Below are 42,340 nucleotides of genomic sequence, written 5' to 3' on the forward strand. Positions count from 1 at the left end.
GCGACACGGCCGGCACCCCCGGCCACCGTCACCACCAGGAGAGGTGCCCGGAGCGGCTTATCGGGGACCAGAAGAACATCTCGAGGTCGGGCCTCAAAACCCACGCAGGTTCGAATCCTGCCCTCTCCGCCCTGTCGAGTCCGGTTGTTATCGGCCGCTGGAATTCATGTTGCTCCAGAATTCCGCCGCATCGATTCCTGACTCGTAGTCACGGCGGTCCGACCACCCGCGCGCCCCTCCCCTGTGGTGCCGCGGCCACCGGACTCCGATGAAGCCGCCGGACCCCCCCGTACCGGCGGAGCAACCACCTCGACGGGCCGTCGCCACATGCGGCCCGTCGAGGTGTTGGCGTTCCACCCTCTCCCCCCTACGGGCCACCCGCGCTCACCCCGCAACCGCCGGGGCGGCCCCCCTTCCCGCTTCCCGGGGGCAACCGCTCCAGCAGAAAAATACCTTCTCAAAGGAATTATTCTGTGGCAGGATGCATGCGGGAGGAAGCTCCAGGGTCGATCGGGAAGACCCCGGAGATCGCCACGCGCCGGCCTCCGCAGCCCCAGGCTGCGGCTCCTGCGGCCATGACGAGTCCCCACCCGTGTTCAGCCGTCTTTGCCGCCCGAACGCCAAGGGGGAAAACGTCATGCTGAGCTTCTCGATTCTCGGCGCACTCCAGATCCGTACCGCGTTAGGTCCCGCGGAGATCTCCGGTGATCTCCAGCGGACCCTTATCCAGACCCTCCTCGTGAACGAGGGGCAGTCCATCTCAGGCGAGAGTCTCGTCGAGGAGATGTGGGGCGAGTCGGTCCCGGACAACCAGGCGAACGCCCTGCAGGCCCACATCAGCCGCCTGCGACGGAAGCTGAAGAGCCTGGAACCCGAAAGGGCGTCCTCCCGGGTCACCATCCATCCCTCCGGTTACCGGCTCACCGTCACCGAAGGGGAGCTCGACGCCGCCGAGTTCGCCAAGACCGTCCGGCAGGCGGAGGTCGCCGCCGCCGCTGATCCGGCCGCCACCGCCCGCCTGCTCGGAAACGCCCTGGCGATGTGGCGCGGCCCCGTCTTCGGTGACTTCACCGGCGGCACACTGTGCCAGCTGGCCTGCGGCCGTTACGAGGAACACCGCATGCGGGCCATGGAACTCCGCTTCGACGCCGAGCTGCGGCTTCGCAACCACGCCGCCGTACTCGCCGAGCTCCACGACGCCCACACCAACCATCCCCTGCGGGAACGCTTCTGCGAGCAGCTGATGATCGCCCTCTACCGCTCGGGCCGCCAGGCCGACGCCCTGAATGTCTACCGCCGGATGTGGCAGCACCTCTCGGACGAGCTGGGCATCGAGCCCTCGCCCTCGCTCCGCAGTGTGGAGAACGCGATCCTCTCGCACGACCCGGCCCTCGCGTGCGACTCCCCGGCGTCGTTCGTACTCCAGCCGGCGTGAACCGTTCCCCGTCCGCGCCGGCCGTGTAAGCCGGCCGTCAGCGCCCGGTCAGCCCCTGTTGCGACGATCTGCACGGACGACGGAAACGTACATGAGCAGTCCCCCATACATTCGGAGACCCCCATGACCACGAGTCAGACCTCTGCCCGCCCCGCGGACACCGCCGGACGCGTGGCGGCCGCACGCCCTCTGCGCCTGTTCCTCGCGTTGGACGCCGCCGTGACCGCCGGGAACGGCCTCATCTACCTGCTCGCCGCCGGCCCCGTCGGCGAGCTGCTCGACCTGGACACCGGGCTGCTGCGCGGCATCGGTGCGTTCCTCACCGTGTACGGCATCCTCGTGGCCGTCCTGGCCACCCGCCCGGTGCCGGCCGCCGGCGCCACCAAGGTGGTCATCGAGGCCAACCTGCTGTGGGCGGTCGCGAGCGTGGTCACTGCCGTCTTCGGCTGGTTCGATCCGAACACCGTGGGCACCGTCTGGATCCTGATGCAGGCGGCCGTCGTCGGAGGCTTCGCCGTTCTGCAGATCAACGGCCTGCGCCGGCTCGGCAACTGAACCTGCGGCACGACTCTCGAAACGCCTCGTCGACGGACGACGCTGCCGGGGCTACCGACTACTGGTAGGGGGAGACATGCGGTTCCACGTCGCGGAGCTGGCCGAGATCCGGGAGCGGGTACACGCGGGCCCGAGCGAGAAGGCCACCGCCGCCCAGAAGGCCAAGGGCAAGCTCACCGCCCGGGAACGGATCGGCCTGCTCCTCGACGAGGACTCGTTCCACGAGGTGGAGCCCCTGCGTCGGCACCGGGCGACCGGCTTCGGCCTGGAGGCCAAGCGGCCGTACACGGACGGAGTCATCACCGGCTGGGGCACCGTGAGAGGCCGCCCCGTCTTCGTCTACGCGCACGACTTCCGCATATTCGGCGGGGCGCTCGGCGAGGCCCATGCTTCCAAGATCCACAAGATCATGGACCTGGCCATGTCGGCGGGCGCCCCGCTCGTGTCACTCAATGACGGTGCGGGCGCCCGTATCCAGGAAGGCGTCACCGCCCTGGCCGGCTACGGCGGGATCTTCCGCCGCAACACCAAGGCGTCCGGGGTCATCCCCCAGATCAGCGTGATGCTCGGTCCCTGCGCCGGCGGCGCGGCGTACTCGCCTGCCCTCACGGACTTCGTGTTCATGGTCCGGGAGACCTCGCAGATGTTCATCACGGGTCCGGACGTGGTCAAAACCGTGACGGGTGAGGAGATCTCCCAGAACGGCCTCGGGGGCGCCGACGTGCACGCCGAAACCAGCGGCGTGTGCCACTTCGCCTACGACGACGAGGAGACCTGCCTGGAGGAGGTGCGCTATCTGCTCTCCCTGCTGCCGGGCAACAACCGGGAGACACCGCCCGCCCTGCCGGTCGAAGACCCGCCGCACCGGCGCTGCGAGGCTCTCGTCGACCTGGTTCCGGTGGACGGCAACCGCCCGTACGACATGCGGCAGGTGATAGAGGAGATCGTCGACGACGGTGAGTACCTGGAGGTCCACGAACGCTGGGCCCCCAACATCATCTGCGCGCTGACCAGGCTCGGCGGCCAGGTGGTGGGCATCGTCGCCAACCAGCCCCGGTTCCTCGCCGGTGTCCTGGACATCGAGGCCAGCGAGAAGGCCGCGCGGTTCGTGCAGCTGTGTGACGCCTTCAGCATCCCGCTCGTGACGCTGCTCGACGTGCCCGGGTTCCTGCCGGGTGTCGACCAGGAGCACGGTGGCATCATCCGGCACGGAGCCAAGCTGCTGTACGCGTACTGCGACGCGACCGTGCCACGCATATCGCTGATTCTCCGGAAGGCGTACGGCGGCGCGTACATCGTCATGGACAGCCAGTCCATCGGCGCCGATCTCACCTACGCGTGGCCCACGAACGAGATCGCGGTGATGGGCGCGGAGGGCGCGGCCAACGTTATCTTCCGCCGTCAGATCTCCGAGGCCGAGGACCCCGAGGCGGAACGCGCCGAACTGGTGAAGGCCTACAAGGCGGAGCTGATGCATCCGTACTACGCGGCCGAGCGCGGTCTGGTGGACGACGTCATCGACCCCGCCCAGACCCGTGAGGTGCTGATCAGCTCACTGGCGATGCTGCGGACCAAGCACGTCGACCGCCCCGCCCGCAAACACGGCAACCCCCCTCAGTGACGGAGGTCCCACCCCATGACCACCCTGTCCACGGCCTGCATACGCATCGAGAAGGGTGCGGTGACACCCGAGGAACTCGCCGCCCTCACCGTCCTCTTCCTCGCCCGGACCCCGAGGCCCGCACCCGGAACCGAGCCCGCCGGCCCGGGCCCGACCACCGCATGGCGCCCCGACCTCTTCCACGCCCCCCACAGCTGGCAGGCCCCGTGAGGGACCGCGTCCGGCACCAGGCCCGCCCCCGGTGCACGGGTCACGACGGGAACGTCGTCACCCGGGCCGGGGGCGGCTTGGTGCCCAGGCCGGCGCGGCCCCTGCGGACGCGCGCCCATACCGCCGGGAACGGTGCGGCAGGGGGCGGATCCGGCGGGTGGGCCGGAAGGGCGTGAGACTCGGGCTCCGACGGGTCTCAGCCTGTCGTGGGGCCGGTCCAGTCCGTGGGGACGTGGCCGAGGCGGACCCGCTGCGGGTGGTCACCGACAGGGATCGAGATGACCTTCTCGCCGGTGGCGAAGTCGATCGCCGTCACCTGGTCGGTTCCGCTCTCGGACACCACGCAGTGCTTGCCGTCTCCGCTGACGGTGGCCCAGTACGGCTTGGAGGCGGCGACGAGCGGGCCCTCCTGCAGCGTCTCGCGGTTCACGACCGTGACGTAGTCGTCCATCGTCCCGGCGATGCAGAGCTTGTCGCCCCGGGGGCTCATGGACATGCCGTGGTGCCGGGAGTCGTTGACGTAGGTGGTGCGTTCGTCGCTGGTGTCCGGGTTCTTCGGCAGCGTCTTCACCCGGGTGATCTTGTCGTTGTGCACGTCGTACTCGACGAAGCCGTTGAAGAAGGAGACCTGGAAGTACATCTTCGACTCGTCGGGCGTGAAGGCGACGGGGCGCAGCGCGTCGGACAGGTCCTTGCGGCCGAAGGCGTCGAGCCGCTCGCGCATGTCGATGATCTTCTTTGTCTCGAAGGTCTTCGCGTCGGCGACAGTGATGCGCCGGTCGCCCTTGGTGAAGTCCTGCCAGGGCGCGTCCATGTCGGTGTTGACCTCGCCGATGGCCATGTTCCAGAGATACTTGCCGCCGTCGGTGTACACGTTCTCGTGCGGCTTGTCGCCCGTCCTGAACTTGCCCGCCTCCTTCCCCGTAGCCATGTCGAGGACGTGCACGGTGTTGGAGATCGAGGAGGAGACGGCGACCTGGGTGCCGTCGGGGGAGACCGCCATGTGGTCGGAGCGGAAACCGGACACCGGGAACCGCCAGTTGACCTTCCCGCTCTCCACGTCGATGGAGACCACGTCGGCGAAACTCGGCCGGGAGGCGACGACGGACTTGCCGTCCTTCGTGGTGTACATGTCGTCGACGTACTGGTCGTGGCCCTCGCCCGGGCCACTACGGATACCGAGGAAGAAGGCGAGCTTGACGGGGTTGAGGTAGATCTCCCACAGGCGCTCCTTCTTGTCGGGGATCATGTCGATCCGGCCGATCTTGGCGTAGTCGCCCCGGGAGTTGATGACGTCGGCGGTGCCCTCCCAGTTGTTGCCGACGAAGAACACCTCCTTGAGTTCCTCCGAGGCGGCTTCCCGGGCCTGCTTCGGGGTCTCGGTGGCCCCGGCCGGACCCGGGACGGTGGGCAGCGCACCGGCGGTCAGTCCCGCGGCGATGAGGGCGGCCGTACCGAAGGCACGCCGACGGTGAGGACGACGGGTGGAGGAACGCGTCACGGTGAACTCCAGAGGCAGAGGGGGCGGCGCGCCGTCAGGCAGGCCCGCTTCTGTTACCAGAGGTAACGTAACCAGTGGGGAGGGATGTTGAACAGAGTCCGGACGGCGGGCGTTGCCCGCTTCCGGCAGAGGGCCGGGAAGCGCAGCGCCGCAACGGCCCGTCGGCAGGCTCAGGATGTGCCATGCACTCCACGTGTGAGACCCGCGAAAAGGAGAGCAACGCGTGAGAGCGGTGCTGCCAGGGCCCGACGCACCCTGGCAGCACCGCTCTCACGGGCGCTTCGCTGCTCAGTGAGCAGCGACGATCACCACGCCCTCAGCGCCGTCCTCAGCCTCCTGAGCACGGCTCCTGACTCCGGCGACCGCGGCCACCGCACCGATCAGACACAGGATTCCGGTCACGGTGACGGCGGAGTGCAGGCCGTTGACGAAAGCCTGGCCGCTTCCCTCGATGACCGCGGCCTTGATCTGTGCCGGCATGTCGGAGGAGACAGGGGCGATCCCCATCGCGACGGCGTCCTCGGCCTTCTCGAGGCCGTGTGCCATGGAGGCGGGGACGCCCGCGCCGGTGAGCTCGCCGAACAGCGAGGAATTCACCTTGCCGGCGATCACGGTGACCAGTACGGAGGTGCCGAGAGCGCCGCCGATCTGCAGCATGGTGGACTGCAGGCCGGAGGCCACACCGCCGTCCCTGACCGGTGCGTTTCCGATGATCGCGGCGGCGGTGGCGGGCAGCACGATGCCGACGCCCAGGCCCATCGCGATGTACGACGGCCACATGGTCGCGTAGGAGGAGTCGACGGTCCAGGTGAGCATGCCGAACATGGCCGCGGCGGAGAGGACCAGCCCCAGCGGGATCGTGACGCGCGGGCCGAAGCGGGTGGTCAGCTGGGAGCCGACCGGAGAGGCGAACAGCGAGGCGATCGACATCGGCAGCGTGCTGATACCGGCCTCGACCGGCGTGTAGCCGCGCACGTTCTGCAGGTACAGCATGATGAAGAAGATGCCGCCGAGCATCACGAAGAAGTTCAGCAGGGTCATGACCGCACCGGTGGTCAGCGACCGGTTGCGGAACAGGCGCATGGGCAGCAGCGGGTGTTCCTGCCGGGTCTCGTACCAGCCGAAGAGAGCCAGCAGTACCAGGCCGAGCGCGATGGAGCCGAGCGTTCCGGCGGAGAGCCAGCCCCAGGTCTCGCCCTTGACGATGCCGAAGACGAGAGCGAGCAGCCCCGCGGCGAGCAGTACGACTCCCGCGATGTCGAAGCGCTGCCGACCGTCGGAGTTCTTGGACTCGGCGAGCACCAGCATGCTGAACAGCAGCGCGATGACGCCGATGGGTGCGTTCAGGTAGAAGACCCACGTCCAGTCGACGTGCTCGACCAGCAGGCCGCCGACGATCGGGCCCAGCGATGTCGAGACGGCCGAGACCATGCCCCAGATCCCCACCGCGAGCGGGAACTTCTTCGGCGGAAATACGGAACGGAGGATGCCGAGGGTGTTGGGCATCAGGATGCCGCCGCACAGCCCCTGCAGGGCGCGGAAGACGATCACGCCCTCGATGCTGCCCGCAAGGCCGATGGCGACCGAGGTGACGACGAACCCGCCGACACCCACAAGGTAGTAGAAGCGCCGGCCGAACCGGTCACCGAGCTTGCCGCCGAGGATCATCGAGGCCGCGAGAGCGAGCAGATAGGAGTTGGTGACCCATTGCAGCTCCGCGGTGCTCGCCCCGAGGTCCTTGCCGATCGCCGGGTTGGCGATGGCGACGACGGAGCCGTCAAGCTGCACCATCAGCAGGCCGAACGACACCGCGATCAGAGCGAGCCAGGGGTTGCGCCGGCGGCCGACGGGCTTTTGTTGCCCGGAAGCAGCCGTGACCGGGGCAGAGTTGCCCACAGAAGTGGTAGCCATGAAACAGGCCGTTTCTCTCTCGAGGGGGATGGACGAAATGGCACGGCTCACGGCCGCACCGCCATACCCGGCAGATGGCTCCACCAACCGGCGAGGCGGGCGGCATGCGGGCGTGCGGGCGTGCGGGCGTGCGGGCCGAGAACGGGGATGCCCCCGAGGGCAGCACCCGGGACGGGAGGAAAACGGGAAGCTGAGCGCGTCACCGTGCACGCATGCGCGAGCCGGTGCCCTGCCGTCAGCCGTCCGAGGGGTGAAGGCGGTTCGTCAGCGCTTCCAGCGCCCCTACGGCGGAACCGAGCGCGTCCATCTCACCCTCGGTCAGGGACAGGAGGGCCTGGGCGAGGTAGCGGCGCTCGAGGGTGGCGACCTCCGCGATCCGCTGCCGCGAGGACGTCGTGAGGTGCAGGTGAGCGATGCGCTTGTCGGCGCCGTCCTGCCGGCGCTCCAGCTCCCCCCGCTCCGTGAGCTGAGAGACCAGGGCGCTGACGTTGTTGGGCTTCATCAGCAGCGCCGCGGCCGCCTCGCGCACCGTGGCGCCCTCGTGCTGCGCGACGAACCGCAGCAGTGCGAGCTGCCCCTCCGGCGGCTTGGGGTGGGGGTACTCCCTCGCGATCCGCCGGTCCAACGCTCGGTGCAGCACAGGCAGACACGCCGCGAGCTCGGAGGCCACGCGGTCGATGCGCTGTTCGGGAGCACTGCTTTCGAGCATATCCGAGACTATAGGTATGCAGTCATAGCTATGTCAAACGGGTCACCTGCTGCGGCTGCCGCCCGAGAGCCCTTGGCGCACGGCGGCATGCGCCCCCACGCTCGCTCTCGTGACCGCGTAGGTGCCGGTGCGGGCGACTGCGCCGCTCCGGCTCGGGCGCGCCGGCCATGCTCCCGGGCAGGCTGCTCAGCCGAGCCTGTCGGTGGGTTCGGTGGCGGGCAAGGGGCCGGCTGCCAGGCTGGCGAGGATCCGGAGGCGCTCCTCGGACGTACTGCCCGGTTCGGCGGTGTAGAGGCTCAGGTCGTGCACGGCCAGGCGGGACACGGGCAGGTCCAGGGACTGGTAGGTCAGCTCCATCAGGCCGACCTCGGGATGCTGCAGCCGCTTGAGGCCGTCATGGCGGATACGGACGTCGTGCGCGGCCCACAGGGTCCGGAAGTCGGGGCTGAGCGTGGACAGCTCGCCGATCAGTTCACGCAGGGCACGGTCGTGCGGCTCACGCCCGGCCTCGGCACGTAGCAACGCGACGGTGGCGGCGGCGCCGGAGTCCCAGTCGACGAAGAAGTCCCGTGAGCCGGTGTCGAGGAAGTGGTACCGGGCGAAGTTGGCGCGGCCGCGCTCGTCGACGGTGGGGCTGTCGAACATCGGCGCGTGCAGGGCCCGGGCCAGGGGGTTGGTGGCGACGACGTCCAAGCGGCCGTCGCGTACGAAGGCGGCGGACATCGCCATCGAGTCGAGCAGCCAGTGGATGCGGGGCGGGACCTCGACGTCCCTGCGGCGCGACGGCGCGCGGCGTGCGGGCCGGGCGGCGCGGGCCACGTCGAACAGGTAGGTGCGTTCGTCCTCGTCCAACTGCAGGGCTTCCGCGACCGCGGCAAGGACGTCCTCGGACACACCTCCGATGTGCCCCTTCTCCAGGCGCGTGTACCACTCGGTGCTCACGCCTGCGAGCACCGCGACTTCCTCACGCCGCAGCCCCGGGACCCGGCGCCGGGTGCTGGTGGGCAGCCCGGCCTGCGCGGGGGTGATCCTGGCCCGTCGGCCCGCGAGAAAGTCCCGGATCTCCGCGCGGTGGTCGCTTCTGTCGTCCATGCGTTCCACGGTAGCCATCGGAGCGCGCGGAGGGAGGTCGAGCTTGTACCCCCCATAAACGCAACCTTCTCCACCTGCGGTGAACCCTGTTTCGTGGGTTCGGCACACCGAACACCACCGCCCCGGAGTTGATGCATGAGTACGCGAGGAGCAACCCTCCACGCCCCCGCCGAGACCGTGCGGACCGAAAACCCGCAGCGCCCGTCCTCTCGGCTGCCGCTCGTCGTCCACGTGCTCGCGCTGGGCACCTTCCTGATGGGCACCACCGAGTTCGTCGTGGCCGGCCTGCTTCCCGGGATCGCGGGCGACCTGCAGGTCGACGTCGCCCGGACCGGCCTGATGATCACCGTCTTCGCCGTCGGGATGATCATCGGCGCACCGCTGATGGCGATGCTCACGTTGCGGCTGCCCAAGCGGCTGACTCTGATGCTCGCCCTGGGCGTCTTCGCCACGGGGCACGTCATCGTCGCCCTCAGCTCGAACCTCACCCTGGTCCTGGCGGCACGGTTCCTGACCGCGATCGCCACCGGCGCCTTCTGGGCGGTGGCCAATGTCGCCGCTGCACGCGCCGCAGGGCCTGCCGCCAGTTCCCGCGCCCTGGGGCTGGTCGGCGCGGGAGCCATGCTCGCGAATGTCGTCGGCGTGCCGGTGGGCGCGTTCGCCGGGCAGGTCATGGGCTGGCGCGGACCGTTCTGGGCGCTCGCGGCCCTGTCCGCGGCTGCCATCGCGCTCATCGCCCGGACCGTCCCCCACGAGGGCGGCGACCAGCAGCCGGTGTCGATCCGCTCGGAGCTGACCGCTGTGCGCTCCGGCCGCCTGTGGCTGGCGCTGGCGGCCTGCGCCACGACGACCGGCGGCGTCCTGGCGGCGTACTCCTACATCTCGCCGCTGCTGACCGACCGGTCGGGGATCTCCTCCGGAATCGTTCCGCTGGTCCTGGTCGGTTTCGGCCTCGGCTCCCTCGCGGGATCACTCGTCGGAGGCCGCCTGGGCGACCGCCACCCGCACACGGTGACCGTCGTGGCCGCCACAGGAGCAACCCTCCTGCTCCTGGCGATCTCCCTGCTGGCCGGCTACGCCGTGCCCACCGTCCTTCTGGTCACCCTGCTGGGCTTCTTCGGGCTCGGCGCGAACCCGGTGCTGATGTCCCTGGCTGTCCGCTTCGCACGCCAGGCACCCGTCCTGGCGTCGGCCCTGACCGTCTCGGCCTTCAACCTCGGCACCGCCGTCGGCTCCTGGATCGCCGGCGTCACCCTCGGCTCGCCGCTCGGGACCACCGGCCCCGCCGTGGTCGGCACCACCATCGCCGCCCTCACCCTGATCCCCGCCACCGCCCTCGCTCTCACCCAGCGGCGACGCTCCACAGGAACCGTCCGGACACGGCGAACACCCACACCGACCAGGACATTTTCTACGAAAAGCTGAATATGCGGAGAAAAATCGCCGCCACGGGTGAGGGTGGTCGCGGCCGCCCCCGCCGCAGCAACAGCACGCGCAGCACCACCCACGTACGTCCCGGACCCTCCCGCAGGCCGACGCCACTGAGGTACACCGCCTGCCGGGCGACCGCCGGACCACCGGCAGAGCTGCTCTCCGCAGCCTGCCGGCCCGCACCACCCCCCTCACGCACCACCTGGAAACGGAGCATCACTGATGCGCGCAACACTCCTGTACGGCGCCGGCGACGTCCGCGTCGAGAACGTCCCCGACTCCGTCATCAAGCACCCCACCGACGCACTGGTCCGGATCACCGCCTCCTGCGTCTGCGGCAGCGACCTGTGGCCGTACGCCTCGATGAAGCCCGAGGAAGGGCCTGTACGGATGGGCCACGAGTTCATCGGCGTCGTGGAGGACACCGGATCGGAGGTGACCACGGTCAGGCGCGGTGACCTGGTCGTCGCCCCGTTCGCCATCTCCGACAACACCTGTGAGTTCTGCCGGGAGGGGCTGCACACCTCGTGCGCACATGCGCAGGCCAACTTCTGGGACGGTGAGGCGGACGAGGGCGGCCAGGCCGAAGCCGTTCGCGTTCCGCTCGCCGACGGCACCCTCGTCAAGCTCCCCGTCGCCCCGGACTCCGCCCTCGTGCCGTCCCTGCTGACGCTCTCGGACGTCTTCGGCACCGGCTACCACGCCGCCGTCGCAGGCGGTGTCGACGAGCGCACCCGCGTGACCGTGATCGGCGACGGCGCGGTCGGCCTGCTGGCGGTCCTGTCCGCCAAGCGGCTCGGCGCGGAACAGATCATCCTCATGGGACGCCATCAGGCGCGCACCGACCTCGGCCGCGAGTTCGGTGCCACCGATGTGGTCTCCGCCCGCGGGGAGGAGGGCATCGAGGCGGCCCGTGAGCTCACCGGCGGCCACGGCACCCACGTGGTCCTGGAGTGCGTCGGCAACATGCCCGCCTACGAGCAGGCCACCGGGATCGTCCGCCCGGGCGGTGTCATCAGCCGCGTCGGCGTCCCGCAGTACGAGGAGGCACCGATCGGCTTCGGCAGCCTCTTCCGCCACAACATCCGCCTGGCCGGCGGCCCCGCACCGGTCCGCGCCTACATCGAGGAACTGATGCCCGAGATCCTCGACGGCACCATCGAGCCGGGCAAGGTCTTCGACGCCACCACCGATCTCGACGGTGTCCCGGCCGGCTACCGGGACATGGCCGACCGCAGGAGCCTCAAGGTCCTCGTCAAGCCCTGACACCCGCTCGTCGGAGGAGGAGGCGAGCCCGTCGAACGAGCGTCACAGCCCAGCAGGGCTGCTCCGCATGACGAGCCCGGTGTCCGGGTCGTGGGCAGGTGCACCACGACAGTTCGGCTCCTGCCCGCACCGATCCGGGACGCGCGGAGGGCCCGACCGGTTCGCACCGGCCGGGCCCTCCGTACGCACCCGAGGAGCCTGTGGGGGCTCAGCCGGTGGTGACCGCGGTGTCGTCGATCAGGAAGCTGGTGGCCGCGGAGGAGTCCTCGGTACCGGTGAACTTGATCGTGACTGTCTTGCCCTTGAACGCCGACAGGTCAAGGGTCCGCTGGGCGTAACCGCCCGGCGTGGCGTTCGAGTACGTCGCCAGGGTGGTGGTGCTGGTGCCGTTGACGACCTGCGCCTTCAGCGTGTCGTACGGCGTGGTTCCCGACTCCTTGGTGTCGATCGCCAGGAAGAAGCTGAGCTTGGGTGCAGCGGCGGTGGCCGGGACGGTCACCGACTGGGACAGGGTGTCGGTGTGCGCACTGCCGTACCCGTCCAGCCAGGCGTAGTACGAGCCGGAGTGCGGCGTGCCGCCGGTGTCGTTGGTGACCACACCGGAGCTGGCGGCCCAGTTGACCGCGCCGGACTCGAAGCCCGGGTTGGACAGAAGGTTGGAGCCGCTCGGCGGGGTGCCGCCACCGCAGGTGGTGGCGGTGGGGACGACGGCGACGCCGCTCCACGCCTTCTCCACCGCGGCGCACTGGCTGCTGGCCGCGCCGTACAGGTCGGTCGCGGCCTTGATGCTCGCGGTACGGGCCTGCGGGTAGGTGGTGCCCGAGGTCATGTACGTGGTGAGCGCGCGGTACCAGATCTTGCCCGCGGTGGCGTTGCCGAGGCCGGTCACCGTGCCGCCGTCACAGGTCGGGCTGTTGCCCCACTGGGAGGAGCCGGAGCCGACCGCCAGCAGGTAGAAGAAGTGGTTGCCCACTCCGGAGGAGTAGTGCGGGTCGAGGTTCTTGGTGCCGGTGGTCCAGCAGCTCTGCGAGGCACCGTCCTTCTTCGGGTCGTCCATGTACCGCAGCGGCGTGGAACTGATCTTCTCGCCGATGAGGTAGTCGGGGGTGTCCACCGCGCTGTTGGCGTTGAACTCGACCAGGGTGCCGAATATGTCGCTGGTCGACTCGTTCAGACCGCCCGCGTCGCCGAAGTAGTTCAGGTTGGCGGTGGCGGAGGTGACACCGTGGCTCATCTCGTGGCCCGCGACGTCGAGCTCGGTGAACGGCTTGTCGCCTGGGGCGCCGTCGCCGTAGATCATGCTGAAGCTGGTGTCGTCCCAGCCGGCGTTGGCGTAGTTGTTGCCGTAGTGCACGAACGAGCGGGCGCCCACGCCGTCGTTCTTGATGCCGCTGCGGCCGTGCACGTTCTTGTAGTAGTCCCAGGTCGCCTGGATGCCGAAGTGTGCGTCGGCTGCGACGGTGGCGCGATCGCTGAGCGCGCCGTTGCCCCACACGTTGTCGGTGTCGGTGAACGCCTTGCCCCAGCCGGCCGGCGGGCTGTCGTTGGTGGCGGTCAGGTTCTGCGCGTCACGCGTCTCCCCGTTGCCACGGGTGGAGTCCTTCAGCTGGTAGCCGCCGGATACCGCGGTGGTGGTCAGGGGGACGTCGCCCACCTGGTAGCCGTGGCCGGTGCCGTCGGCGGTGTGGAAGTCGTTCCACGTCTGCCCGGCCTTGCCGGTCAGGGCGTCCACCATCACGTTGAAGTGGCTTGGCGACTGGTCGGGGGCTATGCCGTCGACCGTCACCTGCCACGCCAGCCGCGGGGTGCCGGCGAGCGCGTCCACCACCAGCTTGCTGGTCGTACGGGCGCGCTTGCCCTGGAACTTCTTCTGCGCCAGGCTCTCCGCGCGCTCGGCGCCGACCTTGGGGGTCACCGGCAGGGAGAGGCTGTCCTTGAGGGTCACCGTGCTCTCGCGGAACGCCCCGCTGGGCGCGGAGTGCACGACGACGTCACCTCCCAGTACGGGGAGGTCGCGGTACTCGCGTGTCATGTGCACATGCCGGGTACCGTCCTTGTCGACCAGTACCGAGGCGGACGTGAAGGTGTCGTCCGAGCTCGCACGAACCGCCTTGGGGTGAGCGGCGATCGAGTCACGGGCGTCCTGGACGGCCCGGCTCCTGTCGGCCTTGGGCGGGTGGGGCCGAGCGGTGTCGGCAGCGGCGGCGGGGGATCCCGTGCCGGCTATCAGCAGGGCGCTGACGGCCAGGGAGATCGATGCTGCGAGAACAGTTCTCTTCATGGGCCGGGATCGTGGCCGCCGCCGGGAGTCCGGGTCAACGAGCGCCAACTCTGTTTAATTGCGGCCACTGTGAAGAGGCCGGTGACCGTCCCCTCCCCCGGCCGCAGCTCTGCCGACACCCTCAGCTTTGGTCAAAACTGTTCACAGAGTGTCCAACGTCTCGTCGATATCCAGCCTGGCCGTGGCTAACCTGTGGCTCTATTTCATCCCCCCACGAGAACGCTGTCACAGACAGTGCCTCCATTCCCAGGCGCGCAACGTCGGTGCAGAAGGCGAGGAACTGGTGGACACGAGTGGCACGACACGGTTGGGGCAGACGGTCCGGATCCCACGGCTCGCGGAGCTGAAGGCCGTGCAACCGCGAGAAAGAGCGGCGGATCTCCTCGACGTTCTCCGCACCGGCCCCTTCGAGGCGGCCCTGGACTCCGCCGTGCGGGCCAGCGGGCTCAGCCTCGAGCGCATCCAGCACCGGCTCGCCGAGCGCGGCGTGGAGATCAGCGTCACCACGCTCAGCTACTGGCGGCGCGGCCGCAGCCGTCCCGAACGGCCACAGTCCCGGCAGGCGGTCCGCCTTCTGGAAGAGCTGTTGGGCATCCCCACCGACGGCCTGGTCTCGCTGCTCGGTCCGCGCCGCCCTCGGGGCCGCTGGGTCAACCGGGACTCCGAGGTACTGGAGACCGAGCGCCTGTGGCGGGAGTTCGGCAGCCTCCCCGAGCTGCTGGCCGAGCTGGGCAGCACGGACGACGGCCTGCTCCGGGTCGCCGCCCACGACAGCTACGAACTCGACGCGCGGGGCGCCGGGGCACGGCTGACCACCCGTCTGACGCTGAAGGCGACCCGAGACCGGGTCGACCGCTGTGTGGTGGTCCTGCGCGGCGAGGACCCGGACAGAGCGCTGCCGGAGTTCGCCGGCGTACGCAATGCCCGCCTCGGGCGGCTGCGCTCGGACCGTAGCGTTCCGCTGGTGGTCGCCGAACTGTTCCTGGACCGCACGCTGTCGGAGGGCGGGACCACGCTGATCGAGTACTCCCTGCGGTTCCCGGAGAACGGACGCCGCGCCGAGGAGTGCGGGCGGGGGTTCCACGCCCCCGCACTCCTCTACACCCTGGAGGTCGCCTTCCACCCGGACGCCGTGCCGGTGCGCTGCCTGCGCTGCTCCACCGCCGCGGTCACCGGGGAGCCGCTGTCCGCGGAACCGGTGTGGATCAGCGCCGCCGACCGGGTCCACGCGGTCTTCGAGAACCCGGGCCCCGGCTTCCGGGCGCTGCGCTGGGAGTGGCAGTGAACGGGCACCGTAGCCCGACGCACCCACGCGCGGGGGCAGTCGAGTTGATGCCCGTTCCCTGGTGAGGCGGGGAACCGCGTCCGGACGTCGCCGGGAGAGCGGGAGGTCCCACCGCATCTGCTCCCCCGGAGCCCGGCGGCTGCCTGCCGGACGCCGGAAGACTTGCCGTGGCTTTCGCATTCCGGCGCAAGGCGGGCCGTCAGGCTTGTTGTAGGTGGGTGTGATCCGTGCGAATTCACTGGTCGAGAAGCGGGGCCGTACGGGATGCTGCACGCGTGATCAGGCGAGGCGACGCTGTTCAGGCTGTGGTGGAGCAACTGGAGCGAGACTGTCGGAGGTGGCGGGCCGCGGGTGAGGATGTGATGCGCATGGCTGTGGTCGACGTCGAGGAGCACGAGCTGGTGTGGATCGTCTCCTGGGAGTCCGAGGAGTTCGTACGCACCCGGAACCCGGAGTTCATGCTGGCCGGCAACGGGCCGTACCTGGTCGACCGTGTCGACGGCGGACTGCACCGGATCGGCGCCCTCTCCGCAGTGACCGGAGAGTGGGAGACCGACTACCGCGCCCGGATACGTGGGCTGCCGGTGCGCACCGCAGTGGACGACCTGCACGATGCGCTGCGCGGAACGGCTGCCACGCGCGGACGCATGCACGCCGTGCGGACACTGCGGCAGAGCCTTCCCACGCTCTCGCCCGCGGAGGCCATCGAGTACGTGCGCGGGTTGCTGGACGGCGATGCGCCCGCGCGCCTCGTAGCCGTCGCCACCAACGAACTCGTCGAGCCTCTCAACCCGGTACTCGCGGTGCAGACCATTCTGAGTGGAGCGGCGATCCGAACCGGCCGGAATCCCGACGTATGACGGGAAGTCCAGTCGTGCCGGTCACGCATCCGGCCCCGTTCCCCGGACGTGGCCCGAGACGTCGGCGCCACCGGCGCAGGGTGGTGAACGCGCTGTATCGGGGGGGGGACGATGAGGACGCCCGCCACCTTGTTTTTTCTCAGCCGCCGCTCTGCAGGCTGCTGGTGTGGCCGGTCCAGTCGCGTTTGACGGATTTCGTCCGGCCCGTCGCACCGGTCCCGGTGAGGACGGCGGAAGAGCAGTACAAAGAACGGGTTGGCCTCGTTTCGCACCGGCAGGGCAAGATCGGCCGTGTGATAGGCCATCCCCAAGACGATGCCGAGTTGCCGGCCCTGGTCCGTCGCTACGTCATGCCCGAGCGGCGCTATCTGAAGCTCGGCGGCAGCATGCTGCGCACGCGAGGTCCTGAGTACGACCGATTCGTGCGAGATCTCCGCCATGACGCGGGACTCATCACCGCGGGTGAGATCGCCACACTCCTCGAGGGCGGCTGGAGAGAGCGAAGAACTGCGGCTTGGCTCGTAGCCGTCTCCCGCCGGACCGAGTTCCGTGAGCGCCTCGGGGAGCTCCTGCTGGCCAGCGAGGTCTGCTGTGTCGGGCCGGCCTACAGCGTGTCCCTGGCAAGTTTCGGAACGGCACACGACGCTGATCTGCTCGCCGCATACCTTGATCGCTTTCTGCGCCGCCCTGACCTTGCGTACGACCAGACCATGGCCATGGGCGCTCTTCAGTTCATCGACCTGGACCTTGGAGGCGATCAAGCCGACCGATTCCTGGGCCCGGGCGGGCTGTGGCAGCAGTGGCTCCAGGATGCGGCTCATATGCGGCCCCATACGGACCCCCTGCCCTCTTTCCTGAGCCTCATTCGTCGGCTATGCGCATTCGTCGACGAATGCGCCGAGGCGGGATGACGGCCCCACCTCGAAGGGCGTGTGCGTCAAATCGAGATGGACGTCCGGCGGGCTGGTCGCGAGCGGTATCCGCCACTCCGACAAGGAAGGGCACCAGCACGGGGCGTGGACGCCGACCCGACTGGCAATACCTGCCCGGGGCTGTAAATCAGCGCAATTGAATGACGCCCCCAAGGGGCAACATCCGCGGCTGGTCTGATCATTGAGCCTCTTCATCTGGCCAGGAGCCGCGAGCGCATGTGCGGGTGGCCAGGGCGCGTTCGCCGAAGCTGCGGATACGGGCGTGATCGCGATGGTGCCGCCGATGCCGGCCGGGCAGGTTCGTCGCCGCGCAAGGGGCAGGCCGCGTCACCGCCGTGCCCCGGCCGAAGCGAGCACGCCCGACTCTCGGCGGGCCGGCCTGCCCGCCCGCATCGACACCACCCGGGTCCGGAGTCGCCTACGACCAGGCACCCTCATCACGGGCCGCTCCCCCAGGCCGGATCATCGAACAGGCCGCCACCCGCACCACGTCCTACCGCTACGCCCCCTCGGCCGGCCCGCCGCCCGGGGCAGCCCCACAATGGAGCTGCTTCGCGACCGACGAGCCTCACACGGCCGTAGGAGGCCAGCAGCTGCTGACCTGTCAGGCAGTGCCGCCTGAACGGCCTGAAGCGAGCAGCTGTGTCTCCCAGCCGAAGGCGACGCCGGTGGCGCCCCCGTACTGGACCAGGACTTCGGTCATGCCCGGGAAGGTCTTCTCGCGGGCCCAGTCGCGCTGCCACTCCCCCGCGACGGCCTGCCAGGTGATCGGCACCACGCCCGCCTGGACCATGCGATGCACGGCCATCTCATGCGCTTCCTTCGAGGCGCCACCCGAGGCGTCGGTGACAACGAACACCTCGAAGCCCTCACCCGCCGCCTGTATAGCCGGCATCGCGACACAGATCTCCGTCCAGAGACCGGCGATGATCAGCTTCTTGCGGCCGGTCGCTTTGACGGCGTCGACGACACGCTCGTCCTCCCAGGTGTTGATGAACGTGCGGTCGATCGGCTTCTGCTCCGGGAACGCGTCCTGCAGCCCCTTGATGATGTAGCCGCCGCGCTCCTCCAGCACGGTCGTCAGAATGGTCGGCACGTCGAACACCTTGGCCGCCGCGGCAAGGCCGACGACGTTGTTCAAGATCATCGTGGGTTCGTGGCTGTTCAGGTTGGCGAACTGGAACGGCTGATGGTCGATCAGGACGACGACGCTCTCCTCGGGCGTCAGCAGTGCCTGCAGTCCGGACTTCGTTTCCTTGCTCATGAGATCCCTTTCCGGGTTCTTGTCTTCGCGCGCTCGGAGCGCTCGGACGGACGCCGTCGATCTCGGCGCCGAATGCGGCCACACACGTCCGCACAAGCGGCCGTGAGGCCAGGTCGGCCAAACCGAAACGGTCGGCATCACATCCCGAACGGCTCCCGCTTCCGCAGCAACACGGTCACGGCATCGAGGCCGGCTCGACCAAGTGGTTGACGTGTCACCTACGTTAGCAGCGATGGTGGACGTGTCAACTACTCTTCCGACGGCTGCAGTTCACCCTGTTCGCGGCCCCGCGAACGCGCCCGTGGAGGCACCCCTGGCCTGCCCGACGACGGAGCGATGGATCACGCCGCCCTCGGCGATCACCGGGAGATCGCCACCCCGGCTCTCGTTGCCCCGGACGCGGCGGGCCCGGCTTCGCCTCACCACCCCTGCGGGCAGATGAGCGACAGAGGCCCTCGTTAAACTGCTTTCATGGACGCACCGCCGCGCTGGCTCGTCGGGGAAGAGAAAGCCGCCTGGGACAACTTCATCCGCATGCAGGAGAAGCTCATCGGACGGCTGTCGCGCCATGTCCAGACCGACTCCGGAATGTCCGCATCCGACTACGTCGTGCTCGCCGGCCTCACCGAAAGAGGCGGCGGCCGGATGCGCTTGCTGGATCTGGCCAAACTCGTGGAGTGGGAGAAGAGCCGCATGTCCCACCAGGTCACGCGGATGACGAAACGCGGGCTTCTGACCAGGGAGGAATGCCCCGACGACGGACGGGGCGCGTTCATCGTCGCAACCCCGGCCGGCCACGAGGCGATCGAGGAGGCTGCGGGCCAGCACGTCGAGCACGTCCGCCGACTGTTCATCAACGCCCTGACGCCAAGTCAGCTCAGAGCGCTCGCCGGTATATCCGAACGCGTCCTGGAGCACATGGAGAAGCAGTCGGACTGACCGGAAGAGGAGACGCGGCTCAGGTCCGGCAGGGACGGGGCACGGCACATACTCGTACAGCGCCCCGGCGGCGAGTCGGCACCATCGCGGACACCGCACCCGCGGCACTTCGAGAGCCTGCGAATGCGCCATGGTGCGATGCGACGCGTCTATCGGCTGTCTTACCGGTGCGCCACCCCGAGACGTGGCTGCAGCGAATCCGCAGCGCTCTCCGTCACGAACCCACTCTGCTCCTCGTCGAGGCCCAGAACGCCCGCTCCCACTGGACCTGACTCCAGGACGACCGCGCCGACCCCGACCTCATGCCAGTCGGTGAGGCGGGACCCCCGGCCCCTCGACCTCGATCTGGCGTCTCGTCCGTGTCCGTACCGGGCGCGACAGGGAGACCCCACAGTCGTGGGGCGCCCATCCCGACGGTGAGGCAAACGGCATGACGGCCGGACTGCGACGGCGCCGGCAGAACAACCCTCGTCCGCCGCCACAAACGCCCCGCCGAGCCCAAGGGGCCGGACAGCGAACTTTGGACGATCGACCAGCTCGGACTGCAGACAAGAACACAAGGGTCCACGAGCCGGTCAAAGGCTGTGTGCAGCAGAGAGTCGACCCCACCCGCGCTACGTCCTCCCGCCTCGGACCTCACGACTTCGAATGTCAGGCAACGGGGAACCAGGCCGACAGACGCTTGGCGATGACCGGTACATCGACGATGTCCTGCGCAACATCCTCGACGAACGGCCCGGCGATGGAAACGGGCGGCGGGGTCGTACCGGCACTGACGCCGTTGAGCCGCAGGAAGACGCGCATGGCGAGCCAGGCAGTGCGCCTGTTGCCGTCGATCAGGGCGTGATTTCGGGCAACGGAGTGCAGCAGTGCCGCTGCCTTCTCGTGCAGTGTGGGATACAGCTCGGCCCCGAACATGTTGGTTCGGGGCCGTTCGATCGCTGACACCAGAAGTCCCATGTCGCGCACGCTGTGCCCGGGACCGCTGACCTTGCGAGCGATGGCCAGGATCTCGTCGATCTGGATGTAGCGCACTTCGGTCACTTCAGGTGGTCCAGGATCTCCGCATCGCTGTCCATGAGCTCGATAGGACGTCATCGACCTTGAGCTCGGCCCGATTCTGGGCCTCGCGGATCGCCTCGATGGCGAGTTCCTGCTTGCTGCGCCGCTCGCGACGGGCACGCTCGGTGAGCTTCGCGTCAAGGTCTTCGGGGAGTCGGAGCGTCACCGCCATACAGCGGTGACACCGGCCTGGTATCTGGGTGGCGAGGTGATACCGACCACTCGAGACCTCGCACCGGCCCGCCACACGCCATGGTCCCGGACGGGCCACGCTCACGGCTCCAAGGAACGTGGGACCGGAACGGCAGCTCGCGCCGCCGCCAGGAAGGTGCAGCCGGGAAGACGCAGCGAAACCCCCCCTCCGTAACCGATACCATCCCGAACCGCCGAAGCGGATGATCTGCCCACTGACCTTGATCAGCCTGCTTCGGTCAAGGCTGCGTGCGCGGCGGCGAGGATCTCTCCGGAGAGCGGGGAGCCCTTGGTGGCCCGGGACAGGACCAGCGCGCCGAACAGGGTGCAGAGCCGGACGATGCCGTCCTGGTCGTCACCGTCGAGGAAATCTGCGAAGTCGGCTACCCCCTCGGCGTAGACGCGACCGGCCTCCCGCCCCCCACCCTCGCGCGCGATGTCGGTGGCGAGACCGGCGACCGGGCAGCCGCCCGCCGGGTCGTCGCGGTGTTCGACGGACAGGTAGGTGTCGATCAGCGCCTGCTGGGCGGCTGCGGGCTGCCCGTCGTGCCGCTCGAGCCCGACACTGTGGCGTTGGGCGAGGTCGGCGAAGGCGTGGGCGGTCGCCTCGTCGACGAGCGCCTCCTTGGAGGCGAACTGTTTGTAGAAGGCGCCGTGAGTCAGACCGGCGGCCTTCATCAGGTCGGCGACGCTGACCTGCGTGCCCTGCTCGCGGAACAGCCGGGACGCGGTGTCCACCACCCGCCTTCGATTTTCCTCCGCCTGCGCCTGCGATACCCGGCCCATGACCACCTCCCGCTTGGATGTCGACTGGCATCTATCATAGGCCCGTGTTTAGATTGCACTCATAATCTAATTTTGCGGGTGGCCGTCGGCGCCCGCCATGACCAGGAGCGAGAGCATGGAACTGAAGAACGCGGTCGCGGTCGTCACCGGCGCCAACCGGGGATTCGGCAGGCACCTGGCCGCCCAGCTCGTCGAGCGCGGCGCCAAGGTGTACGGCGCGGCCCGGCGCCCCGAGACGGTCGACGTGCCGGGCGTCATCCCGCTGCGGCTGGACGTCACGGACGAGACGTCGATACGAGAGGCCGCGCGCGTGGCGTCCGACGCGACACTGCTGATCAACAACGCGGGCATCTCCACCGGCGCGTCGCTGATGGGAGGCGACGTGGCTGATGTGCGCCGGGAGATGGAGACCAACTTCTTCGGCCCGCTCGCCGCAACCCGATCATTCGCCCCGGTCATCGCGGGCAATGGCGGCGGGGCCGTACTCAACGTCCTGTCGGCCCTGTCCTGGTTCCACCCGGCCGGCCTCGGATCCTACGCGGCCTCCAAGGCCGCCGCTTGGGCACTGAGCGACGCGACGCGTGAGGAGCTGGCACCGTGCGGGATCACCGTCTCGGCGCTGCACGTCGGCTACATGGACACCGACATGGCCGCCGGTGTGCCCGCCGATCAGAAGGCCGCCGCCGCCGACGTCGCGGCACAGGCCCTGGCCGGCATCGAGGCGGGCCTGCCCGAGATCCTCGCGGACGAGACCAGCCGGTACGTCAAGCAGAGCCTGTCCGCGACACCCCAGCCGAACGCGAGCTGACGCTCATCCCTCCACCCCGGCGTGACCACGTCCACATCCCTTTCATTCGAGGACATCTCATGCGTTACACAACCTTCGGCCATCGGACCGGACTTCGCGTCTCCGAGTACGCGCTCGGAACCGCGAACTTCGGCACCGGCTGGGGCGCCGGAGCCGAACCCGACGAAGCACGCCTGATCTTCGACCGGTTCGCCGAGGCCGGCGGCACCTTCCTCGACAGCGCGGACGGCTACCAGTTCGGCGAGTCGGAGGAACTGACGGGAAAGCTGATCTCCGCCGACCGCGACCACTTCGTCCTGGCGACGAAATTCGCCCTCGGCGCCGCCCCGCAGCCGGACATCTCCAAGACCGGCAACAGCCGCAAGAACATGGTCGCCTCGGTGGAGGCGAGCCTGAAACGCCTGGACACCGACTACATCGACCTGCTCTGGGTGCACTTCCCCGACGAGCTCACTCCGATGGAGGAACTCCTGCGCGGACTCGACGACCTGGTGAGCGCCGGCAAGATCCACCATGCCGCGCTGTCCGGTGACCCTCGCAGACCTCAAGAACTGGGCCCCGATCGTGGGCATCCAGCACGAGTACAGCCTCGTCGAACGCACCGCGGACCGCGAACTCCTACCCATGGCCGAGAGCCTCGGACTCGGCGCCGCCCTGTGGTCCCCGCTCGGCGGCGGACTCCTCACCGGCAAATACCGCAGCTCCGCCGAAGGGCGTCTGAGCGACCTGGGCATGGTCATCCACACCGAAAGCACCGGCCAGAAGACCGCCGTCGTCGACACCGTCCTGGCCATCGCCGAGGAGACCGGCGTAGCACCCGCCCAGACAGCGGTGGCCTGGGTCCGCGAGCGCGCCGCACGCTCCGTGGCCACGCTCGTCCCGATCATCGGCCCGCGCAACCTCTCCCAGCTCGACAGCTACCTCCGCGCTCTCGACGTCCAGCTGACCGACGAGCACTACACCCGCCTCGCCGATGTCAGCGCGGTGCCGCTCGGAGCGCCCCACGAGGGGACGGCCGCCTCACTGGACCGCCTCCAAGGAGGCGCCGCCGACCGAATCGCCACCCCGGTCGTCCCGGTGGCCTGATCGCCCGACGCGGCCGAGCATTGCGCCCGCGCCACACGCAGAAAGACAACACAAAATAGTTCGTACTGGGAGAATCCCGGACCGAGCGCAGACCCTCGTCCTCACGGACGGGACACGGAACGGAGACGGCGATGAGGGCTTTCACGGTCGAGAAGTACGGCGGCGAAGCCGGGATGCGAGCCGCCGAACTGCCCGACCCCCGGGTAGGTACCGACGACGTCCTGGTCAAGATCCACGCGGCGGGCGTCAACCCCCTGGACCTCAGGATCCGCAACGGGGACTTCAAAGCGTTCCTGCCCTACCGTCTCCCGCTCGTTCTGGGCAACGACCTCGCCGGGACCGTCGTCCGGGTCGGCCCGTCCGTCACCGGCTTCGCGGTGGGCGACGAGGTCTACGCCCGGCCCGACAAGGACCGCATCGGCACCTTCGCCGAACTCATCACAGTCCATCAGGACGACCTGGCACCCAAACCGGCCACGCTCACCATGGCAGACGCCGCCTCCCTTCCCTTGGTCGCCCTGACCGCATGGCAGGCACTGGTCGAGCGGGCCCATGTACAGCCGGGCCAGAAGGTCCTCATCCACGCCGGCACCGGCGGCCTCGGTTCCATCGCCGTCCAGCTCGCCAAAGCGCTGGGCGCGCACGTGGCCACCACCGTGAGCACCGCCAAGGTCGACCTGGCCAAGGACCTCGGCGCGGACGTCGTCGTCGACTACCGCACCCAGGACTTCGAAGAGGTCCTCGACGGCTACGACGTCGTCCTCGACAGCCTCGGCGGCAAAAACCTCGCCAAGTCCCTGCGTGTTCTCAAGCCCGGTGGCACGGCCCTCAGCGTCGCGGGCCCGCCCGACCCGGCCTTCGCCCGTGAGCTCGGTGTGACCCCGGTCCTCCGCCTGGCCATGACCGCGCTCAGCTTCAAGACCCGGCGCAGCGCGAAGCGCCACGGCGTGACGTACTCGTTCCTGTTCATGAAGGCCAGTGGCGACCAACTGCGCGAACTCACCCCGCTCATCGACGCCGGGAAGATCCGCCCCGTCGTCGACCGCGTCTTCCCGTTCGAAGAAACCCTCCAGGCCATGCAGTACGTCGAAGAGGGACGGGCAAAGGCCGGCAAAGTCGTCGTCACGATGACGTGAGAACAAGTCCGGCGGCAGCAGGGCTCTGGCAGGGCGGACGCCGCGTGACCCGCACGTCGTCCCCCGCGGTCCGGGCGGCTCCCTCGTCCACTTCAACCCTCACTTCCCACGATTCGAGGCTCGGAGCGTCAAACGAGCGTCATGCCTCCCGCGCATTGAGCCTCCGCCACCTTGAAGCCGCAGCTCAGAGGTGTGAGTGCGAGTTGCGGTGCAGCCGGTGACGATCACGGGGCCGACGATGTCGTTGTCCTGGCCGCGAAAGCCGAGGTCCGCGAGGGGGCCGAGGCCGGCGGCACGACATCCGTGAGCCTCCGCTCACGGCGCGGTGCCGACAGGACGGCCTCTTTCCCCAAGACCCCTACCGGACCACCAGCCGTGGTGCGCAGCGATCAAGCCCCGCCCCTCGCATCGATGTCTCGGCCCGCGTCTCTCTCAGCGGTCATGGCATCGACCACATGCCGCAATTGGGAGCGCACGGTGATGCCCAGCTTGGGAAAAGCCCGGTAGAGGTGCGAGCTGACGGTGCGCGGGGACAGATACAGCTTCTCGGCCACCTCACGGTTGGTCAGTCCGAGCGCCACCAGCCGCACGATCTGCTGCTGCTGCGGGGTGAGGCCGGCGAAGGCGTCCGGTTCCGTGATGCCGCTCTGGCCACCAGCGGCCCTGAGTTCGGACCGGGCCCGCGCCACCCAGGGCTGCGCGGCCAGCCGCCGGAAGACGGCCTCGGCGGCGACCAGCGGCGGACGGGCATCGGAGATGCGGCGGTGGCGGCGCAGCCACTCTCCGTACGCGAGCAGCGCCTGGGCACGCTCGAAAGGCCGACGGGCGAGCGCGGGCGCCTCCAGAGCCGCCGTGAAGTGGTGCTCGGCCTCCTCGGCGGGGGCGAGTGCCGCCCGACTCAGACGGACCAGCGCGGCCCTGCGCGGCGCCAACGCGCCCGCGTCCGCCAGGGACCGCTCGACTCCGTCCACGATCCGGGTGGCCTCCTCGCGACGGCCGACCCGGGCCGCGGCAGCCGCCAGCTCGGGCAACGCCGGGTAGGAGAAGTGGTAATGCGTGGAGTTGCCCCGGTCGTCGAAGAGCACACGGTAGTGCTGGTGGGCGGCCTCGTGATCGCCTTCCACGGTGGCGGCGGTGCCCAGCGCGCGGTGGGCGAGAGCGAGGACAGAACGGCTCTCCTGCGGGTCGACGAGCGAGAGGGCGTGCTGCGACCGGGCGCGGGCCCCGGCCACGTCACCGCGCAGCGCGCACAGCAGTGCCTCCGTCGCGGCGGCACAGGCCACGGCATGATCGAGACCGACCGACGACGCGACGGCCGCGAGTTCGGCGCAGGCCGTCTGCGCACGGACCCACCGGCCCTGTTCCAGATAGGCGAGGGCGGCTATCCCGCCGAGGCCGTCCGGCAGCGGCCCCTGCGAGGTCCACGAGGCGAAAGCCGCGTCGTACGTACGCGCGGCCAATTCCGTCTCGTCCAGCAGCCAGGCCGCGACAGCGAGCAGGATCAGCGTCTGCGGTTCCTCTCGCGCGACCGCGATCAGGGCGGGCAGCCGCAGGGCGAAGCGCGCGTCGGCGGCGTCCGGATGCGCGACGACCGAGGTCCAGCCCGCCAGGAGCGTCTCCCGCTCTCCGAGCCGGTGGCCGGGGGCCGCCGAGGCCAGGGGCAGCAGGCGTTCGATCTCGTGCAACTGGGCCGCGTCACCGGAGTAGAAGCGCACCACAGCGGCGGCGGCCAGGGCCTCCAAGGCCGCCGCGGTATCGGTGTCGGCCAGGGTGGCGGCGGGGCGCACCAGTTGTCCGAAGGCGGCGTTGTGGGAGCTGGTCAGCGTCATGAGCCGGCCGACTTGGAGGGCGGCGAGGGCCGCGGCCGTCGGGTCGTCGGTGCCGGCGCGGGTGCGTGCGGCCAGCCGTTCGACGGAGTCGAGCCGGCCGGTCAGGACCGCCGCACTGGTCGCGGCGGCCAGCAGCCGGGTGCTCTCGCCCCGGTCGGGGTGCAGGTCCGCGGCCCGTTCCAGCATGTGGGCGGCAGCCGCGTAGCCACTGCGGTGACGTGCTCGGTTCGCGCTGCCTTCGAGTCGGGCCGAGACCGCCGCGCTCAGCCCGGAGGTAGCGGCGGCAAGGTGCCAGGCGTGCCGGTCAGGATCCTGGTCGCCGAACAGCTCGGCCAGCCCCAGATGCGCCGCGCGCCGCTCCTCTGCGGGGGCCGTGTGGTAGATCGCGAGGCGGGAGAGCGGGTGGTCGCAGCGCAGTCGTCCCCCGCTTCGCCGGACGAGTCCGGCCTCCTCGGCGGGCGCCCACACCGGATCGCCGATGTCGGGAAGCCAGGACAGCACGGCGTGCGGCGGGTCCTCGTTGTCGACAGTGGCCAGGCGCACCACCGCGCGGCGCGTCTCGGCGGGCAGTGCGGCCAGACGGTCGGCGTAGACCCGCCCCAGCCGTTCGGTGACTGGAAGCGGGCTGTGGACCGTACGGGATGTGTAGTCGTGTTCGTCGGCGGCCCGGGCCAGTTCCACCAAGGCGAGGGGGTTGCCCTCTCCCTGGTCGAGGATGGACGCCCGAGCGGGTCCGGCGGGCACCCGCGGTTGGAAGTCCAGCAGCCGTTCCGCCGCGCCGCGGTCGAGGGGCTCCAGGGTGAGGGTCGGTTCCTGATGGGCGAGCCCGCGCAGCGTGGGGTCCCTGGTGGCGACAAGCAGCGTCACCGGTTCGTCGGCCAGACGCCGGGCGACGAAGGAGAGAACGTCCAGTGAGGCGCGGTCGGCCCACTGGGCGTCGTCCACGACCACCAGCAGCGGGCGCTCGGCGGCGAGGTCCGACAGCATGGTGAGGACCGCTGTCCTGATGAGCATCGGGCCCGGCACCTCGCTTCGCTCCGCCACTCCGAAAGCAACGTGCAGCGCCCCGCGCTGCCTGGGGGGCAGTCCGTCGATCCGCCCGCGGACCGGACGTAGCAGCTGGTGCAGTCCCGAGAACGCCAGGTGGGTCTCGGACTGGCTGCTGTCGGCCCTGAGTACCCGACCGCCGTCTGCGGTGAAGCGCGCCACGACCGCCTCCACCAGGGTGGTCTTGCCCGCTCCGGCCCCTCCCACCACGGTCAGTAGAGCGTCCACCGGCCTCGTCCCGGACTCCGTCGCACGCGGCGCGGTCACCGCTGCGACCAGCCTGTCCAGCTCGGCTCCCCTGACCACGGCGGTGCCGCTGCGGCGGCGGGCGGTTGTCACTGTGCAGTCGTCCACCGGTTCTCCAGACGTGGCGGACGCTTCCATGGCTCAACGTCTCCGCTCACCGCGTCCTGCGCATCGACGCTACCAGGGCGTCCTCGGCACATCCCGGACAGCATCCCGGGGGTATGAAACCCATGCGGCCTCCTGTTCCCCGCCACCTCGCTCACCATGTGCCCGGCGCAAGTGGATGCCGGGCACCGAAGCCGGGCCCTCGCCCCACCGCACCCAGGGTTCCGGCCCTCATCCGCACGGTGCGCCGACTGCCCGTCCGCGCCGCCGACGGCCCCGGGCCCGCCCCATGGGGAACTGCAGTCACGTGTCCGATACCGCCGAGGCACCACCTGCTCGCAGGCTGGAAGACGTCCGAACCTTCGAAGGAGAACAATGTCCCCCCTTGCTTCCCCGTCCTCCGAGACCGGGACTCCGACGGTGAGCACCATCGAACTCGGTGATGTGCGGATCCACCGCGTCATGGAGTTCTCCGACACCACTCCGATGACGACAAATGTCTTCTTTCCCAGCAGCAGACCCGAGGAGTGGCACCGGCACACCGCGATGCTGGCGCCCCACCACTGGGAGCCGGACACCGATCTCACTCGTGCCGCCACCCAGTCCTGGGTGCTGCGCAGCGAGGGCAGGATCATCCTGATCGACACCGGCGCGGGCAACGACAAGTACCGTCCGCTGCAACCGATCTGGTCCTACCTGAACACCGGCTACCTGGCGAATCTCGCCGCTGTCGGCGTGCGGCCCGAAGACGTCGACATCGTCGTCAACACCCACCTGCACGACGACCACGTCGGCTGGAACACCCGGCTCGAAGGCCGCGACTGGGTTCCCACGTTCCCCAACGCGACGTACCTCATGCCGCAGCGTGACTTCGAGTACTGGAGGCCCGAGAATCTCCACAACACGGTTTTCGGACGGGGCAACCAGAACGTCTACGAGGACAGCATCACCCCGGTCGTCGACGCCGGTCTGGTGGAGACCTGGGACGAGTCGTACACCATCGACTCCCAGCTCCGCCTCGAACTGGCCCCAGGCCACACCCCCGGAACCTCGGTCATCCACCTGGAGTCCAGGGGCGACCGCGCGATCTTCGCCGGCGACCTCCTGCACGGTGCGATCCAGGTGCACGAGCCGCACATCAACAGCTGCTTCGAGGAGGACGAGGACGGCGCTCGCGCCAGCCGTGCACGCATGTTCGCGCACGCCGCGGACAACAACGCCCTCGTGCTCCCGGCGCACTTGCCCGGACACGGTGCCTTCGAAATGCGCCGCCGGGGTTCCGGCTTCGAGCTGACCAACTGGGCGCCGTTCTCCCGCACCTGATCCGACCGTCCGTCCTCAAGGAGGAACCCTCATGTCCACCACGTTGCCCACGAACCCGGAGAACACGGTCGCGGTCCTCGACGTGTCCGGCTACCGCGTCACCCGACGAGCCTGGGTCGCGGCCGATCCAGGGCGGGCGTACGACCTGCTGAGCACCGTGTCGAACATCGGTCGATGGAGCCCCGACGCGATCCGCGCCAAGTACGAGGAAGGCGCCGGAGCATGGGCGGGAGCCTGGTTCCAGGGCCGTAACCAGCGCGGGGGCGCAGAGTGGGACAGCCGTTCGCAGGTGCAGGAGGCCATACGCGGGGTCGAGTTCACGTACACCGTCCTCGGTTCGGCGCCCGTGCCCGTCGTCCGCTGGCGCTGGACCTTCACCCCCGACGGGTCGGGGAGCCTGCTCACCCAGACGTGGCAGTTGCTCGAGGCGGACCCCGTCCTCGGCTCCACCTACGCAGATCTCGACACCCTGCGGGACGTAACCGTCGGAAGCATGGAGGACACCTTCGTGGCATTGGCCCGCTGGATCTTCGACAACCCGGCGGTCTGAAACCGCACCGCCACGCACCCGGCTGCCGGCCCGGGGCCAGGTGCTCAAGGCCCGAACCGACCGCAGCACCACGTTGAACTGGGTGCAGATCGGATCGATCGCCGGAGAGGCCGCGCCGATCCCGTCCGCTGTGCTGCGCGCGGCTCGCCTGCACATCGTGGGCAGCGGCATCGGTTCCGTCTCGCCGCCTGACTTCATCGCCGAACTGCCCGAGTCTGCCGCCGCGGTCACCGGCGGCAGACTCGACGTCCAGGCCCGGCCCGTACCGCTGGCAGACATCGCGCATGCATGGGACGACCAGTCCAGCAAGCGCCTCGTCTTCGTCCCCTAGCGCCTCCGATCCCCGTGCCAGGCCGCTCATCATCCCGAGACCCGGGGACGTCCTCACTCTGCAGATCGCCGATTTTTGTGGCTGCCTGCCGACCTGCCAGGTGACAGGCGGCGGCTTGGGAAAAGGAAGTGAACATGAAGAAGCGCGCGCTCATCGTGGGTCTTGGCATCGCGGCATGTCCGCAGCCATCGGCCTGCGCGAGGCCGGATGGGCCTGTGGTGCGTAGGCACCAGGACATGTGTGTGGCTGGTCCAGACGCACCAGGAAAAGACGGCGGCGGGGAACGATGCCCGGCGGGGCGCCGGGAGGAAGTGTTGCAGGCGGGCGCATCCCGCGCTTTCCCTTGCCTGGCGGTGTCTGGAGTGATCAACCGGTGGCGACTCTTCTTGACCGCATCGGATGGTGGGTCTTCCGGCGGTACCGCTACGTCGCGGCGGGTCGACTCAGCTGGCTGGCCGGCCGAGCAGTTCATCCCTCCGAGGACAGCACGATCTGTGCCCCCGTCGGCGTGTGCGCCACGGGAGCACGGCGTCCACATCCAGCAGGTTCACGCACGTGCTCGCAACCGACAATGAAAGGACCTCCATGTCCGTAGCTGTGCTGTCCCCGCCTCGTATCGGGAGGCCGGCGATCGGTGCCCTCGGCGTCTTGGCACTCGCCCTCGGCACCCTGCAGTCAGTGGTGGAGCCTGCGCTCCCGCTGCTCCGAGGTGAGTTGGGGGTCAGTAACGGCGATGCGGTATTGATCGGCAACGTATTGCTCATCACCGGCGCGGTCATCACGCCTGTCGCAGGCAAACTCGGCGACCGCTACGGGGGAAAGCGGGTGCTGGTCTCGCTGATGGCCGTGGTGTCGGCCGGTGGTCTGCTGGCCAGCCTGGCGCCGAATTTGCCGCTGTTGTTGCTCGGTCAGGTGTTGCAGGGCGTCATGGTGGGTGCGCTGCCCCTCTCATTCATCCTCGTGCGCAAACACCTCTCGACAGGAGAGTCGCAGGCGGCGATCGGAGTGGTTGTCGCGCTGTTCACAGGCGGTGGCATGGTGGGAATGCTGTTTGCCGGGCGGGTCGCGGAAGGAATGTCCTGGCATTGGATGTTCGCATTACCGACGATCGTGATCATCGGGATGACGTCGGCCGTGATGTGGCTGATGCCGCATGATCCGCCGATCGAGTCGGACAACAGGATCGACTGGCCTGGCGTTTCGCTGCTGAGCGGCACACTCCTCGCGTTCCTGCTCGGGTTGAAGGCGGTGACGGAGGGCGGCGGCGTGTCGCCGCTCGCGACAGGTGCCATCGTGGTGGGCGTGGCCGCACTCGCTACCGCATGGGTCGCCGTCGAGCGCAGGGCAGCCTCGCCGATGGTCGATCTACGAATGCTGGCAAAGCCCTCAGTGCGAAATGCGTTTGGGCTCACCTTCGTCATAACCGCCAGTTTCGGGATGGTGGGCTATCTCTTCCCGCAGATGTTCGGGGCGCCGGCCGACGGGTACGGCTTCGGAGCCGACACCACGGACATCGGACTGCTCCTGCTGCCCGGTGCCATCGCCGGGTGCGTAAGCGATTTGATCGGCGGGATCGCGGCGCGGCGTTTCGGTACGCGCGCCGTAGTCACCGTGGGCGCCGTCGTCATGGTGGCCACGATGATGGCCCTGGCGGCGCTGCACACCGCGGAATGGCAGCTCGCCCTCGCCAAGGTGCTGACCGCCTTCGCCGCGGGCCTTGGTACCACGGCGTTGCTCGCCAGTACCGCCACCGGCGTGGAGACCAAGGACATCGGCATCGCTACCAGCCTGCTCACGGTGACACGCGTGATCGGCACCGTTCTGGGCGCCCAGATCGCCGGCGCGATCCTCGATGCCTGGGCCGATCCGGTAACGGGTCTGTCGACCGAATCGGCCTTCGCCACAGCTTTCACCGTCGCCGGCATCGTCGCCGCACTGTCCTTGCTCGTTGTCCGCAACATTACGAAAATGGGAGCCCAGGCATGACGCCTACCCGTCTGTCGATGAACGTGAGTGCTAACGCGAAGCGCACGGTCCTGGTTTCCGGGGCCGGTATCTCCGGACCTGCGCTGGCGTACTGGCTGAGCCGGTCAGGGTTCGCGGTCACCGTGGTGGAGAAGGCAAGCGCACTGCGCGACAGCGGATACCCGATCGACATCCGCGGTACTGCGATCGAGGTGGTCCGGCGGATGCGGATACTGCCGCAGCTGCAGGACGCGCACATTCACTCGCATCGCTGCACCTTCCTCAACGCCGACGGCAGTGAACTGGCTGTACTCAGCCCGGACGCCGTTGTCGGCAATGTCGGGGGCCAGGACCTCGAGGTGCGTCGTGGAGACCTGGGCGCGATCCTCTACGCGACAGTCCGCGACGACGTGGAATTCTTGTTCAACGACTCCATCGACACACTCGACCAGTCGGGACAGAAGGTCGATGTCGCTTTCCGCGGTGGGCAACAGCACACGTTCGACCTGGTGATAGGCGCCGACGGTTTGCACTCACGTACCAGGCAGGCACTCTTCGGCCCCGAAGCACAGTTCCACCGCTACCTCGGCTACTGCTTCGCCATATTCACCATGCCGAACAGCTTCGGGCTCTCCCACGAGCTCATGATGTGGAACGCCCCGGGGAGAGCCGCGGCCCTCTACGCCGTCGGGGCCGAGGACGAGCTGCACGCCTTCCTGAACTTTCACCAACCGGCTCCGCCTTTCGATGCCCTCCGGGACCCCGACGCCCAGCGGAACCTGGTCGCCACGACCTTCGCAGGCGCGGGATGGGCGGTCCCTGGCATGGTCAACGCCATGCGCGACGCGGATGACCTGTTCTTCGACACGGCCGGCCAGATCCGCATGCCTCACTGGTCCAGCGGCCGCGTCGCGCTCGTCGGCGACGCCGCGTACGCACCCTCGTTCCTTACCGGACAAGGCTCAAGCCTTGCGCTGGTCGGCGCCTACATGCTCGCCAACGCCCTGGCCACGAACCGGGACCACACTGCCGCCTTCGCCGCCTACGAACGCGACGTTCGCGAGTTCGTAGCCATGAATCAGGCACTGGTCGACAACGGTGCCGCCACGCTCTTCCCCACCACGGTGCGGGCCCTGGAGCAACGCAACACCATGCTTCGTGGCCTCGCCACCATGCCTTCCGCGACAACACGACCGGCCCATTCAGCCCTTACGCTGCCCGAATTCGCCTCGACGCCATGACCCGATACCTCAGCGTTTCGCTTTCATGCCTGGTCAAGCGTGCCGTCCGCAGCGCAGGTGACAGCCCTCTGGGGGCTCCGTTCGTGGAACAGTCACAGTGACCGTTCCACGAACGCTCCATAACCCTCGTTCTTAGGCCGCCGCGGCCTGATCCGCCCCTTTCGAGATCAGAGTAAAGAGTGAGGGCCAAGGGCCGTCGAGGCGGAACGTGCAGAGATCCGCCGTCCTTGGCGGACTCTTCGGCTCGAGCCCGGGTGCTGGTGAGCCGCCGGGCGGATGGGTCTGCGGGATGAACGCCTCGATAGGCGCCTTGCCCGCCTCTACCGCCCTCTCGGCGTGATCGACGACCTTGCGGACGCCACGTCTCGGCGCCGGACAGCAGTGTGTGCGGCCAACCGCGTGGAGCTGCCGAGAAACCCTCGGTATCGGACTACGACAGGCGTTCGGTGCCGCTTTCGGGGGCAGCGTGGGCCAGACCCGTCCGGTAGGCGATGACGACGAGTTGCGCCCGGTCGCGGGCCTGAAGCTTCGTCATGGCACGCTGCACATGGGCTCGCACGGTGAAGGGGCTGAGGAACATGCGCTCGGCGATCTCTTGGTTGGACAGACCGGTCGCGACCAGGGCCACCATCTCGCGTTCGCGCGGGGTGAGCACGGCGAGCTGTTCGGCGTGGTGCGAAATGGCATCGTCCGGTGTAGCCAGGAAACGAGCGACCAAGGAGCGGGTCGCGGCCGGGGACAGAAGGGTGTCGCCGTCGGCGATCGTGCGCACGGCGTCCAGCAGGGCATCGGCGCCGATGCCCTTGCCGATGAAGCCTCCGGCCCCCGCGCGGAGCGCCTGGGCGACGTACTCGTCGGTCTCGTACGTGGTGAGGATCAGGATGCGGCTGGCCCGCAGTTCCGGGTCCGCACAGATCTCCGACGTGGCGGTGAGACCGTCCACCTCAGGCATTCGGATGTCCATGATCACTACGTCCGGGCGCAGTTCCCGGGTGAGTCTCACCGCCTCCTTGCCGTCGGCGGCCTCGCCGACCACGGTGATGTCTTCGGCACTGTCGAGGAGTATCCGAAAAGCACCGCGCAGCAGGGCCTGATCGTCGGCGAGCAGCACGCGGAGCGTCACGGCGTACCTCCGAACTCCCGGTCGCCCGTCCGTCCTACGCCTGTCGATTCGTCGGTCATCCATCCCCCAGTGGTTGTTGCTTCGTCAGTTTCCCGCGTCGGGTCCTTGGCGGGCGGCAGGGGCAGTTGGGTGGAGACGAGGAAGCCGCCCTCCGGGCGCCCGCCCGCGGAGAGGTGTCCCCCTACCGCGGTGGCCCGTTCACGCATCCCGATCAGACCGTAACCGGGCGCCTGGTCCCTCGCGGTGGACGTACTCGGTCCCGTGGATGCGGTCGGTGCCGTACGGGCAGACGCTCCGTCGTCGGCGACGCTGATGGTCACGCGATCGCGGTTCCACGCGAGGCGTACCCGGGCACTGCCGGTACCGGCGTGCTTGGTCACGTTGGTGAGGGCCTCCTGGACGATGCGGTAGGCGGTGAGGTCAACTGCCGGCGGCAGCGGCCTGGCCGTGCCTTCCTGGTGCACCGACACCTCCAGACCCGCGCGGCGGAAGGACTCGATGAGCGTGGGCAGCCGGGACAGCCCGGGCGCCGGTTCGGCGGGCGCCGCCGCGTCCCCGGTCTGGCGCAGCAGACCGACCGTGGCGCGCAGGTCGTTGAGCGCGTTGGCGGTGGTCTCGACGAGTTCCTTCAGACTCGTGCGGGTCTCCTCCGGGCGGGTGTCGAAGAGGTGGGCGGCGACCGTGGCCTGGGCGTTGGCCAGAGTGATCTGATGGGCCACGAGGTCGTGCAGTTCCCGGGCGACGCGCACTCGTTCCTCGGCCACTCTCCGGTGCGCCTCGACGTCCCGGCTCTTCTCTGCCCGCCGGGCCCGCTCTTCCATGGCCGCCAGGTAGGCACGTCGGTTCTGCACCGAGTGACCGAGTACGCCGGCCACCAGCGGAAACGCCGCCACCGCGCCCATCCTGCTCACGTCCTTCCACGAGAGGGCCCCCAACACGGGGGCGAAGGCGACCACCAGCGCCGCGGAGATGAGCGCCGAGGCGCTCGCCGCGCGCCGTTCGGTGCGCGCGGTGAGCGAGTAGGAGTAGGCGGTGATCACGGCGGGGGCCACGATGAGCGGGCTCAGCAGGAGTCCCAGGAACGGAGCCAGCACCCCGCTCACGGTCGTGGCCGCCATGGCGGCCAGGGGCGCCCTGTGCCGCACCGGCAGCACAGCGCAGGACAACACGGCGATGAAGTAGGCGGCGGCGGACGGCGATGACAGCGTGCTGCCGTCGTCCTGCACCACACCGCCGAGCAGACAGAGCGCGAACGCCGTCGTCACGGTCGCTGCCTCCCGCCACCACGCAGCGCGTCCACCGCCTCCCGTGCGTGTCATGGCCGACTCAGTCCCGACCGACGGGCAGCCGCCGCACCGCTGCGTCCAACGCGGCTGCGGGGAAAGGAACATGCCTCTTCAGTGCCTCACCCTCGATATCCACGTTCGGCAGCACGCCGTTAAGGATACGGGGCAGCCACCAGGCCCGGTGGCCGAGCAGTGCCAGGACCGCTGGGGTGATCGCCATCCGGACGACGAAGGCGTCAAAGGCGACGGCGGCGGCCAGACCGGCACCCATCGTCTGTTGCTCGTCCACCTGACCCATGCCAGACCAACGAGCCACCAAGCGGAACTCCACGAGTCAATGACCTGCATGCCCTAACCAGGTCGCCGGGCCTGCTCGCTCCCCTTGGAACTGGCAAAGCCGAGGAGCTTCTGGCAGGAAGCCGGGCCGCCCTGACGCAGTCTCTCAACGACCCGGTGTGGCGAAGCTGCGGTTCCTACGAGGACGGAGCGTCCGCCTGTCGGCCCGCCCTGCGGCCGTCGCGGAGGCGGAGCGACAGCTGCGCGCGTACAGCCGTAATCCTCCAGGCCGCATCCGGCAGGAGCTGGGTGAGTTCTACTCCATCCCGGACACCGGAAAGCCCCAGTCGGACATCGGTGACTGGCTGATGGTGCTGGCCGACCACCTGAAGAGGAGCATCGAGGAGGGGGACGTTCCGGAGCCATCGTCCCCGCAGACGCACTGGGAGTGGCACGCGCGTTTTCCGGAGACCGCGCAACTGCTGGGGGGCTGGTTCTCGCAGGATATCGTCGACGAGTTCCTCGGCCACGACGCCGCGGTCGCCGACTACGCCGACACCACAAACCCGCAGTTGGTCGCCCGCCTCGTGGGTGAACTGCACGAGTTGCTCGCCCTCCCCCTGGACGAGGGGGATTACGCCCTGGCTGCCGCCGAACTCGGCATGGAGGTGGGCCCGCCGGAGCCGTTCTCCCACGGCGCCTGGTTCCAGTCGCTGGCGGCGACACTGTCTGGTGCCTGATCCGGCTGGACTGTCGGGGGACGGGCGCTCCACAGCCACAGGACGGCACGAACGTGGACAGCACCCTCAGGGCCGAGCCCTCGCGAGACCCCACCTGAAGGTCCGACCGGCCGGTGACCGCATCCTTTGAGAACATCGCCAGGGCCTCAACAGCGCAACCCGGAGGAGACGCAGGCGATCCGCAGTCCGAAGGCGGATGTATCTCAGCGCCCTGACCGCACCGACCGGGGCCAGGACGGCTACACCGACCTGGCCGCCCGGGTGACCAGATGGCTCGCGGCGGCCAGGGAACCTCTCCTCCATGATGACGCGACGACCCGTACTGCGGCGTGGGTTCGAGGCTCACCTGACGCACCATAAGAACGAGCGTCAGATGAGCGTCGTGCACCAGTCCCAACGAAGGCCGCCGCAGACCGCTTGCCCCTGCACTCTTGGGTGAAACCGCAGGTCAGAGCAGTGTGCCTGGACGGCTGCGCGCTCCACGTCGTGTCCGGTGGGAAACATGTCGAGCGCATCCCGCCGTGCCTGAGAACCCCGAGAACACTGCAGGTCAGTGCCCCTTTGCCGCAGGCTCCAAGATGGCCACGCACTCCACGTGCGACGTCATCGGGAACAGGTCGAACGCCCGCAGTGTCCGCACCCGGTACCCGCCCTCCCGGAAGTACGCGATGTCCCGGGCCAGCGCCGCCGGGTCGCACGCCACGTATGCGATGCGGCGTGCGCCGAGCGCGGCCAGCTGCTTCACCGTGGCCTTGCCGGCACCCGCACGCGGCGGGTCCAGGACGATCAGGTCGCACTCGGTGATGCCCGTGCGCGGCAGGACCTGGTCGACCTTGCCGTGCTCGATACGGACCCGGTCCAGGTCCTTCAGGTTGTGACGGGCGTCCTCGACCGCGCGCTTGCCGGACTCGATGCCGAGCACCGCGCCCTTCTCGCCGATCCGCTGGCCGATGGCGCCCGCGAACAGGCCCACACCGCAGTACAGATCGAGCGCCATGTCGTTCTTGCGGGGCAACAGGCCCTGCATGACCGCGCGGACCAGCGTGTCCGCCGCCTGGGGGTGCACCTGCCAGAAGCCGCCCGAGCCGACGCGGTAGGTACGGTCGTCGGCGCGCTCGCGGACGAAGGCGCGGCCGTGGACGCGGTGGACGCCGCCGTCCTTCTCCTCGACGCGGAGCACGGAGACCGGCTTGTCGAGCTCGACCAGCGGCAGCCGGCCGCCCTCGCGCGGGGTCAGGATGACCTGGCGGTCGTGGGAACCGGTGGCGGAGATGGCCTCCACCGTGGCCATCTGCGGCCAGTCCTGCTTCTCGATCCCGAGCTCGGAGACGCCGGGGGCGGCGATCAGGCAGTGGTCGATCGGCTGGACCTCGTGCGAACGGTGCTTGCGCAGTCCCACCAGGCCGTCCTGGTCGACGGCGTACTGGACGCGCGTGCGCCAGGCCGGGACCTCGCCCGGCGGGAGCTTGTCGCCCTCGGCCGGCATGACCGTGCCGTCCCAGTTGGCCTCCTCGGGCGTGAGGCCCGCGAGGCGCTGGAGCTGCTCGGCGATCACTTCGCCCTTGAGGCGGCGCTGCGCGCCCGGCTTCGCGTGCTGCCAGTCGCAGCCGCCGCACTTGCCGGGGCCGGCGTACGGGCAGGGGGCCTCGACGCGGTCCTTGGACGCCTCGACGACCGTGACCGCGTCGGCGCGCAGGAAGCGCGAGTCGGTGTCGCCCTCCGTGACCCGGGCTACGACCTTCTCGCCGGGGAGGGTGTGGCGCACGAAGAGCACCTGGCCCTCGGACGTGCGGGCGATGCAGTGGCCGCCGTGGGCGACGGGGCCGACCTCGACCTCGTACTCCCGACCGATCAGCGACTCCCCGGCCTGCGACGACGTGGATTCGTTCTGCATGAGGGGGTGGCTCCAGAGATCAGGAAAAGGGAAAACGGCCGGACAACAGCCCACCAGTCTACGTGGGCGGAAGCCGGCCGCTTACCACAGGCGGAGCGCGGAGTCAGCCCTTGCGGGTGGGTTCCTTGTGATGACGCCGCTCCACGGGACCGCGGCGCACCGAGCCCGGAGCGCTCCAGTCGGCACGCCTCCTGGCCCGCACCTTCGCCGCCTCGGAGGACTCCAGCTGGTACGGCACCGACGTCACCATCACGCCCGGCGTGAACAGGAGACGGCCCTTCAGCCGCAGTGCGCTCTGGTTGTGCAGCAGGTGCTCGTACCAGTGGCCGACCACGTACTCCGGGATGTAGACGCTGATCACATCGCGGGGCCGGTCCTTGCGCAGGCTCTTCACGTAGTCGATGACCGGGCGGGTCACCTCACGGTACGGCGAGTCGAGGATCTTCAGCGGGATGTCGATGCCGCGCCGTTCCCAGTCCTCCTTGAGCGCCTTCGTCTCGGCCTGGTCGACGCTGATGGACAGCGCCTCCAACTGGTCGGAGCGCACCAGTTTGGCGTACGCGAGGGCGCGCAGCGTGGGCCGGTGGAGCTTGGAGACCAGGACGATCGAGTGGACGCGCGAGGGGCGGATGCTGTCGTCGGGCCGCGTCTCCGGGGCGGCGATCTCCTCGGCGACCCGGTCGTAGTGCTTGCGGATCGCGGTCATCGTCCCGAAGAAGATGACCATGCCGAGCAGCGCGACCCAGGCACCGTGGGTGAACTTCGTGGCCAGCACGACCACGAGGACCAGGCCGGTGAAGAACGCGCCGAAGGTGTTGATCGCCCGGGAGCGGATCATGTGCCGTCGCGCCGCAGGGTCCTTCTCCGTACGCAGGTGACGGTTCCAGTGCCGCACCATGCCGGTCTGGCTGAGCGTGAAGGACACGAAGACACCGACGATGTAGAGCTGGATGAGCCGGGTCGAGTCGGCGCCGTAGATCCAGACGAGCAGGATCGCGGCCCCGGCGAGCAGCACGATGCCGTTGGAGAAGGCCAGCCGGTCTCCGCGGGTGTGCAGCTGACGCGGCAGGTAGCGGTCCTGGGCGAGGATCGAGCCGAGCAGCGGGAAGCCGTTGTACGCGGTGTTCGCGGCGAGGAAGAGTACGAGCGCGGTGGCCGCCGCCAGGAAGACGAAGAGGAACGTGCCCTCGCCGAAGACGGCTGCGGCGACCTGGGAGATCACCGGGTCCTGGACGAAGCTCTCACCGACGGCCGCACCGTTGTGGATCAGGTCCTTCGCCGGGTTCTCGGCCATCTTGACGTCGGTCGCCATGGCGAGACCGATGATTCCGCAGAACATGGTGACGGCCAGCAGGCCCATCGCCGCGAGGGTGGTCGCGGCGTTCCTGCTCTTCGGCTTGCGGAAGGCGGGGACCCCGTTGCTGATCGCCTCCACGCCCGTCAGGGCCGCGCAGCCGGAGGAGAACGCGCGCAGGAGCAGGAAGACGAGCGCGAACCCGGCGAGCCCCTGGTGCTCCGGCTTGATCTCGTAGTCGGAGGTGGGGGCGTGCATGGTGTCGCCGAGGATCATCCCCCGGAACGCACCCCAGAGGATCATGAGGAAGACCCCGGCCACGAACAGGTAGGTCGGGATGGCGAAGAGCTTGCCGGACTCCTTGACGCCGCGCAGGTTCATCAGCGTCAGCAGCACGATGGCCCCGACGGCGCAGAACGTCTTGTGCTCGACGACGAAGGGGATCGCGGAGCCGAGGTTCTCCACGCCCGAGGCGATCGACACCGCGACGGTGAGGACGTAGTCGACGAGGAGGGCACTGGCGACGGTCAGGCCGGCCTTCGGCCCGAGGTTGGTGGTGGCGACCTCGTAGTCGCCGCCACCGCTCGGGTAGGCGCGCACGTTCTGCCGGTACGAGGCGACGACGGTGAACATGAGGACCACGACCGCGAGCGCGATCCACGGGCTGAAGTGGTACGCCGACACGCCCGCGATGGACAGCACGAGGAGGACTTCCCCGGGTGCGTACGCAACGGAGGACAGCGGGTCGGATGCGAAGACGGGGAGGGCGATGCGCTTGGGAAGGAGCGTTTCCCCCAGCTTGTCGCTGCGCAGCGCCCGGCCGATCAGGATCCGTTTGGGCACGTCGGTCAGTTTGGACACGGTGAGGATCGTAAGCGCTGCCGGGACACGCCACCGAAGCACCACCCCCTCGGGACCGGGAAAACCTTCATAATTACCCGCCCTCACCGGGAAAGTCCATGGAATCCTTAACGAAATCCTTGCGGCGCGGAAGCGCGCGAGACCTCGGACCGGCCCTCTCGCCCTCTCCCCCGTCCCGTCCCACGCGTCGCCGGCCTCCCCTTTTGCTCATCGGCCCGCGGGGTACGCACACTCGGATGAAGCGGTGTCGGCGTCGCCGCATAAGCTCATCCAAGGGCAACGCCGGAGGTGGTTGCCCCATTGTTTGCCCCGCAAGCTGAGAGAGAAGTGTGAGCAGGGTGTTTTCGCAGGTCATCCGGACGACCAGGACGGCGAGGTAGGCGCAAGGTGCACATCGTCATCATGGGCTGCGGGCGCGTCGGAGCCGCCCTCGCACAGACCCTGGAGCAGCAGGGGCACACGGTCGCCGTGATCGATCAGGACCCCACGGCGTTCCGACGCCTCGGTTCCGGTTTCGGCGGCAGGCGCGTCAGCGGCGTCGGCTTCGACCAGGACACCCTGCGTGAGGCGGGTATCGAGGAGGCCGGAGCGTTCGCGGCCGTCAGCAGCGGCGACAACTCCAACATCATCGCGGCCCGGGTGGCCCGCGAGATGTTCGGCATCGAGAACGTCGCGGCCCGCATCTACGACCCGAAGCGCGCCGAGGTCTACCAGCGCCTGGGCATCCCCACCGTCGCGACGGTCCGCTGGACGGCGGACCAGATGCTGAGGCGGCTGCTGCCGTCGGGCGCCGAGCCCCTGTGGCGCGACCCGAGCGGTGGTGTGCAGCTCGCCGAGGTGCACACGACGCCGTCCTGGATCGGGCACAAGATCAGCACTCTGCAGGAGGAGACGGGCGTCCGCGTCGCCTTCCTCACCCGCCTGGGTGAGGCCATACTGCCCACCTCGCAGACGGTTCTGCAGGAGGGCGACCTCGTCCACGTGATGATGCGTACGGACGAGATCGCAAAGGTCGAGGAGGCCTTTGCCGAAGGTCCCGAGGAGGGCGGTCACTGATGCGCGTCGCGATTGCCGGGGCCGGTGCGGTGGGCCGTTCCATCGCGGCCGAGCTCCTGGAGAACGGGCACGAGGTGCTGTTGATCGACAAGGCGCCGACCGCCATCTCGGTGGAGCGGGTCCCGATGGCCGAATGGCTCCTCGCGGACGCCTGCGAGATCACGTCGCTCGACGAGGCGGCGCTCCAGCGGTGCAACGTCGTGATCGCCTCGACCGGTGACGACAAGGTCAACCTGGTCGTGTCGCTGCTCGCGAAGACCGAGTACGGCGTACCGAGGGTCGTAGCCCGGGTGAACAACCCGAAGAACGAGTGGCTGTTCAACGAGTCCTGGGGCGTCGATGTGGCCGTCTCCACTCCGCGGCTGATGTCGGCCCTGGTCGAGGAGGCGGTGAGCGTCGGCGATCTGGTCCGGCTTCTGCGCTTCAGCCACGGCGACGCCAACCTGGTCGAGCTGACGCTGCCCCCGGAGTCGGCACTGGCCGGCATCAGGGTGGGCGATGTGGACTGGCCCGTGGACACCTCGCTCGTCACGATCATCCGCGGCACGCGAGTGCTGACGCCGAGCCCCGAGGAGACCCTGGAGGCCGGTGACGAGCTGCTGTTCGTGGCCGCCCAGGCTCGTGAGGAGCAGCTCGAGGACCTGCTGTCGGTCCGCCGGGAGCTGTCCGAGGACTGAGCGGACCGCGTGTACGTGTGGGGCCCCGGACCGTTTCCACGGGGAGGGGGGGCAAACCGAGACGCGGCGGTGTTGGGGTAAAAAAGGGGTTTAGGGGCGGCTCCCGCGCCCGGGGGCGCAGGTAAGCAGATCGG

34 protein-coding genes, 1 tRNA gene and 3 pseudogenes are annotated in these 42,340 nt (G+C 69.1%); 23 read left to right on the plus strand and 15 right to left on the minus strand.

The genetic code is table 11. The annotated features are described in order from the left end of the window. The first annotated feature begins 37 nt into the window (after nt 1–37). The 5 genes from ABZ441_RS10300 to ABZ441_RS10320 all read left to right on the plus strand — a co-directional run bounded on the left by ABZ441_RS10300 (nt 38) and on the right by ABZ441_RS10320 (nt 3,821). A tRNA-OTHER gene (locus ABZ441_RS10300) sits at nt 38–129 on the plus strand. A 508-nt stretch (nt 130–637) separates the two neighbouring features. Then, complete coding sequence (locus ABZ441_RS10305) at nt 638–1,435, plus strand: AfsR/SARP family transcriptional regulator (RefSeq protein WP_358970525.1); 798 nt, start codon at nt 638–640, stop codon at nt 1,433–1,435. Between the two features lie 123 nt (nt 1,436–1,558). Next, a complete protein-coding gene (locus ABZ441_RS10310; protein WP_358970528.1) occupies nt 1,559–1,990 on the plus strand; it encodes a hypothetical protein in 432 nt (143 codons plus the stop codon). 76 nt (nt 1,991–2,066) lie between these two features. After that, nucleotides 2,067–3,611 carry an acyl-CoA carboxylase subunit beta gene (locus ABZ441_RS10315; RefSeq protein WP_358970530.1) on the plus strand — a complete coding sequence of 515 codons (1,545 nt, stop codon included), beginning with the start codon at nt 2,067–2,069 and terminating at the stop codon, nt 3,609–3,611. Nucleotides 3,612–3,626: 15 nt separating this feature from the next. Then, nucleotides 3,627–3,821, plus strand: a complete 195-nt coding sequence (locus ABZ441_RS10320) for an acyl-CoA carboxylase subunit epsilon (protein WP_358970533.1) — start codon at nt 3,627–3,629, stop codon at nt 3,819–3,821. Nucleotides 3,822–4,017: 196 nt separating this feature from the next. Here the strand turns inward: ABZ441_RS10320 and ABZ441_RS10325 are convergent, their stop codons facing one another. The 4 genes from ABZ441_RS10325 to ABZ441_RS10340 all read right to left on the minus strand — a co-directional run bounded on the left by ABZ441_RS10325 (nt 4,018) and on the right by ABZ441_RS10340 (nt 9,034). After that, on the minus strand, nt 4,018–5,322 hold the full coding sequence (locus tag ABZ441_RS10325) for a YncE family protein (protein WP_358970536.1): 1,305 nt from the start codon (nt 5,320–5,322) through the stop codon (nt 4,018–4,020). A gap of 288 nt (nt 5,323–5,610) precedes the next feature. Then, complete coding sequence (locus ABZ441_RS10330) at nt 5,611–7,233, minus strand: MFS transporter (RefSeq protein ID WP_358970539.1); 1,623 nt, start codon at nt 7,231–7,233, stop codon at nt 5,611–5,613. Between the two features lie 235 nt (nt 7,234–7,468). After that, entirely contained in the window at nt 7,469–7,942 is a 474-nt protein-coding gene (locus ABZ441_RS10335; protein ID WP_358970542.1) for a MarR family transcriptional regulator, read from the minus strand. Nucleotides 7,943–8,128: 186 nt separating this feature from the next. After that, a complete protein-coding gene (locus ABZ441_RS10340; protein WP_358970545.1) occupies nt 8,129–9,034 on the minus strand; it encodes a helix-turn-helix transcriptional regulator in 906 nt (301 codons plus the stop codon). Nucleotides 9,035–9,169: 135 nt separating this feature from the next. Here ABZ441_RS10340 and ABZ441_RS10345 point away from each other — a divergent pair, with 135 nt between their 5' ends. Both ABZ441_RS10345 and ABZ441_RS10350 read left to right on the plus strand, forming a co-directional pair. Beyond that, nucleotides 9,170–10,459, plus strand: coding sequence for an MFS transporter (locus ABZ441_RS10345; protein WP_358970548.1), 1,290 nt, complete (start codon nt 9,170–9,172; stop codon nt 10,457–10,459). Between the two features lie 228 nt (nt 10,460–10,687). Then, the gene (locus ABZ441_RS10350) at nt 10,688–11,731 is read left to right on the plus strand and encodes a zinc-dependent alcohol dehydrogenase family protein (protein WP_358970551.1); all 1,044 of its coding nucleotides are present in this window, start codon (nt 10,688–10,690) and stop codon (nt 11,729–11,731) included. Nucleotides 11,732–11,939: 208 nt separating this feature from the next. Here the strand turns inward: ABZ441_RS10350 and ABZ441_RS10355 are convergent, their stop codons facing one another. Then, entirely contained in the window at nt 11,940–14,012 is a 2,073-nt protein-coding gene (locus tag ABZ441_RS10355; protein WP_358970554.1) for a M4 family metallopeptidase, read from the minus strand. Between the two features lie 352 nt (nt 14,013–14,364). Here ABZ441_RS10355 and ABZ441_RS10360 point away from each other — a divergent pair, with 352 nt between their 5' ends. The 3 genes from ABZ441_RS10360 (at nt 14,365) to ABZ441_RS10370 (ending at nt 17,068) form a co-directional block, all read left to right on the plus strand. Continuing rightward, complete coding sequence (locus ABZ441_RS10360) at nt 14,365–15,297, plus strand: hypothetical protein (RefSeq protein WP_358970556.1); 933 nt, start codon at nt 14,365–14,367, stop codon at nt 15,295–15,297. 275 nt (nt 15,298–15,572) lie between these two features. Next, nucleotides 15,573–16,157, plus strand: coding sequence for a YrhB domain-containing protein (locus tag ABZ441_RS10365; protein WP_358970559.1), 585 nt, complete (start codon nt 15,573–15,575; stop codon nt 16,155–16,157). Between the two features lie 293 nt (nt 16,158–16,450). Continuing rightward, complete coding sequence (locus ABZ441_RS10370) at nt 16,451–17,068, plus strand: DUF6000 family protein (protein WP_358970629.1); 618 nt, start codon at nt 16,451–16,453, stop codon at nt 17,066–17,068. A gap of 625 nt (nt 17,069–17,693) precedes the next feature. Here the strand turns inward: ABZ441_RS10370 and ABZ441_RS10375 are convergent. Continuing rightward, complete coding sequence (locus ABZ441_RS10375; protein ID WP_358970562.1) at nt 17,694–18,353, minus strand: hydrolase; 660 nt, start codon at nt 18,351–18,353, stop codon at nt 17,694–17,696. A 471-nt stretch (nt 18,354–18,824) separates the two neighbouring features. Here ABZ441_RS10375 and ABZ441_RS10380 point away from each other — a divergent pair, with 471 nt between their 5' ends. After that, entirely contained in the window at nt 18,825–19,292 is a 468-nt protein-coding gene (locus tag ABZ441_RS10380) for a MarR family transcriptional regulator (protein ID WP_358970565.1), read from the plus strand. Nucleotides 19,293–19,943: 651 nt separating this feature from the next. Here ABZ441_RS10380 and ABZ441_RS10385 read toward each other — a convergent pair. From ABZ441_RS10385 to ABZ441_RS10395, 3 genes and pseudogenes are all read right to left on the minus strand, one after another. Beyond that, nucleotides 19,944–20,336: a Fic family protein gene (locus ABZ441_RS10385; RefSeq protein ID WP_358970568.1), complete on the minus strand. Its 393-nt coding sequence runs from the start codon at nt 20,334–20,336 to the stop codon at nt 19,944–19,946. Beyond that, nucleotides 20,333–20,526: pseudogene (locus ABZ441_RS10390) on the minus strand (ribbon-helix-helix protein, CopG family). Before ABZ441_RS10390 ends, ABZ441_RS10385 begins: the two are co-directional and overlap by 4 nt. Nucleotides 20,527–20,771: 245 nt before the next feature. Continuing rightward, nucleotides 20,772–21,332, minus strand: a complete 561-nt coding sequence (locus tag ABZ441_RS10395; RefSeq protein ID WP_358970571.1) for a TetR family transcriptional regulator — start codon at nt 21,330–21,332, stop codon at nt 20,772–20,774. A 115-nt stretch (nt 21,333–21,447) separates the two neighbouring features. Here ABZ441_RS10395 and ABZ441_RS10400 point away from each other — a divergent pair, with 115 nt between their 5' ends. The 4 genes and pseudogenes from ABZ441_RS10400 (at nt 21,448) to ABZ441_RS10415 (ending at nt 24,362) form a co-directional block, all read left to right on the plus strand. Continuing rightward, entirely contained in the window at nt 21,448–22,140 is a 693-nt protein-coding gene (locus ABZ441_RS10400) for an SDR family oxidoreductase (protein WP_358970574.1), read from the plus strand. 59 nt (nt 22,141–22,199) lie between these two features. Further along, a pseudogene (locus ABZ441_RS10405) lies at nt 22,200–22,610 on the plus strand (aldo/keto reductase); the annotation flags it as partial. Between the two features lie 58 nt (nt 22,611–22,668). Then, nucleotides 22,669–23,226, plus strand: coding sequence for an aldo/keto reductase (locus ABZ441_RS10410; RefSeq protein ID WP_358970577.1), 558 nt, complete (start codon nt 22,669–22,671; stop codon nt 23,224–23,226). A gap of 131 nt (nt 23,227–23,357) precedes the next feature. Next, nucleotides 23,358–24,362 carry an NADP-dependent oxidoreductase gene (locus ABZ441_RS10415; protein ID WP_358970580.1) on the plus strand — a complete coding sequence of 335 codons (1,005 nt, stop codon included), beginning with the start codon at nt 23,358–23,360 and terminating at the stop codon, nt 24,360–24,362. A 389-nt stretch (nt 24,363–24,751) separates the two neighbouring features. Here ABZ441_RS10415 and ABZ441_RS10420 read toward each other — a convergent pair whose 3' ends face one another. Further along, nucleotides 24,752–27,592 (minus strand): AAA family ATPase, encoded by a 2,841-nt coding sequence (locus ABZ441_RS10420; protein ID WP_358970583.1) that lies wholly within the window; start codon nt 27,590–27,592, stop codon nt 24,752–24,754. Between the two features lie 372 nt (nt 27,593–27,964). Here ABZ441_RS10420 and ABZ441_RS10425 point away from each other — a divergent pair, with 372 nt between their 5' ends. From ABZ441_RS10425 to ABZ441_RS10445, 5 genes are all read left to right on the plus strand, one after another. Beyond that, nucleotides 27,965–28,912 (plus strand): MBL fold metallo-hydrolase, encoded by a 948-nt coding sequence (locus ABZ441_RS10425; protein WP_358970586.1) that lies wholly within the window; start codon nt 27,965–27,967, stop codon nt 28,910–28,912. 31 nt (nt 28,913–28,943) lie between these two features. Continuing rightward, nucleotides 28,944–29,462 carry an SRPBCC family protein gene (locus ABZ441_RS10430; protein ID WP_358970589.1) on the plus strand — a complete coding sequence of 173 codons (519 nt, stop codon included), beginning with the start codon at nt 28,944–28,946 and terminating at the stop codon, nt 29,460–29,462. Nucleotides 29,463–29,544: 82 nt separating this feature from the next. Beyond that, nucleotides 29,545–29,793 (plus strand): hypothetical protein, encoded by a 249-nt coding sequence (locus ABZ441_RS10435; protein WP_358970592.1) that lies wholly within the window; start codon nt 29,545–29,547, stop codon nt 29,791–29,793. 585 nt (nt 29,794–30,378) lie between these two features. Continuing rightward, complete coding sequence (locus tag ABZ441_RS10440) at nt 30,379–31,779, plus strand: MFS transporter (protein ID WP_358970594.1); 1,401 nt, start codon at nt 30,379–30,381, stop codon at nt 31,777–31,779. Then, nucleotides 31,776–32,999, plus strand: coding sequence for an FAD-dependent monooxygenase (locus tag ABZ441_RS10445; RefSeq protein ID WP_358970597.1), 1,224 nt, complete (start codon nt 31,776–31,778; stop codon nt 32,997–32,999). The genes ABZ441_RS10440 and ABZ441_RS10445 overlap by 4 nt, the downstream gene beginning before the upstream one ends. 430 nt (nt 33,000–33,429) lie before the next feature. On the opposite strand, the gene ABZ441_RS10450 is transcribed toward ABZ441_RS10445, so the two are convergent. From ABZ441_RS10450 to ABZ441_RS10460, 3 genes and pseudogenes are all read right to left on the minus strand, one after another. Then, nucleotides 33,430–34,122 (minus strand): response regulator transcription factor, encoded by a 693-nt coding sequence (locus tag ABZ441_RS10450; protein ID WP_358970600.1) that lies wholly within the window; start codon nt 34,120–34,122, stop codon nt 33,430–33,432. Further along, the gene (locus ABZ441_RS10455) at nt 34,119–35,441 is read right to left on the minus strand and encodes a sensor histidine kinase (RefSeq protein ID WP_358970603.1); all 1,323 of its coding nucleotides are present in this window, start codon (nt 35,439–35,441) and stop codon (nt 34,119–34,121) included. Before ABZ441_RS10455 ends, ABZ441_RS10450 begins: the two co-directional genes overlap by 4 nt. A 7-nt stretch (nt 35,442–35,448) precedes the next feature. Beyond that, a pseudogene (locus ABZ441_RS10460) lies at nt 35,449–35,685 on the minus strand (MMPL family transporter); the annotation flags it as partial. A gap of 187 nt (nt 35,686–35,872) precedes the next feature. On the opposite strand from ABZ441_RS10460, the gene ABZ441_RS10465 reads away from it, so the two are divergent. Then, nucleotides 35,873–36,424 (plus strand): contact-dependent growth inhibition system immunity protein, encoded by a 552-nt coding sequence (locus tag ABZ441_RS10465; protein WP_358970632.1) that lies wholly within the window; start codon nt 35,873–35,875, stop codon nt 36,422–36,424. Nucleotides 36,425–36,974: 550 nt separating this feature from the next. On the opposite strand, the gene ABZ441_RS10470 is transcribed toward ABZ441_RS10465, so the two are convergent. Together ABZ441_RS10470 and ABZ441_RS10475 are read right to left on the minus strand one after the other, a co-directional pair. Then, the gene (locus ABZ441_RS10470) at nt 36,975–38,318 is read right to left on the minus strand and encodes a class I SAM-dependent RNA methyltransferase (protein WP_358970605.1); all 1,344 of its coding nucleotides are present in this window, start codon (nt 38,316–38,318) and stop codon (nt 36,975–36,977) included. A 103-nt stretch (nt 38,319–38,421) separates the two neighbouring features. Next, nucleotides 38,422–40,473, minus strand: a complete 2,052-nt coding sequence (locus ABZ441_RS10475; RefSeq protein WP_358970608.1) for an APC family permease — start codon at nt 40,471–40,473, stop codon at nt 38,422–38,424. Nucleotides 40,474–40,860: 387 nt separating this feature from the next. Between ABZ441_RS10475 and ABZ441_RS10480 the strand changes: the two genes are divergently transcribed. Beyond that, the gene (locus ABZ441_RS10480) at nt 40,861–41,529 is read left to right on the plus strand and encodes a TrkA family potassium uptake protein (protein WP_205021562.1); all 669 of its coding nucleotides are present in this window, start codon (nt 40,861–40,863) and stop codon (nt 41,527–41,529) included. Next, nucleotides 41,529–42,206 carry a TrkA family potassium uptake protein gene (locus tag ABZ441_RS10485; RefSeq protein WP_358970611.1) on the plus strand — a complete coding sequence of 226 codons (678 nt, stop codon included), beginning with the start codon at nt 41,529–41,531 and terminating at the stop codon, nt 42,204–42,206. The genes ABZ441_RS10480 and ABZ441_RS10485 overlap by 1 nt, the downstream gene beginning before the upstream one ends. Nucleotides 42,207–42,340 lie beyond the last annotated feature (134 nt).

The sequence above is a fragment of the Streptomyces sp. NPDC005752 genome, assembly GCF_040630715.1.
Taxonomy (GTDB): Bacteria; Actinomycetota; Actinomycetes; order Streptomycetales; family Streptomycetaceae; genus Streptomyces.

Excerpts from the sequence above, each read along its gene's own strand:
- ABZ441_RS10305 (WP_358970525.1), top strand. The coding sequence starts at position 638 with ATGCTGAGCTTCTCGATTCTCGGCGCACTCCAGATCCGTACCGCGTTA.
- ABZ441_RS10310 (WP_358970528.1), top strand. The coding sequence starts at position 1,559 with ATGACCACGAGTCAGACCTCTGCCCGCCCCGCGGACACCGCCGGACGC.
- ABZ441_RS10315 (WP_358970530.1), top strand. The coding sequence starts at position 2,067 with ATGCGGTTCCACGTCGCGGAGCTGGCCGAGATCCGGGAGCGGGTACAC.
- ABZ441_RS10320 (WP_358970533.1), top strand. The coding sequence starts at position 3,627 with ATGACCACCCTGTCCACGGCCTGCATACGCATCGAGAAGGGTGCGGTG.
- ABZ441_RS10330 (WP_358970539.1), bottom strand. The coding sequence starts at position 7,233 with ATGGCTACCACTTCTGTGGGCAACTCTGCCCCGGTCACGGCTGCTTCC.
- ABZ441_RS10335 (WP_358970542.1), bottom strand. The coding sequence starts at position 7,942 with ATGCTCGAAAGCAGTGCTCCCGAACAGCGCATCGACCGCGTGGCCTCC.
- ABZ441_RS10340 (WP_358970545.1), bottom strand. The coding sequence starts at position 9,034 with ATGGACGACAGAAGCGACCACCGCGCGGAGATCCGGGACTTTCTCGCG.
- ABZ441_RS10345 (WP_358970548.1), top strand. The coding sequence starts at position 9,170 with ATGAGTACGCGAGGAGCAACCCTCCACGCCCCCGCCGAGACCGTGCGG.
- ABZ441_RS10350 (WP_358970551.1), top strand. The coding sequence starts at position 10,688 with ATGCGCGCAACACTCCTGTACGGCGCCGGCGACGTCCGCGTCGAGAAC.
- ABZ441_RS10355 (WP_358970554.1), bottom strand. The coding sequence starts at position 14,012 with ATGAAGAGAACTGTTCTCGCAGCATCGATCTCCCTGGCCGTCAGCGCC.
- ABZ441_RS10375 (WP_358970562.1), bottom strand. The coding sequence starts at position 18,353 with ATGAGCAAGGAAACGAAGTCCGGACTGCAGGCACTGCTGACGCCCGAG.
- ABZ441_RS10380 (WP_358970565.1), top strand. The coding sequence starts at position 18,825 with ATGGACGCACCGCCGCGCTGGCTCGTCGGGGAAGAGAAAGCCGCCTGG.
- ABZ441_RS10395 (WP_358970571.1), bottom strand. The coding sequence starts at position 21,332 with ATGGGCCGGGTATCGCAGGCGCAGGCGGAGGAAAATCGAAGGCGGGTG.
- ABZ441_RS10400 (WP_358970574.1), top strand. The coding sequence starts at position 21,448 with ATGGAACTGAAGAACGCGGTCGCGGTCGTCACCGGCGCCAACCGGGGA.
- ABZ441_RS10415 (WP_358970580.1), top strand. The coding sequence starts at position 23,358 with ATGAGGGCTTTCACGGTCGAGAAGTACGGCGGCGAAGCCGGGATGCGA.
- ABZ441_RS10425 (WP_358970586.1), top strand. The coding sequence starts at position 27,965 with ATGTCCCCCCTTGCTTCCCCGTCCTCCGAGACCGGGACTCCGACGGTG.
- ABZ441_RS10430 (WP_358970589.1), top strand. The coding sequence starts at position 28,944 with ATGTCCACCACGTTGCCCACGAACCCGGAGAACACGGTCGCGGTCCTC.
- ABZ441_RS10440 (WP_358970594.1), top strand. The coding sequence starts at position 30,379 with ATGTCCGTAGCTGTGCTGTCCCCGCCTCGTATCGGGAGGCCGGCGATC.
- ABZ441_RS10445 (WP_358970597.1), top strand. The coding sequence starts at position 31,776 with ATGACGCCTACCCGTCTGTCGATGAACGTGAGTGCTAACGCGAAGCGC.
- ABZ441_RS10455 (WP_358970603.1), bottom strand. The coding sequence starts at position 35,441 with ATGACACGCACGGGAGGCGGTGGACGCGCTGCGTGGTGGCGGGAGGCA.
- ABZ441_RS10470 (WP_358970605.1), bottom strand. The coding sequence starts at position 38,318 with ATGCAGAACGAATCCACGTCGTCGCAGGCCGGGGAGTCGCTGATCGGT.
- ABZ441_RS10485 (WP_358970611.1), top strand. The coding sequence starts at position 41,529 with ATGCGCGTCGCGATTGCCGGGGCCGGTGCGGTGGGCCGTTCCATCGCG.